This is a genomic window from Diplocloster hominis (assembly GCF_032380655.1).
GTDB lineage: Bacteria > Bacillota > Clostridia > Lachnospirales > Lachnospiraceae > Diplocloster > Diplocloster hominis.
In genome coordinates this window covers 1-48423 of sequence record NZ_JAWDIY010000036.1, presented here as the reverse complement: position 1 = coordinate 48423, position 48423 = coordinate 1, and the positions used below count along the sequence as shown (strand labels likewise).

40 protein-coding genes are annotated in these 48423 nt (G+C 50.7%); 35 read left to right on the top strand and 5 right to left on the bottom strand.

Annotation, left to right across the window (positions count from 1 at the left end; genetic code table 11):
* The first annotated feature begins 110 nt into the window (after positions 1 to 110).
* From ABC831_RS22290 to ABC831_RS22280, 3 genes are all read left to right on the top strand, one after another.
* The gene (locus ABC831_RS22290; protein ID WP_343250276.1) at positions 111 to 716 is read left to right on the top strand and encodes an ABC transporter permease; all 606 of its coding nucleotides are present in this window, start codon (positions 111 to 113) and stop codon (positions 714 to 716) included.
* Entirely contained in the window at positions 716 to 1708 is a 993-nt protein-coding gene (locus ABC831_RS22285; RefSeq protein WP_343250275.1) for an ABC transporter permease, read from the top strand. Before ABC831_RS22290 ends, ABC831_RS22285 begins: the two co-directional genes overlap by 1 nt.
* Positions 1709 to 1774: 66 nt before the next feature.
* On the top strand, positions 1775 to 3019 hold the full coding sequence (locus ABC831_RS22280) for a substrate-binding domain-containing protein (RefSeq protein WP_343250274.1): 1245 nt from the start codon (positions 1775 to 1777) through the stop codon (positions 3017 to 3019).
* 179 nt (positions 3020 to 3198) lie between these two features.
* Here ABC831_RS22280 and ABC831_RS22275 read toward each other — a convergent pair whose 3' ends face one another.
* From ABC831_RS22275 to ABC831_RS22265, 3 genes are read right to left on the bottom strand one after another with little or no spacing between them, the layout of a single operon-like run.
* Positions 3199 to 3396, bottom strand: a complete 198-nt coding sequence (locus ABC831_RS22275; RefSeq protein ID WP_343250273.1) for a hypothetical protein — start codon at positions 3394 to 3396, stop codon at positions 3199 to 3201.
* A 10-nt stretch (positions 3397 to 3406) separates the two neighbouring features.
* Complete coding sequence (locus tag ABC831_RS22270) at positions 3407 to 3955, bottom strand: DUF3307 domain-containing protein (protein WP_343250272.1); 549 nt, start codon at positions 3953 to 3955, stop codon at positions 3407 to 3409.
* Positions 3945 to 4631: a SatD family protein gene (locus ABC831_RS22265; RefSeq protein WP_343250271.1), complete on the bottom strand. Its 687-nt coding sequence runs from the start codon at positions 4629 to 4631 to the stop codon at positions 3945 to 3947. Before ABC831_RS22265 ends, ABC831_RS22270 begins: the two co-directional genes overlap by 11 nt.
* Positions 4632 to 5328: 697 nt before the next feature.
* On the opposite strand from ABC831_RS22265, the gene ABC831_RS22260 reads away from it, so the two are divergent.
* From ABC831_RS22260 to ABC831_RS22235, 6 genes are all read left to right on the top strand, one after another.
* Entirely contained in the window at positions 5329 to 6651 is a 1323-nt protein-coding gene (locus tag ABC831_RS22260; RefSeq protein WP_343250270.1) for a putative ABC transporter permease, read from the top strand.
* Between the two features lie 132 nt (positions 6652 to 6783).
* Entirely contained in the window at positions 6784 to 7869 is a 1086-nt protein-coding gene (locus ABC831_RS22255) for a LacI family DNA-binding transcriptional regulator (protein ID WP_343250269.1), read from the top strand.
* 248 nt (positions 7870 to 8117) lie between these two features.
* Complete coding sequence (locus tag ABC831_RS22250; protein ID WP_343250268.1) at positions 8118 to 9794, top strand: ribulokinase; 1677 nt, start codon at positions 8118 to 8120, stop codon at positions 9792 to 9794.
* 99 nt (positions 9795 to 9893) lie between these two features.
* Positions 9894 to 10730, top strand: a complete 837-nt coding sequence (locus tag ABC831_RS22245; protein WP_343250267.1) for a transketolase — start codon at positions 9894 to 9896, stop codon at positions 10728 to 10730.
* Positions 10718 to 11653 (top strand): transketolase family protein, encoded by a 936-nt coding sequence (locus ABC831_RS22240; RefSeq protein WP_343250266.1) that lies wholly within the window; start codon positions 10718 to 10720, stop codon positions 11651 to 11653. Before ABC831_RS22245 ends, ABC831_RS22240 begins: the two co-directional genes overlap by 13 nt.
* A gap of 93 nt (positions 11654 to 11746) precedes the next feature.
* The gene (locus ABC831_RS22235; protein ID WP_343250265.1) at positions 11747 to 12268 is read left to right on the top strand and encodes an HD domain-containing protein; all 522 of its coding nucleotides are present in this window, start codon (positions 11747 to 11749) and stop codon (positions 12266 to 12268) included.
* Here ABC831_RS22235 and yyaC read toward each other — a convergent pair.
* A complete protein-coding gene (gene yyaC / locus ABC831_RS22230) occupies positions 12223 to 12843 on the bottom strand; it encodes a spore protease YyaC (protein WP_343250264.1) in 621 nt (206 codons plus the stop codon). The two genes, ABC831_RS22235 and yyaC, sit on opposite strands and share 46 nt — an antisense overlap.
* 177 nt (positions 12844 to 13020) lie before the next feature.
* Here yyaC and ABC831_RS22225 point away from each other — a divergent pair, with 177 nt between their 5' ends.
* The 5 genes from ABC831_RS22225 to ABC831_RS22205 all read left to right on the top strand — a co-directional run bounded on the left by ABC831_RS22225 (position 13021) and on the right by ABC831_RS22205 (position 18945).
* Positions 13021 to 13536 carry a hypothetical protein gene (locus ABC831_RS22225; protein ID WP_343250263.1) on the top strand — a complete coding sequence of 172 codons (516 nt, stop codon included), beginning with the start codon at positions 13021 to 13023 and terminating at the stop codon, positions 13534 to 13536.
* Between the two features lie 205 nt (positions 13537 to 13741).
* Positions 13742 to 15094 carry a LysM peptidoglycan-binding domain-containing protein gene (locus ABC831_RS22220; RefSeq protein ID WP_343250262.1) on the top strand — a complete coding sequence of 451 codons (1353 nt, stop codon included), beginning with the start codon at positions 13742 to 13744 and terminating at the stop codon, positions 15092 to 15094.
* Positions 15095 to 15106: 12 nt separating this feature from the next.
* On the top strand, positions 15107 to 16333 hold the full coding sequence (locus tag ABC831_RS22215; protein ID WP_343250261.1) for a DUF5711 family protein: 1227 nt from the start codon (positions 15107 to 15109) through the stop codon (positions 16331 to 16333).
* A 594-nt stretch (positions 16334 to 16927) separates the two neighbouring features.
* Positions 16928 to 18169, top strand: a complete 1242-nt coding sequence (locus ABC831_RS22210; protein ID WP_343250260.1) for a DUF5711 family protein — start codon at positions 16928 to 16930, stop codon at positions 18167 to 18169.
* 14 nt (positions 18170 to 18183) lie between these two features.
* A complete protein-coding gene (locus ABC831_RS22205; protein WP_343250259.1) occupies positions 18184 to 18945 on the top strand; it encodes a CvpA family protein in 762 nt (253 codons plus the stop codon).
* Between the two features lie 91 nt (positions 18946 to 19036).
* On the opposite strand, the gene ABC831_RS22200 is transcribed toward ABC831_RS22205, so the two are convergent.
* Positions 19037 to 19816: a DeoR/GlpR family DNA-binding transcription regulator gene (locus tag ABC831_RS22200; RefSeq protein ID WP_343250258.1), complete on the bottom strand. Its 780-nt coding sequence runs from the start codon at positions 19814 to 19816 to the stop codon at positions 19037 to 19039.
* Positions 19817 to 20273: 457 nt separating this feature from the next.
* Here ABC831_RS22200 and ABC831_RS22195 point away from each other — a divergent pair, with 457 nt between their 5' ends.
* The 21 genes from ABC831_RS22195 to pepT all read left to right on the top strand — a co-directional run bounded on the left by ABC831_RS22195 (position 20274) and on the right by pepT (position 48097).
* On the top strand, positions 20274 to 21671 hold the full coding sequence (locus ABC831_RS22195) for an SLC13 family permease (RefSeq protein ID WP_343250257.1): 1398 nt from the start codon (positions 20274 to 20276) through the stop codon (positions 21669 to 21671).
* A gap of 22 nt (positions 21672 to 21693) precedes the next feature.
* Complete coding sequence (locus ABC831_RS22190) at positions 21694 to 23286, top strand: aryl-sulfate sulfotransferase (RefSeq protein ID WP_343250256.1); 1593 nt, start codon at positions 21694 to 21696, stop codon at positions 23284 to 23286.
* 36 nt (positions 23287 to 23322) lie between these two features.
* Positions 23323 to 25194, top strand: coding sequence for an aryl-sulfate sulfotransferase (locus tag ABC831_RS22185; RefSeq protein ID WP_343250255.1), 1872 nt, complete (start codon positions 23323 to 23325; stop codon positions 25192 to 25194).
* 60 nt (positions 25195 to 25254) lie between these two features.
* A complete protein-coding gene (locus ABC831_RS22180; protein WP_343250254.1) occupies positions 25255 to 26532 on the top strand; it encodes a RuBisCO large subunit C-terminal-like domain-containing protein in 1278 nt (425 codons plus the stop codon).
* A 133-nt stretch (positions 26533 to 26665) separates the two neighbouring features.
* Positions 26666 to 27538, top strand: coding sequence for an amidohydrolase family protein (locus tag ABC831_RS22175; RefSeq protein WP_343250253.1), 873 nt, complete (start codon positions 26666 to 26668; stop codon positions 27536 to 27538).
* 18 nt (positions 27539 to 27556) lie between these two features.
* Positions 27557 to 28405 carry a phosphoenolpyruvate hydrolase family protein gene (locus ABC831_RS22170; protein WP_343250252.1) on the top strand — a complete coding sequence of 283 codons (849 nt, stop codon included), beginning with the start codon at positions 27557 to 27559 and terminating at the stop codon, positions 28403 to 28405.
* Positions 28406 to 28409: 4 nt separating this feature from the next.
* Entirely contained in the window at positions 28410 to 29789 is a 1380-nt protein-coding gene (locus tag ABC831_RS22165) for a Tm-1-like ATP-binding domain-containing protein (protein ID WP_343250251.1), read from the top strand.
* 7 nt (positions 29790 to 29796) lie between these two features.
* A complete protein-coding gene (locus ABC831_RS22160; protein WP_343250250.1) occupies positions 29797 to 30609 on the top strand; it encodes an MBL fold metallo-hydrolase in 813 nt (270 codons plus the stop codon).
* A 46-nt stretch (positions 30610 to 30655) separates the two neighbouring features.
* Positions 30656 to 31123, top strand: coding sequence for a ribose 5-phosphate isomerase B (gene rpiB / locus ABC831_RS22155; RefSeq protein WP_343250249.1), 468 nt, complete (start codon positions 30656 to 30658; stop codon positions 31121 to 31123).
* Positions 31124 to 31129: 6 nt separating this feature from the next.
* A complete protein-coding gene (locus ABC831_RS22150) occupies positions 31130 to 31903 on the top strand; it encodes a triose-phosphate isomerase (protein WP_343250248.1) in 774 nt (257 codons plus the stop codon).
* 316 nt (positions 31904 to 32219) lie between these two features.
* Positions 32220 to 33260, top strand: coding sequence for an L-threonine 3-dehydrogenase (gene tdh, locus ABC831_RS22145; protein ID WP_425524616.1), 1041 nt, complete (start codon positions 32220 to 32222; stop codon positions 33258 to 33260).
* 34 nt (positions 33261 to 33294) lie between these two features.
* Positions 33295 to 34482 carry a glycine C-acetyltransferase gene (locus tag ABC831_RS22140; protein WP_343250247.1) on the top strand — a complete coding sequence of 396 codons (1188 nt, stop codon included), beginning with the start codon at positions 33295 to 33297 and terminating at the stop codon, positions 34480 to 34482.
* Positions 34483 to 34503: 21 nt separating this feature from the next.
* Positions 34504 to 35445: an ABC transporter permease gene (locus ABC831_RS22135; protein ID WP_158351025.1), complete on the top strand. Its 942-nt coding sequence runs from the start codon at positions 34504 to 34506 to the stop codon at positions 35443 to 35445.
* A gap of 3 nt (positions 35446 to 35448) precedes the next feature.
* Positions 35449 to 36822 (top strand): ABC transporter permease, encoded by a 1374-nt coding sequence (locus ABC831_RS22130; RefSeq protein ID WP_343250246.1) that lies wholly within the window; start codon positions 35449 to 35451, stop codon positions 36820 to 36822.
* Positions 36823 to 36834: 12 nt separating this feature from the next.
* On the top strand, positions 36835 to 37845 hold the full coding sequence (locus tag ABC831_RS22125) for an ABC transporter ATP-binding protein (protein WP_343250245.1): 1011 nt from the start codon (positions 36835 to 36837) through the stop codon (positions 37843 to 37845).
* On the top strand, positions 37842 to 38831 hold the full coding sequence (locus ABC831_RS22120) for an ABC transporter ATP-binding protein (RefSeq protein WP_343250244.1): 990 nt from the start codon (positions 37842 to 37844) through the stop codon (positions 38829 to 38831). Before ABC831_RS22125 ends, ABC831_RS22120 begins: the two co-directional genes overlap by 4 nt.
* 116 nt (positions 38832 to 38947) lie before the next feature.
* Complete coding sequence (locus ABC831_RS22115; RefSeq protein ID WP_343250243.1) at positions 38948 to 40705, top strand: peptide ABC transporter substrate-binding protein; 1758 nt, start codon at positions 38948 to 38950, stop codon at positions 40703 to 40705.
* A gap of 113 nt (positions 40706 to 40818) precedes the next feature.
* Entirely contained in the window at positions 40819 to 42906 is a 2088-nt protein-coding gene (locus tag ABC831_RS22110; RefSeq protein ID WP_343250242.1) for an alpha-L-fucosidase, read from the top strand.
* A gap of 42 nt (positions 42907 to 42948) precedes the next feature.
* Entirely contained in the window at positions 42949 to 45711 is a 2763-nt protein-coding gene (locus tag ABC831_RS22105) for a glycosyl hydrolase (protein ID WP_343250241.1), read from the top strand.
* A 39-nt stretch (positions 45712 to 45750) separates the two neighbouring features.
* The gene (locus ABC831_RS22100) at positions 45751 to 46788 is read left to right on the top strand and encodes a M42 family metallopeptidase (protein ID WP_343250240.1); all 1038 of its coding nucleotides are present in this window, start codon (positions 45751 to 45753) and stop codon (positions 46786 to 46788) included.
* 34 nt (positions 46789 to 46822) lie between these two features.
* On the top strand, positions 46823 to 48097 hold the full coding sequence (gene pepT / locus ABC831_RS22095) for a peptidase T (protein WP_343250239.1): 1275 nt from the start codon (positions 46823 to 46825) through the stop codon (positions 48095 to 48097).
* The last annotated feature ends 326 nt before the right edge of the window (positions 48098 to 48423 follow it).

Genomic DNA, 48423 nt, shown 5'->3' with positions numbered 1-48423 from the left:
ACAGATAGCAATCTGTCTTATTGTGATGCATAATAGAGTACTTAATTTGAACGTTCGTATTCATTATTTGATGTTTAAAAAGGTTCTGCTTTTTATAATGTCTTAACTAAATGACATTGTTCCGGGGACTGGCATTTATCATTTCCTCGGGTGCATGGTGGTATCCGCATCAGTACCAGATGACCTTCCAGAACTTTTCCATTGGAAAAACAGCAGGAATCTACAATATCATCTGGTTCGCGGCTCTGATCCTGATCCTGGCTGCGGTATTCCTGAATTATACAACCCCGGGGCGGAGGATCTACGCGGTGGGAACCAACAAGGAATCCGCGAAAGTTTCGGGTATCCGGGAATCCCGCGTCATGCTGATGTCCTATACCATCTGCGGTGCGGTATGCGGACTTTCCGGGATGCTCTATGTGGCAAACTTCGCGGTAGGGAATTTTGCCATCGGAGACGGCTTCGAGATGACGGCTATCGCGATCTGTATCCTGGGAGGAGTCAGCATCATCGGAGGCCAGGGAAAAGTCGGGGGAGTATTTATCGCCATTCTGATGATGAGCATCATCACATCCTTTATCAGTATGCTTCCCGGATTGAGCGTCTGGCAGGATGCCATCAAGGGAGCGATTATCATCATTGCTGTAGGTATTAATATCTGGACAGCCCGCTCCACCAGAAGACGGGAATTAAAGGAGAGGGGGGCACTGCTGTAATGGGCGGAAAGAAAAAATGGAAGATTACCGGCTTCCTCGTTCAATGGGAAATGATTTTGATTTATCTGCTTTTCCTGATCAATATACTGCTGATGCTTGCACGGCCGAATCTGTATTTTGCGTCCGGAACGATCACGTCCATTATCCAGTCCGGCATGGATCTGTGCCCGCTGGTCCTTGGGATGGCGCTGGTTATGATGATGGGAGAGATCGATGTGTCCTGCGCGGCAAACATGATTTTCTGTTCCATGACAACCGGCCTGCTGATGGACCAGGGATTGCCTGCAGTGGTCTGTGTCCTGGCAGGAATCATCACGGGAGTGCTGCTGGGAATGTTCAACGGTGTTTTGGTTGGATATGTAGGAATGCCGTCCGTTATTGTAACGATCTCAAACTCCCTGTTCTATCGGGGAGTCGTGAAGATCATACTGGATGTGAATGTGCTGAGAAATTTCCCGGCCTTCTATACGAAGCTGGCCTGGAACCAGATCGCGGGCATCCCTCTGGCCATGATCATTTTCCTGCTGATGGCAGCTATATTTGTGGTGGTTCTTCAGAAAACCGGGTTTGGCCGGAAACTCTATATTATAGGAAATAATGCCGTAACCGCCGAGTATTCCGGCATCAATGTGCGGAAAACCAAACTGGCTGTTTATCTGATCATGGGTATGATGTGCGGGATCGCTTCGATTTTCTTTGTCGGAAGAATGGGCGGCGGTGTCAGCTCCACCATGGGCGTGGGTTACGAGATGAACGCCATCGCCATCTGCGCGCTGGGAGGAGTCTCCACCAGCGGCGGGAAAGGGAAGATGTACGGGCCGGTGATCTCTACTTTTATCATGGCTTTTCTGATCTATACGCTGGGCCTGATGGGGGTGGACGCCAACGCGAAAAAGACACTGACCGGACTGGTTCTGCTGATTGCCGTTCTGATTCCCAATATCAACAAGGATCTGTTTACAGCGGTGAGACGCAGGTTCCGGAAAATATAGGGGTGTATATGAGATATGAACAGCAAAGCTGTTTATATAAATAAAATTTTATTGGGAGGTAGAAACATGAAGAAAAAACTATTGGCAATTACTCTGTGCCTGGCCATGACGGTCAGCGCAATGGCAGGCTGCGGTTCCAAACAGGACACGGCGCCTGCGGACACCGGAAGCCAGAACGCAGATGCGTCCGCACAAAGCGGGGGAGAGAAAGACGCGGCACCGGCTTCTGCCGACAGCGCCGCACCTGCGGATACGTCCGGCTCCGGCAGCGGGGATCTGGAAGGCGCTCATGTATTGCTGCTGAAAGCGGCGGGGACTTTTACCACGAAGATCTATGAAGGCTACTCGGATTACATGGAGAGCCATGGATACAAGACAGCGGAAAAAAGCCCCACAGAGACAACGGTAGCAGCGCAGGTCCAGATCATTGACGAGCTGATCACTCAGAAAGTGGCATCCATCACCGTCGCCACCAACGGGGACGCCGGCTATGACGAAGTATTCAAGAAGGCAAAGGACGCGGGGATTATTATTAATTCTGTTGATTCCGCCTGTAATCCCGAATTCCGTACGATCCATGTGAATCAGGCATCTTCCGAGTCCCTGGGCGCTTACCAGGTCCGGGCGGCAGTTCTCCAGGCATTGGGCGTGGATTATCCCGGAGATAACATGGAGAAAGCGGTAGACGACGCACTGGCCTCTTATACCGGTGACGAACTGCGGATCGGTGTGCTTTCCGCTTCCATCGATACCCCGGTTCAGAACGGTTGGATCGCCGACATGGAAAAAGAACTGCAGCGCCCCTGTTATCAGGGAAAGGTGAGCCCGGAACTGGACAAGAAATATGGAAATGACGACCTGACCGCTTCCACCACACAGGCCCAGGCCTTCATGTCTGAGAACAAAGTGGACGTCATCATCGCACCGACCACTGTGGGTCTGGCTGCGCAGGGCCAGGTGTTAAAGCAGGCCGGCAGCGACATGAAAGTGACCGGACTGGGCGTGCCCTCAGAAATGCAGGCGTTTATGCCCCTGTCACCGGATGAGAATGCTTTCGACTATGTGTGTCCGTATATGATGCTGTGGGATCTGGGACATCTGGGAGCTCTGTCCGCGGCGGCCACACTGGCAGTCATGAACGATGGTTTTGACGGCAAAGAGGGATCTGCTTTTACCATGGACGCCTGGGGAGATTACCCCGAGACTACCTTTACTGCGATCCCGGCTTCGGACGGAGGGACAGAAGTGATCATGGATGATCCCTATGTGTTCTATAAGGATAACATGGCGGACTGGATCAACAAAATGTAATCAAAAATCGTATCCGCCGGACCTAAGAGCGGCGGATACGATGGATAAACACAAAAAAGACGAACTATCTGGCTAACAGCTACCCCGGGGCAAACTCGCCGTATATGGCTCAGAGAATGCCCCGGGGGTTTTTCCGTGTCCTGAGAGATTTCTTGCTCTAGAGCGTGTCTGAAAATACGTCAGAGGATAAATGAAAGAATGATTACGGAAACTGTACTTAGCAGTGTCCCTAACAAATAGTATTCTGCGAATTCCGGTTCCTTTACGATCTTATCATATCTGGCGATAGACTTTGCAGTCAGGACCAGACCTATGGCGGCGTATTGACCCAGTGATAGGAAAATCAGCATAATAAGCCGTTCGATGGTTCCGATCAATCGTCCTGCGTTATGAACATTTTTTTCTGTCGGAATCTTTATCCTCCGGCTTATAATTAATCAGAATTTTGGATATAGCGATATTTATGGGTTTATGTATGAGCAGGACTGCTGTGATCCAGGAGAGACAGGTTGAGTTCGACACCCCGGCCACGGACAGGATTCCGGTCAGACCGTGGTTCAAGGTTAGACTTCCGACATTGACCGTATAGAAATAGGCGGCAAGGAATAATACGCTGATATGCAGAAACTGATCGGTTAAAAAAATATTTAGTTCCCGCTGTGGAGCGGTCCCCTTCTTTTTGGAAGATGAAGTATATGTATATTTTACCATATCTATGCCCATATGCAGTAAGGCGGACACAGAGCCGTACAGCGCAAGATTCCAGGAGAATGCCGGCAGAATAACGATCATGAATGCTGCCCAGTAAATCAGACAATGTATAAAAACCCAATGAACATGATCCGCTTTCTTCTTCGCCAGCTCCTCAGTTTGAAGATAAAAGTCCCCTATTACATGTGCCAATAGGAATAAAAGAAAGATTTCTTTAAAGAACATCTTGTGTAATCTCCTCCAATGCTTTCTCCAGCGTACCCAGTGCTTCCCTGTATGCGTAATAATTTCCGTTTGCCAGTATGCGATGAACGGTGGGCTGCCGTATCTGCAGACGTTTTGCAGTATTTGTCTGACTATCCTGATGTTCCAGGATATCTTCGATTACCTCTCTTTGACGGTCGCTCCAGGATTCTTTTATAACAGTCAGCAGTGTTAAGATAGTGTTGAGCATGTTCACCATGCCCTGGTTGTCACCGTCAGCCTCAAAGCGGATGTCGGCCGCCTGCGTACCGTTTCGCTTTTCCATGATCCTAAGATATTCGATGGCCTCTCTGGCTTTGTAGTAGCCGGGACCATCAGCCCCGATGGCCATCTCCGTGTTGATGCCGGTAGTGATGGAACCGATACCGATGCCGAACCGTATTTTGACCGGGTACATTCTTCGTTGGATATCAGAGATCATACGCATCGCGTTATCTCCGCAGTTTAACAAACCCTGAAATTCATCGCCCAAGGTAATCGTAAATTTGGATGACAGGTCCCTGGAATAAGACTCATTTATAGCAGCTAACACTTTGTTCAATTTTTCCTGAACCAAGTATCTGTCCGATAGGTCCCTTGAATGTTTCAGATCGCCGATAATTGCTAAATATGGTTTAAAAGAAAAGGAAAAATACATCTGACACCTCCAGGCCTTTTTCACCATTATATAGCAAAAGGAATCTGTAATCAATTATTATGCATCCCACAAGCTATATTTCAATATTATAGACTATTAAGGCTATAATTAAATATTATAAATAATATAGGCTATATTTAATAGTTATAGATAATATAGGCTATATTGAACGATTATAGATTATAGAAGCTATAATTGCTTATTATAGAAAATATAGGCTATAACTAAATAAAATAAGATGCATTCCAGATCCACAGGAAATAAGACCCCCCGCATTATATATTTATAAATAGTAAGCATCCCTCCAGGCATACGTATAAAAAATTGATTTTGCGGCCGAACTGGCCAGGTACGGTGCTCTTATGCACAAAAGATAAAATTAACAGATCTGTTCTATTTCCAAAGAAACAGCAGACGCTTTAGAATTTACGTTTTCATTATATCACATACAGTTAGAGAAGTCCAAGGTCTTATCCCTGTAATAGGTGTAACACTTATCCCTGTAATAGGTTATTGCAGGTTCTCTGGAACACGTGATGAAAGCAGATCAAAAAATCTGAAAATATTGGATTGTTCTTTTCATACATTGTGTTATAATCCCTTTTAACAACTTACAAAATGACATGACAGATACAACAAGGGCACACAGGGATGGCGGCGGGGCTGCATCCGGCCCGGATACGGAGGATTTAACACAATGTACAATACGATTTACCAACTGTTCTGGTACTTTCTCATATATTCTTTTGCGGGATGGTGCGCCGGGGTCATCTATTCTGCGGCCAAAAAGCACAGGTTTGTCAATACCGGTTTTCTGAACCTTCCGTTTTGTCCTATATACGGATTCGGAGCCATACTGTTTACCATCTTCCTGTCGGAACTGAAAGGGAATCTGTTCTTTTTATTTATCGGCGGAATTATCCTTTCCTCTGCGCTCATGTACATAACCGGCCTGCTTCTGGAACGGTTCTTCCGCCGGAAATGGTGGGATTTCAGCAAGAACCGCTTTCAATTTGAGGGCTATATCAGTTTTACCCTGGCGGTAATATTCGGACTGCTGGGGATACTCTGCATCCGCGTAACGAATCCGCTGCTGCTCGCTCTTCTGGGCCTGATCCCCCGCTGGATCGGCAGGCTCGTGCTGTTGGCAGCCCTGATCCTTATGGTCCTGGACTTTGTGAGCGCTCTGACCGCCGCGCTCCAGCTGAAAATCCGTATCCGCAGGCTGGATGAGGTATCGCAGGACATGCAGCGCTTCTCCGACTCCTTCGGGAATGCGATTACCGGCCGAATACAGCGCAGAATGATGAAAGCTTACCCGAACATTGAGACCTCAAAACTGCTGGCAGAGCGGGCGGTAAAGGATAAAGCGCAAAAAGAGATATTCGCAAAGGGATGCGGTTTCTATAAACTGACCGCCCTGTTCTTTATCGGAGCATTCCTGGGAGACGTGGTGGAGACTATCTTCTGCAGGATCACAGCCGGTATCTGGATGAGCAGGAGCAGCGTTGTCTACGGTGCGTTCAGTATTGTGTGGGGATTGGCCTGTGCCATTCTCACTGCGCTTTTGTACAAATATAAAGATAAAAGTGACCGTTATCTATTCGTTTGCGGAACGGTACTGGGGGGAGCCTATGAATACATATGCAGTGTATTTACGGAGCTGGCTTTCGGAACAGTTTTCTGGGACTACAGTGACATCCCTTTTAATCTGGGCGGCAGAATTAATCTTCTGTACTGTTTCTTCTGGGGAATCGCAGCGGTGGTGTGGTTAAAGGGGATATATCCGTTTCTGTCCGGTCTGATTGAAAAGATTCCGCGGAAGGTGGGGGTGCCGGCTGTATGGCTGCTGATTCTATTTATGATAATCAACATGATTCTGTCTGCAATGGCGCTGGGGCGTTACGCAAAGCGGCAGAGTGAGCCCCGGGCCCAGAATACATGGGAGCATTTCCTGGACAGCCGTTTCCCGGACGACAGAATAGAAAAAATATATCCGAACCTTAAAGTCGTTGATTAAAACAGCTTTCCGGTTTCGGAAGCGCAAATGATCACGATCTTTTTCATTGTACAAAACCATAACATCGTCTATAATAATACTGTGTGAGAAAAATCATCCTGAGATAGGGAAAATGGGCTTGCGGAGGTAGGCATGGGGAAGAATAAAGTCACTTCTTCGGATGTCGCCAAAGCGGCAGGAGTGTCGCAGGCGACGGTCTCGATGGTATTGAATAAAAAGTATAATGTCTCATTTTCAAAGGAGACCGTGGAGAAGGTGGAGCAGGCAGCCACGAAACTGGGTTACAAAGTGCCCCGCCGCCGGATCCGTAAAGACAGCAAAGGCGGAAAACTGATCGTGGTATTCTGCCCGACGCTTACAAATCCCTATTATGTCATGCTGCTGCAGGGGATTGAGGAAGTGGCCAAAGAAAACGGATACGGCGTATTCGTCTGTAATACACAGCGGGATCTGAAGTTGGAAGACCAATATCTGAAGATGATGAAGTCTATCCAGCCCATGGGTATCATCTATACATCCAGCCCCAGCTTCTGCAGACAGGTGGACGAGCTGTCCGCCAGCATTCCCATCGTGATTATCGGGAATCGGGATGAAACCATGAGCGTGGACACGGTGGAGCTGAACAACACTAAGCCGGGGAGGCTGATGGCGAGACATCTGTTGGAATTAGGGCACCGCAAAGTAGCCTTCGTAACGACACCGCTTCTAAAACGCCTTCCGGCGAGAATTAAGCGGGTGGATGGTTTTGTCAGTGAGTTCGAGGGAATGGGGCCTGGCTATCAGGTGATTATCAAAAGTCCGGGTGAGCGGTGGAATGAGCAGATGCCCAGCATTGATTCTGAATACCGGATGGGTTATGACATGACAAAGGAACTGATCCGGGATGAGAAGGGAATCACAGCCATCGTGGGGCTGGACGATATGATCGCAGTGGGAATTATGGACGCTCTCCTGGAGGCCAAATATAAGATACCTGCCGATATTTCGGTTATGGGCTGTGATAATACGCTGATATCCAGCCTGCAGGGGGTGTCCCTGACGACGCTGGAGCATTTCGTGGTGCTGAAAGGCCGGGACGCCTGTGATATTGTAGTCAAAAAGATCGCCTCCCTGAATACGTACAACAGCGAGATCCAGCCGACCAGTATTTACCATGTGGAATATGAACCGAAACTGATTATCCGCGGCAGTACCTCCTATGCGAAGATCCATTCCTAATCCCCGAGCTGCGTTTTAAAAATAAATGCGAAGTTCAAAATTATTAATAATAAAAATGCAAAAATCCAAGGCGGCATCTGAAATATTAACGGAAAATCGTATGGATTAACTGGAAAATCCAAAGATTCTGGGAAAAATATTAATAAAATGAAAAATATAAGTAAATTTATTTATTAATAATCCATCTGTTTCTTGACTGATAAGATACCTTACAGTATTCTAAAAATATAAAATTGGAGGGTTATGTTATGGGCAGTAAAAAATACGCAATTGGACTTGATTACGGGACACAATCCGGCCGTGCGGTACTGGTGGAAGTGGAGACCGGAAATATTGTGGCGCAGGCCGTGAAGCCTTATACCCACGGTGTTATGGATGAGTACCTTCCGGACGGCAGGACAAAGCTTCCGATGGACTGGGCGCTTCAGCATCCGGCCGATTATATGGAGGTTGTGGAGATAACGATACCGGAGGTTTTAAAGACGGCAGGAATCGACGGGGAGGATGTCATCGGACTTTCTACCGATTTCACCGCATGTACGATACTCCCGACCGATAAAAACGGGGAGCCTCTGTGCTATAAAGAAGATTTAAAATCAGAGCCTCACGCCTATGTGAAACTCTGGAAGCATCACGCGGCCCAGCCCGAGGCGAATAAGATAACCGAGATCGCGGAACAAAGAGGCGAAACCTTCTTAAACCGTTACGGCGGTAAGATATCTTCAGAGTGGATGGAACCCAAAGTCATGCAGATCCTGAATGAAGCCCCCGAGATCTACGACCGGGCGGAGAAGATCATGGAGGTCGGGGACTGGGTAAACTACATGCTGACCGGAGTGGAAAAACGCTCCAGCTGTTATGCAGGGTATAAGGAGATCTGGCATAAACAGGACGGCTATCCTTCCAAAGATTTCTTCAAAGCGCTGGACCCCAGAATGGAACATCTGGTCGAAGAGAAAATGTCCGATAAAATCTACCCCCTCGGTATGAAAGCCGGGGAACTGAACGAAGAGTGGGCGGCGAAAACCGGCCTGAAGCCCGGGACTGCGGTAGGGGTTGGGATCATCGACGCGCATTCCGGAGTACCAGGTATCGGGATCACGAAGCCGGGACAGCTGCTGATGGTAATGGGAACCTCCACCTGTCATATACTGTTAGGTGAGACGGAAGAGATCGTACCCGGTATGTGCGGCGTGGTAGAAGACGGTGTTATGCCTGGATATTTTGCTTACGAGGCCGGACAGGCGTGTGTGGGAGATCATTTCGAATGGCTGGTTGAAAACTGTGTGCCCGCTGCTTACACGGAGGAAGCCAAAGCAAGAGGGATCGGTATACACCAGCTGCTGACGGAAAAAGCGCAGAAATTAAAACCCGGCGAAAGCGGATTATTGGCTCTGGACTGGTGGAACGGCAACCGGACTCCTTATGTGGACTACGACCTGACCGGTATGATGTTGGGCTGTACGCTGCTGACCAAACCGGAAGAGATGTACCGGGCCCTGATCGAGGCTACCGCCTACGGTACGAACCTGGTGATCGAAACGTTCGAGAAGAATGGCGTGAAGATCGATGAGCTGTTCGCCTGCGGCGGTATCGCAGAGAAAAATAAGATGATGATGCAGATCTATGCCGATGTCACGAACCGCGAGATCCGGATCTCCGCATCCGACCAGACCCCGGCCCTTGGGGCGGCCATGTTCGGTGCCGTGGCAGCCGGAAAAGCAAACGGCGGATATGATTCCATCTTCGAGGCCGCGGAAGTGATGGGTAAGGTAAAAGAGGAATATTACAAACCAATCCCGGAGAATGTGGCGGTATATAAAAAGCTCTATGAAGAATATAAGACGCTCAGCGACTATTTCGCAGCCGGCGGGAATGACGTGATGAAGCGGCTGAAAGCGCTGAAAGCCCAGGTTATGGAATAGGGCGTAATGTCAGGTAACCGTTAACCAATCAGCATATTGTGAAATTCCAGGCAGTGTATAAAGCTGTCTTTGGAGAATAAAGGAAAAGGTGGTTAGAACATGAACAAATTAGAGTTACAGAAAACTGCCAATGAGATCCGCAAAGGTATTGTAACTGCCGTACACAGTGCAAAATCGGGACATCCCGGCGGATCCTTAAGCGCAGCAGACCTATTTACGTATCTGTATTTTGAAGAATTAAACATTGATCCGAAAGAACCGGACAAAGCGGACAGAGACCGTTTCGTCCTTTCCAAAGGACATTGCGCTCCCGGCCTGTATTCCACACTGGCTTACAGAGGATTCTTCCCGGTAGAGGATCTGAAAACCCTTCGCCACATTGGCTCCTATCTTCAGGGGCATCCGGATAAAAAACACATTCCCGGCGTGGACATGTCCAGCGGTTCTCTGGGGCAGGGAATCTCCGCGGCAGTGGGGATGGCCCTCTCTGCGAAACTGAGCAATGACGATTACCGTGTCTACACCCTGCTGGGCGACGGTGAGATTCAGGAAGGCCAGGTATGGGAGGCCTCCATGTTCGCGGGCGCCAGGAATCTGGATAACCTGGTTGTAATTGTGGACAATAACGGTCTGCAGATCGACGGTTCGGTAGCCGATGTATGCTCTCCTTATCCCATCGATCAGAAATTCGAAGCGTTTAATTTCCATGTAATCAATATTGATGCTCATGATTTTGATCAGATCGCCGCAGCTTTCAACGAGGCGAAAGAGATTAAGGGATGCCCCACCGCCATTATCGCTCACAGCGTAAAAGGAAAAGGCGTATCCTTTATGGAAAACCAGGCATCCTGGCACGGTTCCGCGCCCAATGATGAGCAGTACGCCGTGGCAATGGCAGATTTGGAAAAGGTAGGTGAAGCATTATGTCAGAAGTAAAGAAGATCGCAACGAGAGAAAGCTATGGTAATGCCTTGGTGGAACTTGGAGCCGAGTACCCGAACCTGGTAGTTCTGGATGCCGACTTAGCAGCAGCGACCAAGACGGGAGTATTCAAAAAAGCATATCCCGGCCGCCATATCGACTGTGGTATCGCAGAGTCTAACATGATGGGGATAGCCGCAGGCCTTGCGGCCACCGGCAAGATTCCCTTCGCCAGCACCTTCGCCATGTTCGCGGCTGGCCGCGCGTTTGAGCAGGTCCGCAACTCCATCTGCTATCCTCAGTTAAATGTAAAAATCGGCGCCACCCATGCCGGTATCTCCGTAGGCGAAGACGGCGCCACCCATCAATGCAATGAGGACATCGCATTGATGAGAACGCTGCCCGGAATGGTAGTGTTAAGCCCGGCGGATGATATAGAAGCAAAAGCCGCTGTCCGTGCCGCCGTCGAGCATAACGGCCCCGTATACTTAAGATTCGGCAGACTGGCCGTACCGGTGATCAATGACAATCCGGATTACAAATTTGAGTTGGGTAAAGGCGTAGTCTTAAGGGAAGGAAAAGACTTAACCATCGTAGCCACCGGCCTGTGCGTATCGGAGTCTTTGGCAGCAGCACAAATGCTGGCAGCAGATGGAATCCAGGCGAAAGTCATCAACATCCATACGATCAAACCGTTAGACGAAGATCTGATCGTAGCCGCAGCTAAGGAAACAGGAAAAGTGGTCACCGTGGAAGAACACTCCGTCATCGGCGGACTGGGCAGCGCGGTCTGCGACGCTCTCGCTGCGAAAGCCCCGACTCCCGTACTGAAGATCGGTGTCAATGATGTGTTTGGTGAATCCGGTCCCGCGCCAGCCCTGATCCACAAATATGGACTGGATGCGGAAGGCATCTACAAAAAAATTAGAAATTCTTAAGGAAAATTAGGTTTTTTTCCTTAGAAATGCGTATTATAATGGGAATAGAAGGGAAGAGCTTCTATTTCCATTTTTGTAAAGAAGGCGGTTCCAATGCACAAGTTAATTAAAAGCGTAGAACAAGCAGCTACGGACGAGGATAAAAGAGAGTTTTATGAGGTCATCCGGGATATCGCGGAACATCCGGTGGTACTACAGATGAAAGAGTTTCCGCATCACTGTGATACATCCTGTTACGATCACTGTCTTCACGTGGCCTACTATAATTACTGTATCTGCAAAGCTCTGCATCTGGATGCCCGGTCAGCGGCCAGGGCAGGAATGCTGCATGATCTGTTTTTGTATGACTGGCGTACACATGCCAGGGAAACCGGCGAACATTTTCACGCCATGACGCATCCCAGAGCAGCGCTTACAAATGCAGAACAATATTTCGATCTGAATGATCTGGAGCGGGAAATTATCCTGAAACATATGTGGCCGGTGACATTGCCGATTCCCACCAATCCGGAAGTACTGGTCATAGCCTATACGGACAAATACTGCGGCTTTGTGGAGATCGCCCGGGCTTACTCGGAAAAATGCAAGTCCTGGATGCCCCACACCTCATCGTAAATCGCTGTAGTAAACAATGGCCTCTTCGCTGCGGCCAGAATACCCGAGCTGATAAAATCCGCCATCTGCATCACCACGGACAGCCGGGTAGTCTGGAGCAGCAGCTGTTCCATAGAACCCGATACATTCACGATTCCGGTAATGAAGATATCACCGATTTCGGCCAGATCCTTATCTACCCCGGCTCCGGGCCGCAAAGACCCTTTTCCCAATGTGACGTATCCCAAATGTCCCGGAGACCCCAGCGAAGCATCGATGGCGATCACCAGCGCACCCGGATGGGTGCTTTTTATATGCCCTATGGTCTCATCCAGATTCAGCGCGTGAACCGGATATTCCAGCGTCCCATAGATAATAAAGCGGGAAGCAAACGGGCTCTTATTTAACTTATACCCGATCAAAGGGCCCAAACTATCCCCGGTCACCCGGTCGCTTCCAATACAAACAAAAACGATCGGCCTTCCGCTGCCGCCCGTCTCTTTCACTAATTTCTGCAGGGTACCGCAAAAACGGTTCACCGCCCGCATTCCTTTCGGATTTATATAATAAACCGTATCTGAAGATTTAGGTCTCATCTTTTCCTCCATGCATGCTCTTTTGGTACATATTGGTATGGATGAACATCTTTTTTTGCTCAACCTTTTACACTTTACAACCAGATGTTTTAAGTTTTACCCATTTTTCCGGTATTATTCGCCGGGGGAATTTTGGGGATATTTTTATGGAGGAAAATGTAAAAAACTAACTATAAAGTGGGCAAAAAGGGGGAGGCGGGTATTTGGCAGATGCTGTCTTTTGATCCGGTGCTGCCGTGGAAGGGGCAGCCAGAGACGGTTGAGAGGGATGAGGATGGCAGGATATTTCTGAAAATAAAGGCACCCCAGGCTGACAGGGTGTCATTTGTCATCGGGGAAAAAGAATATGGCTGTACCCGGGGGCCGCAAGGGGTCTGGAAGCTTTTGTTCCCATTTTGCACCGGTTTTCATTTTGTACAGCTGGTGCTGGATGGGATGGGGGAGGATTTTTATCGGCTGAAAGAGGTCCCTCATGGAAGCGTGCGAAGGGAGTATTATTATTCGGCGGTGACTATGACGTGGGAAAGCTGCCTGGTATATACGCCTCCCGGGTATGATCATACAATGGAGCGGGAATATCCTGTTTTGTATCTGCAGCATGGACACGGGGAAAATGAGGTAGGGTGGATAACGGCGGGAAAAGTGAACTTTATTGTGGATAATCTGCTGTTTGCTTCCCGCCTGCTCCTCTGAAATAAAACGCCCCGCGAAATCGCACTGCGGCGCAAAGAAAGAGGCCGCTTTCATAAATTACCATAATACTACATATTTCACGGCCGGTTTTCGAAGGAAGGGAAATAATGTCGGTAAGAACTTAGGATTTGGTGACATAAAACGATAAAATCTGTTGGGTTGATTGTGGTAATATGCTGGAAAAGGGTTGAAGCGAGGTGTGAGTATGATCGAGGTAATATATAATGAAGAAGAGCAGACCGGCGGCGGGGAGACGGAACCGGTCAGGCTTCCTAAGAACGTAAGACAAATAGGGGTTATAGATGATAAGAAGAAAATATATGTGGAAGATTATGTAGTTACATACCTGAATCAGCTGGCAGATACGGAGGATGCCGAGTCGAAAACGGCGGTGCTTCTGGGGGAAGCGAAACGGCAGGAGGGGTGCCAGTACCTGTTTATCAACAGCGCGATTGAAGCGGAACATGTGGAGAAAGACGAAGAGGGCATCCGGTTTACGGAGGATACCTGGACAGGCATCTATGAGACGATCAAGAAGTTTTTCGATAACCGGGAGATCGTGGGATGGTATATGTCCATGCCGGGCTTCGCCCTGGAGGCTGGCGAAGATATTCTAAGCGCCCATACGAAGAATTTTGCCGGCAATCAAAAAGTATTTTTTATGAGAGAGCCTCTGGAAAAGGAAGATGCTTTCTTTTTCTATGAAAATGGACAGCTTGTAAAACAGCACGGCTATTATATTTATTATGAAAAAAATGAGCCGATGCAGGAATATATGATTTATAAACATGAAGGAACCGGCATCGAGCCGGTGGAGATAGTGCCGGATACCGCGGCGGTAAGCTTCCGGGCGGTCATGCAGGATAAGAAGGATACCGGGCATCAGAAACGGATTATGACCTTTATGTATACGGCCAGTACGTTTCTGGTGCTGATCGTTTTTGTGATCGGGATTAATATGATTAATAATTATGATAAAATGCAGAATATCGAGGCGACTCTGAATAATATTAATGATACCATAACCGCGGAGAACGGAGGGACAAGCCAGAATACGGATGGCATTCCGGTACAGAGCGTAGCGGGCAATGTGGTTCCTCAGACATCCCCCCAGAACCAACAGGAACCGGCGGGACAGCAGCCGGCCGATGGGAGCCAGCCTGAGGGACAAGCGCCTGCGGATCAACAGACAGATCCTGGCGCGGCGGCTGTGGCAGACCAGACCCCGGAGCAGCCTGCGGATCAATCGGCAGAACCGGCAGGAGAACAGCCGGCAGACCAATCGGGAGATCCGGCAGGGGAACAGCCGGCTGACCAGCCGGGAGATCCGGCAGGGGAGCAGCCTGTGGAACAGCCGGCAGACCAGCCCGAGACTCCGGCCGAACCGGCATCGAATTCTCTGACCGGTCAGTATTATACCGTACAGAAAGGGGACACGCTGGCTAAAATCAGTAAAAAATTATATGGAACTTATAGTAAAGTGGATGAGATCTGCCAGCTGAACGGCATCGACAACGGAGACCGGATTCTGGCGGGAGATAAGATCCAGCTGCCATAAAGGTGAAATCTATTGTCGAATGCGAGGGAATATTTCAGAAAAAAGCAGAAGATTAACAAAAACAGATTTTTAAAGAAGTTCCATACCGGCAGAAAAAAATCTGTACCAAAGGGTAAACATACAAAGGGGATCGCGGCGGTATTGTGTGTTTCCATTATCGCTGTGGCCGCTGCGGCCGCCGGATTAGCGGGCCGCACCTACAAGGCTTATGAGGTGCAGTCGAATCAGGTCATGACCAGTTCAAAAGGAATGGAATATCAGGAATTCTGCGGCGGATTCCTGCAATATGACACCAAGAGCGTCACCTATATCAGTGGTGATAACCAGCGTCAATGGAACGCCAGCTATCAGATGCAGAATCCATTTCCCGATACCTGCGGTACCATGGCGGCAATGGGGGATATCCGGGGAAACCGGATACTCCTGTTTGACACGTCTGGTAAGAGAGGAGGGATAGATACACAGCTGCCAATCCGGCGGTACCGGGTTTCGGACCGAGGGCTGGTGGCTGTTATTCTTGCGGAGGGCAAAGACAGCCGTCTTGAGATCTACAATGGTCTTACCGGAGATTCCCTGGGCGGCTGCCGTGTACCCGAGGACAGGATGGGATACCCTGCAGACCTGGATATCTCGCCGGACGGTACTAAGCTCATAGTCTCCTATATGCAGTTGGATATGCAGCCCGAACACACCGCATCCACAAGCCATATTGCGTTATACCGCTTACAGAAAGTGGGCTCAGAGACGGTAAGACAACTGGTCAGCAGTAAAATAATACAAGGCGCCATATTCCCGCAGGTGGTTTTCCTGGATTCCGCTCATGCGGCGGCCCTGGGAAGCGGCAGTATGCTCCTGTTTGAAGGAAATGAAATACCGGAACCTTTCAAGCAGATCGACCTCCCGGAAGAAGAGAGGGTGTTAGACTATTTCTCTAATGACCAATATATCGGAATGACGGTGAGACAACAGGAGGGAGCCCCCATTCTGCTGAAAATCTACAGTGCAGACGGCGCCCGGCAGTTTACAAAAGAATTGGAAGAGGGATATGACGAAATCAAACTATACAAGAATCAGCTGCTCCTGTGCAGGGACAAGACCCTTCAGATCTATGACCTGAACGGCCGGAAAAGATACAGCGGTGATATGCCGTTGCCTATCCTGGAGATTATTCCCGGAGACAAAAAATATCAATATATGGTAATTGACTCCGCCGGCATCCGTCAAATCCGCTTACATTGAAGAATGTAAATAAAATAGGTATCAGTTGAAGGGCCGGGCAGGGTAGGCACGGGAAGCGGGGACGGAGACGGGAGACACAAGTAATGGGGCCCAAACCGCTTCGGCCGGACCTAAGAACAACTAACTCCGATGGCGGGAGAACCTCTTATTGGCAGGGCCCGGAACAAACTCGCCATAGGACGGCTCGGACAGTGTTCCAGGCCCTGCGAGGTTCTCCCGTCATCTGCGTAAGTTATTCTAAGGCCCGGCCTCAAGCGGTTTGGGCCCCATTACTTGTGTCTCCCGTCTCCGTCCCCGCTTCCCGTGCCTACCCTGCCCTGCTTTGGTGATATATTAGTTTTATGAGCTTACCAAAGTAAGCCGTGAATAGCAGCATAATTTGATAGAGTCATACAAATTTCACATTTATTTTTTTGATAACGTGTTTTATATGTGATATAATGTCGTAGACATTATAGCTGCGCCGGAGTGGTTTCCTTGGCGCGGAGTGTGCATCCCACGGAGGGATCATGATTGCTGCTGTGATCGTGATATAATGCCGTAGATTCTTTAGATACCAACACGCCGGACAACACGGGCATAATATATAAAAGGGTGAGTAAAACTTTGCCGAACGCAAGGGAATATTTTAAAAAGAAGAAAGAACTGGAAAGCAGGGGAAAGATCGTCTCCGTGGATGAGGCGGCTTCCGTAAAGAAAGAAATCAGGCGCTACCGGATTTTAAAATTTTATAAGATACTGGCAGTGCTGGTTGTATTAGGCATGATTGGAACGGCGGCCTATTTTTACCTGCAGAACCGGGAATATAAAGAGTACGAAGTGCAAACCGATATCAAACGTGAGGATACAGTGACGACTCAGTACATGGAATTTCAGGGGCAGATCCTGAAATACAATAAGGACGGAGTCTCTTATTGTGACGCCCAGAATAATACATTGTGGGCTTATACTTATGAAATGCAGTCCCCCACGGTGGATCTATGTGGAAATATGGCGGCGGTTGGCGATATCAAGGGAACAAAGCTGTTTCTCTTTGACGCTGACGGGAATCAGGGAGAAGTGAACACCAACTTTCCGATTCAGAAGTTCCGTGTCTCGGAACTGGGAACGGTAGCTGTAGTGCTGGAGGACGGAGACACCACCTGGATCAATATCTATGACAAAAGCGGCGGGGAACCGCTTGCCAAAAATAAGACCTCCCTGGATATTTCCGGGTACCCGGTAGATATTGATATTTCCAATGACAATACCAGGGTCATCGTATCCTATCTGCAGCTGGACGGAGGCGCGCTGAAAACACATGTGGCCTTTTATAATTTTGGCTCCGTGGGGCAGAATTATACGGACAAGCTGGTAAGCGGTAAGATTGTAGACAGCGTGCTGTTCCCGCGTACCGTGTTTATAGATAATGAACACGCGGTGGCTTTCGGGGACGACCGGTTTCTTATTTTCGAGGGAAAACAGATCCCGGAGCTTTCGGCGGAAGTTCCGCTGGAAGAAGGGGAACAGTTGGTGGATATTTTTTATGACGAAAATCATATCGGGATCGTGGTGACCTCTGCGGATAATGCCAGTAAATTCAGCGCCAGGATCTATAATCCGCAGGGCAGCCTGCTTCTGACCCAGAAGCTGGATACGGAATTTGACCGGATCAAAATATACGATGACCAGCTTTTGATGTTTTATCAGAAACAGTTTTCAATATATAACCTGAAGGGTGTGGAAAAATTTACGGGAACCATGACAAGGAATATATTGGATATCATTCCAAAGAACAAAGGGAATCAATTTATAGTGGTGGATTCCTCGAATACGCGGCAGATTAAACTGAAATAAAAGAGGTGGCACACATGAACTGGTTACTAATAGCAGTTGTGATCGTATTGGCCGGTCTGACGGTCAACGGTTATCACAAAGGTTTTATTCGGATTCTTATCTCATTTCTCTCTCTGATCGTGACGATGGTGGTGGTCTGGTTTGTTACTCCCTATGTGAGTGATTTCCTGAAAGACCATACGCCTCTGTACGGTACGGTGAAGGAGAACATAGCGGAAGTGGTGGCAGAGCTGGGAGAGACGGATGCGGAACATGATGGTGATACGGCGGATGGGGAAAACGCGGGAGATGGAAATACAGGAAGCGGCGCTTCTATTCAACTCCCGAGTATTATCCGGAATATGCTGGCGCAGATAGAGTCAGAGCCCGGGGCGGCTGATGGGAGCGGCCCGCAGACGGAGTCAGAAGCGCCTGCGGAGGGTTCCTTCCTGGAAGCCACGGGGCTTGATGAAACTATCGCCGCTTATCTGGCGGGGGCCATTGTCAATCTCATCGCGTTCGTTGCCGTTTTCCTGATTTTAACACTGGTACTGCGGTTTACGCTCTTTACGTTTGACTTTATCGCGAACCTGCCGGTGCTGCGGGGCGTGAACAAAACGGCAGGGCTGGTGTTAGGAGCGGCGGAAGGGCTTCTGGTTATCTGGATCGGGTTCCTGCTGCTCACCGTATTCGCGGGGACGCAGACCGGACAGACCTTTTTTGAGATGATCGGACGCAGTTCCTTCCTGAGCTGGCTGTATAACCATAATTACCTTTTGATCTGGCTGTTAAAATAGCTGAAACGCAAAACGTTACCGTTTTCAGTTCCTGACAAGGAGCAAAACAGTAACGTTTTCGATTTCAGCTGTTTTTTTATTGTCAAATGCATTATACCATAACCAACTGGATTCCCAACCGATCCAGATATTCCTGCCATTCCTGTGATAAGCCGGTGTCGGTGATAATCATATCCACATCCTCCAAAGTGGCAAAATAGGCCGGCCGTATTTTCCCAAATTTGCTGGAATCCGTGACGATGATCCGGGTCCTGGCGGATTGGATGGCACTGCGCTTGGTCAGCACTTCATAGTTGTTGGAACAGGTGATGCCGAGGGTTTTGTGTATCCCCGATACGGAGAGGAACATTTTGGTTACACGGGTTTCCTCGATGAGCTTAATACCGTGCAGGGATTCAAAAAACTGACCGTTCGGGTGATAATAGCCGCCGGGAAATATGAGATTTACATAGGGCTTGTGAACCAGGTAAGCCAGCGTATTGTAGTTATAACACATAACCGTCAGATCCATGTCATCCGGTATGTATTTGGCGATTCTCTCCGTTGTGGACCCTGTATCCAGGATCAGGATATCGCCCGGTTTCACCAAAGTGGCTGCGTATTTGCCGATCCGTTCTTTCTCATCGTTGTGCTTCGTTTTCGCTGAAAGCAATTCATAATTTTCATCTTTAAAGTCTTCCCGAGGTGTCTCTTTCAATGTAGCTTTTCCATATCCGCGATTGATCACGTCATTCTCCTCCAATGATTTCAGATCGCGCCGGATCGTCATTTCTGAAACATTTAACATTTCAGATAATTTTCTGATCGATATGGATTCCTGCTCCTTTAGCATTTCAATTAAACGGTTCATCCGTTCGCTCTTTTTTCCCAAATTTATACCCCTTTTTTGTTGTATTTGCGATTCCCTATGACGGTCTAATTATAACGGTTTTAAGGCATAAAATCAATATAAGGATGCTATAAAATGATCAGATTAACAAAATTTGTTAAAACATAACAAATTATTAACAAAATAGTGTTGTTTTAAACATTAAAAGGTGAAAATCATTGGTACAATGTAACAAAAATAGAGATTAACATTTATTTGCTATCACGAAATGAATAAAATGTAAGAAAAAATGTTGTAAATGTGAGAGCTAGATGTTAGAATTTGTTTGTAAAATGTTAAAAAATATGAAACGTGAACATTATCCCGGCGGAGGTGAAGCAAATGAGTGTGAACCAAAGAAAAAGACTGAAAAAATGTTAGGCATCTAACAGCTATTAAAAGGAATTGCGGTGATTTTTCAGTGAATTAGCAGCGGAAATTTAAAATTGGAGGAAAAGGGATGACAGCAAAAACGAATCAAAACAATGTATTACAGATTTTAAAATGGGTAATTTCTTTAGGGGTTCCACTACTGATTTTTTTATTGGTACCGACCACCGAAGTGGTGACCTTACAGATGAAAGGATTTATGGCGATCACCCTCTGGGCGATTCTGGTATGGGTCATGGATCTGATCCAGGTGTACATAGCCGGAATCCTGCTGAATCTGTTCTATATCCTGTTCGGGATAGCGGGAGCGGATGTGGTGTTTTCGCCGTGGACGGGTTCCATCATCTGGTTGATCCTGGGCGGCCTGATTATTGCTGTTGTATTTGATAAGAGCGGTTTGATGAAAAGAATGGCGTATTTCTGTATCCGGAAAACCGGAGGCTCCTATAAAGGAATCGTGATCGGAATGGCGGTTGCGGGTATTATAGCAGCCCTGCTGGTTCCCAACATCACCGGCCGTGTTACCATCTTCTGTGCGATCTCCTTTGGAATCTGTAAGGCCATGGATTTAAAACCCGGAACCAAGACAGGGATCGGCATCATGTTCGCAGGCTTTAACGCCGGTATCGGGCCCCGCTGGGTGTGGATGTCCGGAGATGACAATATTATGATTATTGCCCAGCATCTGAAAAATGCGGGTATCGAAGTAACCTGGATGCAGCATCTGATCTCCAACGCACTGCCCGCCCTTTTGTGGCTGGTAGTCAGTACCGGGCTGATCCTGATCCTGTTCAAACAGGATGTCCAGTTCTCCAGTAAAGACCACCTGGAAAAAGAAGCGAAATCTTTAGGCACCATGCAGCTCAGAGAGAAGAAGATGCTGGTTATCATCGCGCTGGTACTGCTTGGCATGCTGTTTACGAAGATCGATCCCGGCTGGCTGTTCATGCTGGGTGCGGCTGCCTGTTTCCTTCCGGGAATTCACATTTCCCCCATCGAGGATCTTCAGGCGACGAACTTTCCGATTATTATTTTCACCGCTTCCTGTATGGCCATCGGAAGTGTATCCAATGCGGTAGGCTTCAGCTCCATGATCGGTGATATGACACTGCCGCTGCTGGGCGGAGCTAATAATTTCGGCATGATACTGGTGGCTTACGCGTTCGGTGTGATTTTCAATATGTTCATGACTCCCATGGCCGCCACGGCCGCGCTGGTACCCTCTATCATCGAGATAGCAGGAAAGCTGGGACTGTCAGCAGTAGGCGCGTCCTACGGTTTCGTATGGGGCGTTCAGCAGCTGTTCTTCCCGTATGAGTGGGTATTGTTCCTGATTCTGTTCAGTTACGGCATGTTTGATAATAAGACCACGCTAAAATGGGGGAGTATCCGGTTCGTGCTGGCCACTGTATTCCTGTGCATTATCATCATACCTTTCTGGATGCTGACCGGATTCCTGAAAATATAGAACTTAAGGAGGAGTAAGAAAAATGAGTGAGAAAAAAGTTTATGAGGATCTGAAACCTGCGCAGAGGTTACGAAGGGAACAGCTTTTGAAAGAATATGCGGAAGGAGATTATACATTTGACAATCCCTATCTGGTGGTGGACCCATTCGGACAGTCCCCCTTAAGCGCGCTGCTGATGTTCCGGACGGATCAGGAGACCAGAATCGTGCTGAGAACGCCGGGTAAGGACCGGGAGAGCACATTCACCCAGTCGTTCGGGGAATGTTCAAGGGAACATTATATCCCGGTCTACGCACTGTATGCGGGCTGTGATAATGAAGTTCGCCTGACGGCCATCGGAAGCGACGGAAGCAAGGCATATAAAACCGTACATATTGAGACGGCTCCTCTTCCTGCGGATATGCAGAAAATAGAAATCCAGGAGATCAAACGGAATAAACTGGCGGACGGACTGGTGTTCGTAAACGGCAACTATGCGCTGCCGATGCATCTGACAGACGCCGGCAAGGCTGCGGGACAGAAACCTTCCTACACGGCGGCCTTTGACCGGAACGGCGATATCCGCTGGTATCTCTCCGATATTATTCTGGGAAATGTAGGTCCCATGACGCCGTTAAAAAACGGAAACATGATGATCGGTTCCGAGAAGGCGGAAACCGGATATTATACCCAGAGCTGTTACGAAATCAATCTGATGGGTGAATTTGTCCACGAATACTTCTGCGACGGCATCCATCATGACATCATCGAGATGCCTGACGGCAACATCGTCGCGCTGACCCGGGAACCCGGCAGCCACCGCGAGGAAGATTATATAGTGGAATTTGACCGTAAGACCTGTGAGATCGTCCGGGAATGGGATGCCAAGAAGATATTCCCGATTCCGGAATCCGTATTCCATTACCGCAGCCGGAAACATCCGGAGCGCCCGGAGACGCTGGATTGGTGCCATATGAACTCTATCGTCTACGATGCTTCCGACGACTGCTTTATCTTCTCAGCCCGGAACCAGGACGCTTTGGTGAAATACGACGCGGCCACCGGGGAAATAAAATGGATTCTGACCGAACCGGCGGATGATCCCCAGAAGGAATTAATACCGGAAGAACTTCGCGGCAAAATCCTGAAAGCACAGGGGGACCTGTTCTTCTATCCTCATGGACAGCATAAAGTGACCCTTCTTCCGAACGGCGATCTGCTGATCTTTGACAATATGGTTTCCTATCACAAGTATCGGGAGAACCTGGGTATCGAGGTGATCAACAAGTCATCCAGAGCCGTTCTCTACCGCGTGGATGAGGATCATATGACAGTGGAAAAGCTCTGGGCCTCCGACCGGGATCTGGGCATCGAAGGAAACTCCGCCGTAATGGGGAATGCGGATTATCTGGGAACCGGACATTACTGGATTGATTTCTCCGCGACCATGTTTGACAACGAAGGACGCCAGACCCAGGGGTACTGGGATTTCCTGACATCCCCGGTACAAAACTGCCTGTTCGTGGAACTCTTAAACGATGAAGTGGTATTCAAAGCCCGCTATAACGGCAACTTCTGCACCTGCTACCGGAGCCATGTCTATCTGCCTTACTGGGCCGGAAACGAGTGGAAATAAAACGGTGTATTCCAAGAAAACAGGAAGTGAAATGGGATGAAATATAGAAAGAAAAAACATATCATTACTGCCCAGCGGGAGAACGAACAGGCTTTCCTGAAAGAATTTTCAGAAGGGACCTGGACAGTTCAGAATCCCCTGGTGAAACTCAATCCCTACATGCTGGCCCCGTTAACCGCCATGGTCCTGTTCCGGACCGGCGTGCCGGCAGAGGTTACGGTCACCGTGTCCGGAAAGGAAACAGCCGGAAATGTGGTTCACACATTTCCGGCACAGTGTGAACACATTCTGCCGGTCTACGGACTATACGCGGATACGGCCAACCATGTTTTACTGACCCTGTCCACCGGAGAACGCGGCGAGGTGGTCATCCGGACCGGCCCCATGAACGAACGGGTACCGCAGCCCACCCGCTGTGAGACGGACCCGGTTTATATGGGGGATCAGATGATGTGGCTCACCGCGGCGGTGAGATCGAAACCGGTGGCGGTGGATTACCGCGGGGATATCCGCTGGTATTCGGACGCGAATCTGAACTTTGCGCTGAAGCGGCTGCCCAACGGACATCTGCTGGTGGGTACGGAGCGTCTGACGGGCCTTCCGTACTATACCACAGGACTGTACGAGATGGCGGTAAGCGGCAAGGTGTTCCGGGAATACCGGCTGCCCGGCGGCTACCATCACGACCAGTTTGTGATGGAGGACGGCAATATCCTGGTGCTGACCCAGGATGCGGATGCCCCTACGGTGGAGGATGTCTGTGTACTCATCCACAAGGACACGGGAGAGATCTTAAAACGCTGGGATTACAAATCCGTCCTGCCTCAGAACTGCGGAAAATCGGGCAGCTGGGATGACAGGGACTGGTTCCATAATAACTCGATCTGGTATGAAAAAGACACCAACAGCCTGACCATCTCCGGACGGCATCAGGACGTGGTAATCAACCTGGATTATGACACAGGGGCCCTGAACTGGGTGCTGGGAGATCCGGATGAGTGGCCGGAGGACTTTGTCAGTCGGTATTTTCTGAAACCGGAAGGGGAACCGTTTGAGTACCAGTATGAACAGCATGGGGTGATCTATACGCCGAACGGGGATCTGATGCTGTTTGACAACGGACATTTCCGGAGTAAATACCCGGAGAAATACCAGAAGGCCGCGGACAGTTATTCCAGGGGAGTCCGGTACCGGATTGACCGTAAAAATCATACGGTGCGCCAGGTCTGGGAGTACGGCAGGGAACGGGGAAGCGATTTCTTCTCACCCTATATATCCAATGTGGAGTACTATGCAGAGGACCGTTACATGGTCCATTCGGGTGGAATCGCTTATATAGACGGTAAGCCCAGTGAGGAACTGGGTTCCATGGCGCTGATGGGACCGGATAAAGACAAACTGACGCTGAATTCCATTACCTGTGAACTGGTTGACGGGCAGGTGGTCTACGAGCTGGAGGTTCCGGCCAACTGCTACCGGGCCAGAAAACTGCCGTTATATTATGCGGGAGAGACTGCGCAGCTGGGGGAAGGACAGCTTCTGGGGACACTGGGGATCACGGAAGAATTCGAGACGGAGATACCGGCCGAGGCAGCCGGGGAGCAGCTGCCGGAAGGATGTCAGGCCTCTGTCACGGAGGAAGAAGACAGGATACGGTTTAACGCGAAATTTGAAAAGGGCGAACTGGTTATGCTGCTGCTGACCGAGGACAGCGGTAAAGTACACCGGTATTACATATCCACGTCGGCAACCAGCTTTAAGGCCATGTGTGTCGGTACTTTTCAGAAGAGCGATTCCCGTGAGACCGATAAATTTATCAGCAAAGAAGGACTGCACGGGAAGATGAAAGTCCAGGTGATACGGGACGGGATTCTGTATGAGACAGGAGTTACGGTAACTGGGGAGTAAGGGGTTGAATATCATGTTCGCCCTGCTTATATGTGCTGGTAAACACAAATGGAGGTAAGCATGAAACAGGAAGAATTATTCTGCCTGCCGGAGGAGATACAGGGACAGGACTATGTGCTGGCTGTCTATTATATCAGGCTGCCGCGGGGGACGGATATAACGGCCAAGGCGTCGGCTATGGCGGTGGGGCAGACCATCGGCACCTGGGTGCCCGTGCCGGGCATCGATGAGGCAATGCGCAGAAACCATATGGGAAAAGTGATACGGATTCTGAAAGCGCCGCCCAATGATCTGTCTACCCAAAGCGTTGGGGAGCAGGAAGACTATTTTATCCAGATCGCTTACCCTTACGTGAATTTTCAAGGGTCACTGCCGATGCTGCTGACCACCCTGCTGGGCAATGACGCGTCCACCTCTGCCCAGGTGAAGCTTTTGGATCTGCAGCTGCCCGAAGTATTCGTAAGGCAGTTTCACGGGCCCAACTTCGGGATCGCGGGACTTCGGGAGTTAACCGGAGTAAAAGACCGGCCGCTGCTCTTAAATATGATCAAACCGTGTACGGGCCACAGCCCGAAGACCGGTGCCGGTATTTTCTATGAGACGGCCCTGGGCGGCGTGGATTTTATCAAGGATGATGAACTCCTGGGCAATCCGGATTTCTCTCCGGCCGTAGAGCGGGTCAAGGCTTACAATGAAGCGGCCAGGGCTGCCTACGAAAAGACAGGAAAAGAAACGATCTATGTGGTAAATGCCACCGAAAGCGCGTCCGTACAGGAAGATCATGTAAAACGGCTTCTCGAAGCGGGAGCGAAAGCTCTGATGTTAAATTTCGCAACCATCGGTTACAGTATGCTGCAGCACATCGCCAGCACCTGCCCGGTTCCGATACTCGGCCACTATGCCGGCTCCGGTATGTTCTATGAAGGGGTGAACAGCGGCATGGGCAGCGATCTGGCCATCGGAAAGCTGCCCAGGTTATGCGGAGCGGATATTGTGATGATGAACACCCCGTACGGGGGCTATCCGCTGGAGCGGTTAAAATATATCCAGACCGCACATCAGCTGTCCCTGCCCTGGGGGAAGATCAGACCGACGCTGCCGTCGATGGGCGGAGGTGTCCATCCGGGAGTCGTGGAACGTTATATGAAAGACTGCGGTACAGACATTATGCTGGCGCCGGGCGGAGCGGTCCAGGGGCATCCCATGGGAGCGGCGGCCGGAGTGCGGGCCATGCTCCAGGCTATAGAATATGTGCAGCAGGGGCGGCCTCTTGAGGAAGCCATGAAAGAACAGGAAGAATTAAGAACAGCAATCGAACGTTTCGGATATGTGGAATAAAGCGGAATCTGATAAGGCAATATCTAAGGAAGCCGTATCGGGTTATCGGATTACAGCGGAACCGGCCAGGCGGGATGTAAGAGATATACATTTGTTGATAATTCTATAAACGGAAAGATAACAGATAAGAGAGGTGATTCCGGTGGTAATTGATATACATTCACACTTGTGGCCCATGGACAGAAATCCCGAATCAATGCGCCGATATTTTCAGAACAGAAACAGCCGTTTTTCCTTTGACGCCGACGGACTTCTCGCCTCCATGGAGGCGGCCGGAATCGACCGGACGGTAGTCAGCGCCCTGGCCTTCGGGCCGGAACTGACAAACCAGGACATACGCGGCCTGAACCAATATGTGGCCGATGCGGTGCGGCAGTCGGATCAGAAGCTTCTGGGATTCTGTACACTGAATCCTTTTGAAGCGGGCAGTGTGGATTTCCTGAGAAGCTGCATGGAGGATCAGGGTTTTGCGGGACTGAAGCTGCACTGTAATATGCAGCGGTTTTACCCAAATGATGAGCGCCTGGACGCGGTCTACCGGCAGATGCAGGAGTACGGGAAACCAATCCTGTTCCACAGCGGAGGAATCGGTGTCAGGCCTTACGGGGATATCTACGGCCGCCCCGTCTATATGGATGAGACAGCGCTTAAATTTCCTGAGCTTAAGATTATCCTGGGCCATGCCGGCCGGATCTGGTACGAGGAGACGGCCATGCTGCTTCGCAAGCATCCCAACATCTATGCGGACGTAAGCACCAACTTTGGAAAGACGAAGGAAACTTTGAACTGGCCTATGCAGCAGCTTCTGCAGACAGTTAAGGGCTGGGCGGGCAGTACGGGGCATCTGCTTTTCGGAAGTGATTTTCCTTTCTACGAGCAGACGGATACCAGAGAGAATCTGGAGGACCTGGCAGATGGGCTGACGGACAGCGGATTGGTTACAGCGGCAGAAGTGCGGCGGATCATCACTGTGAACACGGAAACATTTTTAAATAAATTCATATAAATCAGGAGGTAAGAGAACATGGCAAAGCGTTTTAAAGAAGATGAGGTAATTAATCTCTTAAGAGCGAAAATCGAGAAAAAAGAGGTGCTGTTCATGCCCAACTGCGGCAGCGGCCTGACAGCGAAATTACAGGAAAAAGGCGGTGCGGACCTGATCTGTGTATCGGCGACCAGCTACTGGAGAATGAAAGGGCAGGGGTCCCTGGCGCCGCTTATGCCTTACTCCGATATTAACGAAGTGATCTTCAGCCTGGCTCCGGAAATCGTGGCAAATGTAAAGGATACGCCGGTACTGTCCCTGTCCGGCGGAACAAATCCGCTGTTTCCTCACAGAGAACATTTAAAGAAACTCTGGGAAGCGGGAATCTCAGGAATCAACCCGTTCATGATGAAGATCTACGGTGATTCCATCATGGAACAGATGGCTGCCATCGGAATGGGCTGGGACCGGGAAGTTGACTTTGTAGCCGAGGCGCACCGGATGGAAATGTTCTCTCTGGCCTATGCCTTTACCCCTGATGAGGCGAGAATCCTGGCGGAAACCGGATGCCCCGCCATCTCCTCCCATGTAGGTTCCACCGTGGGCGGTTTGATGGGAGCTAAGAGTAACCTGACCTTGGATGAGGCATGTGAACTGAGCCAGCGGATCTTCGACGCGGCCAGAGCGGTGAATCCGGACGTGATCGTATTCGCCCACGGTGGCCCGATCAAGGGACCGGAAGAGGTCAAATATGTACTGGAACGGACGAACGCCCAGGGCTTCATCGGCGGTTCCGCGGCAGAACGGATGCCGATCGAGAAAGCGGTACTGGCAGCAACCCAGGAATACAAAGAGATCCGGATGACGGCTGAAAGAAAAGGAAGGTAAGAAAATGGAGAAAAAACCGAAAATTATCGTAGCAGGAATGTGTGATACAAAATTTACTGAATTAAAGTTTCTGGCGGATGAGGTGACAAAAGCGGGCGGAGACGTTAAGATCTTAAACTGCGGCTGCGGCCACGACGTGGATTTCGCGGATATCTCTCTGGCGGAAGTTCTGGAAGCAGTGGGAAAGACCAAGGAAGAGATATTCAAATCACCTCGTTCGACAGCGGTTCAGACGGTGGGAGAAGCCGGAGCCGTCAAGATCATGCAGATGTATGAAGCAGGCGAAGTGGATGGGATTATCTCCTGGGCCGGTTCCATGGGTACCACCACAGTGACCTATCTGATGCGCGCACTTCCTTTCGGGGTGCCGAAGATCATGATGACGGACATGGCTTCCAGCGATGTCAGCATGTGGCTGGGAAATAAAGATATTTACATCATGAATCCCACGGCGGAGCAGGGCATCAATATCGTTACCCGCAAGATGGTAGCCAACGCTGCGGCAGCCATCGTAGCCATGGGCAAAGTGGGAGAGATCGATGCCTCCTCATCCAGACCGCTGATGGCCATCACCGCCTACGGCACCACGACCCAGACGGTAAACCGCTGCAGTGCGTACTGGGATGCCCATGGCTGGGATACCATTATCATCCACCAGGTAGGAACCGGAGCCACGATGGAAGATCTGATCCGTTCCGGACAGATTACCGCCATCATCGACCTGACCACTGGAGAACTGACCAATAACATGTATCACAGTGTATACGGCACACCTGCGACCTGGACCGGGGAGCGGGTAACAGCCGCTGCTGATACAGGCATTCCGCAGATCGTCACCCCCGGCGGCTGCGACCAGTCTGCGTTCGGCGCCCTCGCCTCACTGCCCCGGGAATATCTGGATGACTTTAAGTCCGGCAGGAGAAAACCGTATAAAGATACCCAGCTTCCCTATCAGCATAACGAAGGAGTAACCATCATGGTTCCCACGCTGGATGAGATCGAAGACCTGTCCCATTACTTTGCGGAGAAACTAAACAGCACCAAGGGCCCCACGGCTTTTGTCATTCCGATGCAGGGCTGGTCCGCATATGATCAGAGAGAAGAGATCTGTACCAAGGAACGCGGATGGTCTGAGGGGAATGGAGACGGGCCGGTATGGGAGCCGGATGAAAAGGAACCCCGGTGGTCCAGACGCGCCACATTGATGCGCAGCATCCTGGAAAAAGAGTTTGATAAAGAAAATGAAAATCTGGACCTGATCATTGCGGATATGCATATTGTAGAACCGGAATTCGGGGATCTGCTGAATCAGATTATGGCCGACATGCTGGATGGAAAATGGAAGAAAGGCATGTACCGGGATCAGAAAGGGGTAGTGGCATAGCATAAGTATGGAAAATCTGATTGTTCTGGGTACCGGAACCGCATTGGTAACGAAGTATTATAATACCTGTTACGCAATTTGCGACGGAGAGAATTATCTTCTGACAGACGGCGGAGGAGGCGATGGTATCTACCGTCAATTCAAAGAAGCTGGTATTTCCTGGAACCAGGTCCGCCATATCTTTGTCTCCCATGAACACACGGATCATTTGCTGGGAATCATCTGTGCCATCCGGATGATCACCTACCGGATGAGCCAGGGAAGGTATGAGGGAATATTACATATATATGCGCACCCGGAACTGCTGGAGAAAATCAGAACGATCTGCGGCCTCACGCTGCGGGCCGTGGAACAAAAGTTAATGAAGGAGAGAATATGCTGGGTCCCTGTGGCGGACGGGGAGCAAAGAGCCATCATGGGATACCAGATCACCTTCTTCGATCTCTGTTCGACAAAAGCAAAACAATTCGGATACCGGATGCAGTTAAAATGCAAAAAAGTGCTGACATTCCTGGGAGATGAACCCTGCCATGAGAGCAGGGAGGATTATGTGGAAAATGCTGACTGGCTGCTGTCGGAGGCATTCTGCCTGTACAGCCAGAGGGAAATCTTTCATCCTTATGAATATCACCACAGTACGGTAAGGGACGCATGTACTCTGGCTGAAAAAAGGCATGTGAAGAATCTGATCCTTTGGCATACCGAGGACCAGACCTACGGTCACAGACAGGAAGAATACTTGCAGGAAGGGCGCGGTTACTATCATGGAAACCTATATATCCCCGACGACCTGGATGTGATCCGGCTTGATTCCATGTAGATAACGCGGGGAGGTGCCAGTCTCCTCCCCGCGATTGGAGGATATTATGAGAACGATTGTAATTGGTTGTGATAACGCGGCAGTTCATTTGAAAAATGAGCTGATGAAATTTATGGAACAAAAGGGCTATACGGTTGAAAATATGGGGTGTGACAGTGAAACGGACGATATCTACTATCCCTATATTGCCAAAAAAGTATGCCGGGAAATTATAGACAGCGGCTATGAAAAGCGCGGGGTACTGATCTGCGGGACTGGTCTGGGCATGTCCATGACGGCCAACAAATTCCCGGGAATCCGTGCCGGGGTCTGCCATGACATCTTTTCGGCGGAACGGTTAATACTAAGCAATGACGGTAACGTACTGTGTATGGGTGAACGCGTCATCGGGGTGGAACTGGCGAAATGCATTCTGGAACGGTGGCTTTCCCTGGAATTCCGGGATTCCCCGTCGACGCCGAAGGTGGAAGCGATCAAGGAGATCGAGTCCGAGAACCGGATGAAATGCGGGTGACCAGATATGGATGAAGTGAAAAAAAAATACCTGGGAACAAATCTGAAGATGTACAAAACCATAGAGGAGACGAAGGTATATCTGCAAAGACTGAAGGAACTGACCGCGGACCTTCCGCAGGAACGCCTGGAACTCTTTGTCATACCGTCGTATACTACCCTGGAGGCTGCCCGTCAGGTAACGGAAGGTTCCCATGTGAAACTGGGCGCACAGAACATGTGCTGGGAGAAAGAAGGGCAGTTCACCGGTGAGATATCCCCGCTGATGTTAAAAGAAGTGGGAGTGGACATCGTGGAGATCGGACATTCCGAGCGAAGACACACATTCCGGGAAACCGACCAGGAAGAAGGAAGAAAAGTCAGAACCGCATTGGAATACGGCTTCACCCCTCTGCTGTGTGTGGGTGAAACCCTGGAACAGCGGAACTTTGGGATCAGCGACGAGACGCTGAGCACCCAGCTGAAGGTAGCGCTTCACGGCCTGGACCGGAAGGAAGCTTCCGGAGTATGGGTGGCCTATGAGCCCGTCTGGGCCATAGGAATCAATGGGATACCAGCCTCAGTGGAATATGTATCTGCCAGGCATCAGCATATGCGGCATATTCTGAAGGAACTTTTCGGAGAAAAGACCGGGAATAGGATTCCCATCCTGTATGGCGGCAGTGTAAATATGGAAAATGCGGCAGGCCTGATTAGGATTCCGTGGGTAGACGGGTTGTTTATCGGACGAAGTGCGTGGAATGCGGAGAACTTCAATAAGATTATACGCAGTATACTTTAATAAAAAAAGAAAAAATGCGGACCAGTGCAGTACACCGGTCCGTATTTTAGTGGAAAATTTTAAACACCTGGGGCATCGGTAACAATTCACAAAACATGTTATTAAACGGGTAAAAATCTATGTTTTTTTGTGTAAATCTAAAATAAACTGAGCAAAATAACAAAAAACATGTGAAAATATTGACAAATAAATTTGAAAAATTATGAAAAAAACATTGCATAATATACTAAAATTATATATAATGTCCTTGTAACAAAGACGAAAATTAACAAATGTCTTTATGGGGGAGACATTTGTGTAAAATTGAGGGATTTGTATGGCAAACACAATGGATGCATTAGTGAAAAGTGAATGTGGTAAGGGTTTGACACTGGTAAAGAAGCCGATCCCAGAGCCCGGGCCCGGTGAAGTGCTGATTAAAATTCACAAGACGGCGATCTGCGGCACAGACGTACATATCTACAACTGGGATCCCTGGGCGCAGCTTCATATCAAACCGCCCATGACTATTGGTCATGAATATGTGGGAGAGGTTGCGGGATTAGGAGTCGGAGTGAAGGGGCTGAAGGCAGGGCAGCGGGTATCCGGAGAAGGGCATATCACCTGCCACCGCTGCAGGAACTGCCATACCGGTAACATCCAGTGGTGTAGGGATACCATCGGCGTGGGAGTGGACCGGGATGGCGCGTTCGCGGAATATGTCTGTATTCCCGCCACTAATGTCATAGAGATCGATGAGCGTATACCGGAGGAGATCGTATCTTTTTTTGACGCCTTTGGTAATGCCACGCATACCGCTTTGATGTTTCCGCTTGTGGGGGAAGATGTGCTGATCACCGGCGCGGGGCCGATCGGGATTATTGCGGCAGGGATCTGTAAGTTTTCCGGAGCCAGGCGGGTGATTATCACGGATGTCAACGAATACCGGCTTGAACTGGCCCGCAGGATAGGCGCTGATGCCGCGGTGAACGTGGCGAAGGACGATCTGTCCACCGTGATGCGGGAACAGGGACTGTGCGAGGGGTTTGACGTGGGCCTTGAGATGTCCGGAAGCAGAGAGGCATTCGCGCAGATGTTAGGCGTTATGCGCAACGGCGGCATGATTTCCCTTCTGGGTCTGGCGAATAAGCCGATTGAGGTGGACATGAACGAGGTGATCTGCAAAGGTCTGACACTTCGCGGAATCTATGGCAGAAAGATGGATAACTGGCATCAGATGTCTTACATGGTCCAGGGGGGACTGGATCTGTCACCGGTGATTACGCACCGGTTCCATTACACGGAGTATGAGAAGGGCTTTGAAGCCATGATAAGCGGTAACTCCGGCAAGGTGATTCTGGACTGGAGCCGTTCCTGACAGAATCCTGCGTGAAAAAGGAAAGGATGAAGTTATGAAATCTGCACTGAATACTTATGAAAAAATACTGGAAGATATAAGGGAATCCGGTACATGGAGAGAGGAGCGCATCATCACCACCCCTCAGTATTCCAGGATCGATACCACCCAGGCCAGCCGTGTCGTCAATATGTGCGCTAACAATTACCTGGGACTCTCCACCAACCAGGAATTGATCGGGGCAGCAAAGGCCAGTTACGACAAATGGGGGTTCGGACTCTCCTCCGTCCGTTTCATCTGCGGAACACAGCAGATCCATAAGGAGCTGGAGCGCAAGATCGCGGAGTTTGTCGGAACCGAGGATGCCATCCTGTATTCCTCCTGTTTTGACGCCAACGGCGGACTTTTTGAGACGCTTCTCACTGAGGGGGACGCGGTGATCTCCGATGAGCTGAACCACGCGTCTATCATTGACGGTATCCGTTTATGTAAGGCGAAGCGGTACCGGTATGCAAACAGTGACATGGAGGATCTGCGCCGGCAGCTTCAGGCTGCGCAGGAGGCGGGGGCAGGGATTAAGCTGATTGCCACCGACGGGGTCTTTTCCATGGACGGTTACATAGCCAAATTAAAAGAAATCTGCGATCTGGCAGACGAATACGACGCCCTGGTGATGGTGGATGACAGCCACGCGTCCGGCTTCATGGGACCGCATGGAAGAGGAACGCCCGAGCACTGCGGTGTGATCGGACGGGTGGACATCGTCACCGGAACCTTCGGTAAGGCTTTGGGCGGCGCATCCGGCGGGTTTACCGCCGCGAGACGGCAGATTGTAGATCTGCTCAGGCAGCGGTCGAGACCTTATCTGTTCTCCAACACCGTAGCTCCGGCCATCTGTGCGGCGTCCATAAAAACCATTGATCTGCTGACCGAGTCCACGAAGCTGAGGGATAAGGTCCACGACAATGCCCGCTATTTCCGTGAACAGATGGAGGAGGCCGGCTTTGACCTGCTTCCCGGGGAGCACCCCATTGTCCCGGTTATGCTCTATGACTCCCGCATTGCCCAGGAGTTCGCGGCCAGGATGCTGGAAAAGGGAGTCTATGTGGTAGGCTTTTGCTATCCGGTTGTGCCAAAGGGAAGGGATCGGATCCGGACCCAGATATCAGCCGGGCACACGAGGGAAGATCTGGACTTTGCAGTGAAGTGTTTCAGGGAAGTCCGTTCGGACATGAAACTTTAGTACGGTGATGGGAGGAAGCCTATGTTCGGATATGTAGTAAAGAGAATTGCAGCGTCAGTCTGTACCCTGTTATTCGTGGCGGCTATCACATTCCTGGTTATGAATGCGATACCCGGCAGCCCTTTTCTGGAGGAGAACACGACAGTGGAACAGATGGAGCTGGCCAATGAGAAGTATGGCCTGGATAAGCCTCTGATTGTCCAGTTGAAGAATTATCTGGAAGGTTACCTGCATGGGGATCTGGGAACTTCCCTGAAAATGCAGAAAGGCACGCCGGTGTCAGACCTTATATTCCATCAGGGAAAATTCGAACTTTCGATCAAGCTGGGAATGCTGGCATTGCTGATCACGGTGCTGGTGGGTGTTCCTCTGGGATGTATCGCGGCTTATTTCAGGGGGAAATGGATCGACAATGTGTTAAGCGTGTTCAGCACGCTGGGGATCGCCATACCAAACTTTGTGGTGGCGACGCTGCTGCTGGAGGTATTCGCCATACGGCTGGGGATACTGCCGTCGGTGTCCGGCAGCCTGACGGATGTAAAATCCTACATTATGCCGGTCATTTCCCTGGGCTTATATTATGCCTGCTATGTGGCGAAGCTGACGAGAACCAGTATGCTGGATGCGATCAATCAGGACTATGTAAGGACAGCCAAGGCAAAAGGCCTGAAGACCGGTAAGATTATCTTCAAGCATGCTCTTCGGAACTCCCTTATACCTGTGGTCACCTATCTGGGGCCCCTGACAGCCGGCCTTATGTGCGGGGGGTTCGTCATAGAGACCACGTTCGGCATTCCAGGGCTGGGTAAATATTTTGTTTCCAGCATTATAGAGAGGGATTATCCTGTCATCATGGCGACGACCATCGTGCTCTCAGCCCTGGTGATCGGCATGAATCTACTGGTGGATATCATCTACAAGTTTGTAGATCCCCGCATTACGCTGACAGGAAAGGGGGAATAGAGGGTGGATAGAGAAACAAAGAGACAGGCCATGCCGATAATTCACCTGAATAATCCCAAGGATCTGGATTTTCTGAAGATCCCGGAGGACGGATTTTCCGCGGCCAGCGACAGCGAGAAGGAAAATCTCATTGAAAAAAGAAAGAGTATCTCCTATTGGAGGGATGCATGGAGGCGGTTTCGATCCAACAAGGTAGCCATGGCGGCGCTGATCGTATTCCTGGTGATCGTGGTATTCGCCTTTGTGGGACCGCTGATCGTGCCTTACAGTTATGAGAGCCAGTACCGGAACAGCGCAAAGCTTGGCCCCATGGAATATTCGAAAAGTGAAGAGATGGAGCGGGCGGTGCTTGAGGAAGCGGACGCCGTGTTCTTTACGGAGACGATCATGGGTTCCCTGCTGTCCCTGGCCAAAGGGGATTATTACATAGAGCAGAATAACACGACATACTGCTTTACACTTGAGAAGGCACTGGAAAAGGCCATGATTATCTATGACAAGGATGCAGCGGATATTCTGACCATAGGACGTACCAAAGACTATAAGAACGGCAGCTTTTCCGCCGTCACACCGTTAGAATACACGGTCGGTGAGCCGGCTTCGGACGCCACACAGGTGGAAATGATCCAGTCCGTATTCCCTCATGTGTTCGGTACGGATTCTGCCGGCAGAGATATCATGTCCCGGAGTATGTATGGAACCAGGGTATCTCTGATTATCGGTATTATCGCCGCGCTGATCGTACTGGTCATCGGAGCGGCGATCGGAGCCATATCAGGACTTTGCGGGGGCGTGGTCGACTTTGTGATCATGCGGATCATCGATCTGATCATCTCCATTCCCAGTACCCTGATGGTACTTCTTCTCCAGGTAGTCATATCCGAGCCGCTGCAAAAGTGGTTCGACACATCCAACTGGGGGCTGGCCAGAGCCATGAGTGATCTCGGCGCGGGGATCGTAAGTATTTTCATCGTATTTGCCCTGTTATACTGGGTCAGTATGGCCCGTATCGTGAGAGGCCAGGTTCTGCAGTTAAAGAGCATGGAATTCATCACGGCGGAAAAGGTACTGGGAGCCGGCAATAAGCGGATCATCACGCGGCATCTGCTGCCCAACTGTGTGGGACAGCTGGTCATAGCGACCTGTCTTCAGATCCCGTCGGCGATCTTCATGGAATCCTTCCTCTCCTATCTGGGAATAGGAGTGGCGGCCCCTATGGCCAGCCTGGGTTCCATGTGCTCCGATGCCTTAAGCGCACTGTCACTATACCCATACCGCCTGCTCTGTCCTGCGATTATACTGAGTGTTCTGGTGTTGACACTGAACCTGATCGGCGACGGGCTGCGGGATGCCCTGGACCCCAGGCTGAAGAAATAAGGAGGTGCCATTATGGATGAACACAAGAAATTGATTGAAGTTAATAATCTCCAGGTATCATTCTTCACACCTGCTGGGGAAGTAAAAGCTGTGGACGGAATCTCCTATTCCCTGGGATACAATGAAGTGATGGGGATCGTGGGGGAATCCGGTTCCGGTAAGAGTGTGGAGGCCTACTCGATCATGGGCCTGCTCCAGAGTCCCGGAAAGGTGATAGGCGGCTCCATTCTTCTGGAGGGAAAGAACCTGCTGGACTACAGCAGAAAACAGATGATGGATATCTGCGGGAAGGAAATCAGCATGATCTTCCAGAATCCCATGACCTGTATGAATCCCGTGTATACCGTGGGGGATCAGCTCATGGAGGCGGTGACCTGCCATGACCGGTCCATATCCAAGAAGGAAGCCAGAAACCGGGCCATCGAGATGCTGAACATGGTTGGCATTAATAATGCGGAAAAACGGATCGACCAGTATCCCCACGAATTCTCCGGCGGGATGCGCCAGCGGGCTATGATCGCCATGGGGCTGATCTGCCACCCGAAGCTTCTCATTGCCGATGAGCCTACCACGGCGCTGGATGTAACGACTCAGGCACAGATACTGGAGCTCATGAAAGAGCTTCAGGCGAAGAATAACATGTCCATCATTTTCATCACCCATAATCTGGGGGTGGTGGCTGAGATATGCGACAGGGTCTCGGTAATGTACGCAGGCCATATCGTGGAACAAGGAGAGGTAAATGATATTTTCTACCATCCCCGGCACCCTTACACCAAAGGGCTGCTGGCCTCTATGCCGAGGCTGGACAGTGAGGGAAGGGAAAGGCTGATCCCCATCGAGGGAACGCCGGTGGATATGCTGGATACTCCCAAGGGCTGCCGGTTCGCGCCCCGCTGCACAGAATGTATGAAGGTGTGCGTGGAGCAGGAACCGCCAGCGGTCTGTATGAATGACAGCGGGCATATATCCTCATGCTGGCAGCATATACGCCAGATGAAAGAGGAGGTGGGGAACCGGTGAGCGAAAAGAAAAAGTTAGTGGAGGTTGAGAACCTTCGAAAATATTTCCCGGTTAAATCCGGTTTTATGAAGAAAAACTATGTCCAGGCAGTGGAGGACGCTTCTTTTTACATTTATAAGGGAGAGACGCTGGGCCTGGTGGGAGAGTCCGGCTGCGGAAAGACCACGCTGGGAAGAAGTGTGATCCGTCTGCATGAGCCTACGTCCGGCAGAATCGTTTACGATGGCACGCCGATCTATGACAGCAAGGAGGGGATCGCGGTCCCCATGTTTGAGTACCGGCGTAAAATGCAGCTGATCTTTCAGGACCCCTCCGCTTCCCTGGACCCCCGGATGACCGTGGGAGAGATCATAGGGGAGGCCCTGGACATACACAAGATTGCGCCGAATAAGGGAGAGCGGCAGGAGCGTATCCGTTATCTGCTGGATGAAGTGGGATTGAACACGGAGCATGCCAACCGCTTTCCCCACGAATTCTCAGGCGGCCAGCAGCAGCGTATCGGGATAGCCAGGGCGATGGCGGTGGAACCGGAATTCATCGTCTGTGACGAGCCCATCTCTGCGCTGGACGTATCCATCCAGTCCCAGGTGGTCAATATGATGGAAGACCTGCAGCAGGAGAAAGGGCTGACCTATCTGTTTATCGCCCACGACTTGTCTGTGGTGCGCCATATATCGGACCGGATCGGGGTTATGTATCTGGGGTTTGTGGTAGAACTGGCGGAGAGCTATGAGCTATGCAAGGAGCCTATGCATCCGTATACCAAGTCTCTGATCTCGGCGGTTCCGCTTCCCGATCCGGAACTGAGCCGAAGCCGGAGCCGCATCACTTTGGAGGGGGATATTCCTAGCCCCATGAATCCGCCTTCCGGCTGCCGGTTCCATACCAGATGCCCTTATGCCAAGGATCGGTGTAAGGAGGAAGTGCCCGCTCTGCGGGAATGCGGGCCGGGGCATTACGTCGCCTGTCATCTGTACGACGGGTAAGATGATTTTGTCATAACGATATTATGCAAGCGGATGCGTTCTGCTGTGCCTAATATAAATAGCAAGAAAACAGGGGGCGTCTAAGCATACCTGAAGAAAAAGGAGGAAAAAGAAGTATGAAAAAAGTGATTTCTTTGTTTTTGGCATTGGTACTCTGCCTGTCTGTGACAGCGTGTGGTTCCAAGGCTGCACCCGAAAGCGACACAGGTAAGACCGACGCGGGGAATACGGACACCGCGAAGGGAGAAGAGCAGGATCAGGATACCTCCGGCAGCGGGGATGAGTTAGCCATCGACGTGGCACTGGGATACTCGGAACCTCATTCCATGGACCCTACATTGGCCACCGGAGCAGATCAGTTTGAGATTCTGTTCCACATGTCGGAAGGCCTTATGAAGTTTGCGGCGATCGAGGATACCGTAAACGGAAATGACAATCAGTACAGTTCCGAGGTTGTGTGCGGACAGGCGGAATCTTATGATTTCGACGAGGCGAGCCTGACCTATACCTTCCATCTCAGAGATGATATTTTCTGGAGTGACGGCGAAAAAGTCACAGCGGATAACTTTGTCTATGCATGGCAGAGACTGGTAGATCCCAAAACGGCGGCTTCCAACGGCACGCTGCTGAACAACATCGTGAAGAATGCTACAGCTATCTCCGAAGGGACCATGGAGCCCTCTGAGCTGGGAATCGAGGCAGTGGATGAGAAAACACTGACGGTAACGCTGGAAAACAGCTGCTCTTATTTCCTGGATATGTGTACCCATTACGGCCTGTACCCTCTGCGCCAGGATGTGATCGAAGCGAACGGCGATACCTGGACCGAGGCTGAGACTTTTATCAGCAACGGCGCTTATGTGATGACGGACTGGGTTCATGACAGTTATATTGAGCTGACAAAAAATGAGAAATATTATGACTACGCGAATCTGGGACCTTCCAAAATTACCTTCCATCTGTCTGACAGTGAAACCTCCAACATGGCGGCTTACCAGTCAGGGGAATATAATTTTGTCAGCGGGATTCCCACAGATCAGATCGAAAGCCTGATCGCTTCGGGAGATGCTTACTCGAATCCCAGATTGAATGTGACATATCTGTATCTGAACTGTAAGACAATTCCGGACTGGCGGGTGAGAGCAGCGATTACCCTGGCCATTGATAAGGAAAACCTGGTCACCAATGTTACCCAGGACGGGTCTACTGCTGCTACCGGCCTGATTCCCAACGGTGTCACCAACAGTGAGAATAAAGTCTGGACCGATGTGGTGGGAGAAGTGATGTACGCGTGGCTTCAGGAAAAATATCCGGACTATGATCTGAGCACTTACTCCGGACGCTGTGAACTGGCTAAAGTACTCTATGATGAAGCGGTAGCGGATGGATGGGACGGCAATGCCACCATGGAATACAAATTTAACACCTCCGATACCAACAAGGCTGTCGCAGAAGCGGTGCAGTCGGATCTCGCAGGCATACTGGAGGCAAAAGTAACCCTGGGCAATATCGATTCCGCCGGCTACACGGAGACCATCTCCAAGGGAGGTTTCCATCTGGCGCGTCTGGGTTACGGTATTACGTTCAATGACGCGATCGGATACTACCAGCTGTTCGGTACCAATGGTAACTTTGAATACTCCGGATGGAGCGATGCGAACTACGACAAGCTTGTAGAGCAGGCATCCACCATGCAGAACGGCCCGGAACGGGATAAAGTACTGGAAGAGATCGAACAGATTATGTATTCCGAGAACGGTTTCTCCATATGCCCGCTGTATTATGCAAGCTATGTGTATTGTATGAAAGATCTTCAGAACACATTCTATTCTGCGATCAGCAACCTGACCTACTTTGGATATGCAACCAAATAAACAGCAGCCCAATCGCTGAGTGACAACGCATTCCCCGCATTTGCAGGCCATCATGGGCGTGCGGATGCGGGGATTGAATTTATGGCGCAGTTAATGCGCCACTGGAGGAAAATATGTCAGAAAAATATAAACACAGTTACCGGGGATATCTGATCGATCACCACTCCCCCGACCCGCCCGTGGTGACACTTGAGAATCTGGACCCGGATGAATGGGAACGCTTTATCGAGGAAGCGAATATCAATCACCTGATGCTGTACTGCAAGGATCACTGGGGAAGCAGCTATTACGATACGAAAATCGGCAGGAAGCACCCCGGACTTAAAGAGAAGGACTGGGTCGGGACCATCGTGCCCATTCTGAGAAAGCATGGAATTGAATTCAATGCCTATTACTGCTTCGAATACGACACCTTTGCCCCTAACGCACACCCGGAGTGGGCGGTGCGGAAAAAGGACGGACAGCCGCTCAAGTGCGGGATGCCGGCGAACACCAGCAATGCCAAGTGGGGGATGCCCTGCTATGAGACCGGATACCGGCAATACATACTGGGACAGATCAGGGAGATCGTGGAGAATTACCACCCGGACAGCCTGTTTATCGATATATTCGGCAGGGCGCTGTGCTACTGCGATACCTGCAAAGAGCTGTACCGGAAGGAATTCGGCTATGAGATGCCCGAGGATGACGCTGAGATGATGGCGAAAAACCGGGATTTGGAACGTTTCCTGAACGAGGGCGCGGAACGGATGCTGGATGATCTGCGAAGCACGATCAGGGAGATCGACCCGGAACTGGCCTTGACCATCAACTTCGCTGCCCATTACCCCAGACAGATCCGCAACAAGCTGGATTATCTGTTCACAGAGCCCTGGGCAGGCAACTGGCTCTCCGGCGCATATGCCCGGGATACCTCCGCAGGGAAGTACCCCCAGCTGGGTCCGGGGGATGTGTCCCATGTGTACAATTATCAGCCGGACAGTATCTACCGTCTGGCTGCGGCTGAGATCGCCGCGCAGGGATGCCGTGTATTCATGTACAGCGAACCCATGCACCGGGATGGAACCCTGGAGTTCGAGGAAGCCAGGAAGGTGGGGGCTGCATTCCGGGATGTGGAGAAGTTCGAGAACTATCTGGAAGACAACCGGCTGGTGGCGGACATCGCTATCGTACAGAGTGACGTGGCGGACACGCTGCATGTGGAGCATCCCATCCTGGCCAGCTCTATCAGCCGTGCCAAGGTGAGCGGTGCGCACCGGGAAGCGCTTCTGGGAGCTATGAAGCTGTGCGATTACAGCAAACGGACCTGGAGAGTCGTGCCGGAGCTGGAACTGAACTACGACCGTATGAAGGAATTCCGTATGATCCTGATCCCCAATCTGTTCTTTGTTCATCCTGATTTAAAGACAGATCTTAAGCGCTATGTGGCGGATGGCGGAATCGTCCTGATCTCCGGTGAGACCGGCCTGTGTGATGAACAGGGCGCCATCCTTCAGGATTTTGCCCTGGCAGATTTAAGTGGCTGCCATTTCGCCGCCAAAGACGAGACCTATAAGAAGAACCACTGGTGTGCCTATATCAGACCGGAGGAGGAGCCCATATGGAAGCGTTCCCCGCGGACGACACCGCCGGTGGGGGAATATGTGCTCAAGACCAGGGCCGATGGGGCCAAAGTGCTGGGGACTTTCCTGGAGCCTGCCGTACTGCTGACGGAAACCACCTGGGTGAATTGGGGGAACCCGCTGCCCGGACAGGATACCGGCCTGCCGGCTCTGTATGAGAATACATATGGTAAGGGCCGTGTGCTGACTGCCTGCTTTGACCTGTTTACCATGATAAATAAAGATTTTCTATGGGTGAAGGACTTCTTTGCCGGAGTTACGGAAACGTACATTACTCCCCGGGTGTTCCTTCAGACGGACCTGATGAACAGCCTGGAGTTCACCTGCTATGAGCGGGAAGAAGGCAGGGAACTTCTGGTACATGAACTCTCCGCGTTAGCAAGGCTCACCGGAGGGGATACGCCTCTGATCGACGGGGGCAGGCTGATGGTGAACCAGGATTATATGCGGGTCAGCAAAGCGGAAATGGTATATCCCGAGCATAAACCTATGCCTGTTGCTTACAACGGGGAGAATGGCTTTAGTGAAATTACCCTGGAACCGCTGCGTATCCATGCTATCTATAAAATTGTCGGTTAGTAAGCGCGGTTAGCTGGTGCGGCTGACAGGAGGAGCAGGAGAATGGATTGGCATATACAGAGATTGGAGCATCCGGAACCGGAGGCGAAAGGTTGGACCCGCTGGTGGTGGTACGGCTGCGCGGTTCAGAGAGAAGAGATAGACAGGGAACTGCGGTTTATGCAGGAGGCCGGCATCGGCGGTGTGGAGATCCAGACGCTGTATCCGCTGGCCACGGACGATGCGGAGGCGGGAATATACAATATCCCGTACTTTTCACCGGAATTTTTCGATATCCTTGATTACACGCTGAAAAGGGCAGAGGAGCTGGGTCTGGGAGTGGATTTTACGCTGGGCTCTTCCTGGCCCTATGGGGGCCCCCATGTACCGCAGGAACTGTCGGTACAGTGCGCGATCCCGTATCAGATCGATGTGACCGGACCCCGCAGTTTTTCCTATGATTTTACAAGCCGTGTTACCGGTAAGATCGAGGGCGCCGTGATGGGGAAAATGAAGGACAGCAGAATGCTGGAGGAGACGATCGTGGATCTGACCCCGTCCTTGAAGGAAAAGCTTCTGTTCGGATGGCCCTGGGGGAAAATGCTGGAAGATATCCCCATCCCGGAAGGGGACTGGAAGATAGTGGTGTTCGTGACCCATCTGTATCACCAGCAGGCGGCGATCCCGGCCAGGGATGCCGGAGGATACGTGGTGGACCACTGCCGGAAGGACGCTGTGGATCTCTTTTTGAAAAATGGCGGTGATCCCCTGACTGACCGGCTGGGCAGGGGGAGATTCCGGTGTTTCTTCTGTGACTCCATCGAGCTGCTGGGGAATAACTGGACGGGGATTCTGGAGGATGAATTCTACAGACGGCGCGGGTACCGGCTGGACAGGTATATCTATGGCCTGTGGGGCGAGATCGATGATATCTCGGACAGGATCCGGTATGATTATTTCCTGACCATGTCGGAACTGACCATCGAGAATTTCTTCGAAAATATGACTGCATGGTGTGACCGCCAGGGTTCCAAATCACGGATACAGGCTCACGGGACCTGGGCAGACATACTCAAAGCCTACGGCAGTGCCCATATACCTGAGGGGGAGACCTTCGGGCCCCAGGATAAACTGGAGGTGAATTCCATACACAGGCGGTTTGCGTCCTCCGCCGCACACCTATACGATAAGCCGGTGGTATCCTGCGAGTCCTTTACCTGGCTTCGGGTTCCCAGGTTTATGGAGACCCTGGAAATGATGAAAGCGGAGGTGGACGCGATCTTCCTGGACGGCATAAATTCCATTTACAATCATGGATACGCTTACTCCCCGCCCGATGCGGGCAGGCTGGGCTGGCCGTTTTACGCATCCTCCCAGATAAATCACACGAACACCTACTGGCCTTATTACAGGCATCTGAGCGAGTACATCCAGAGGGTTTCCGGCATGCTGCGTATCGGAAGGTCCAGATGCGAGATCGCAATCTATCTGCCCCAGGCCGATGTCTGGTCGGAAAACCAGATGGCGGATCTGCATATGGGAATGAAGCTGCAGGAATACATGGGCTGGGGGGTGACAGACCGGATCAGTAAAAAGGGATACTGTTTTGACTATATAAATGACGACATATTAGCCAATTACGCTTCCTTTGAGGATGGAATGACGGTGAACGGGAATACCTACCGGGTAATCCTGCTCATAGGATGCAAACGGCTGCTGCCTGAGACGGCAGAAAAGCTGGAAAGTTTTGTGAGAAGCGGGGGAATCCTGATCGCTTCGGAAGCCGCCCCCTATCTGAGCTGCGGACTGTGCCGGCGGGAAGAGCAGGACGCCGCGGTACAAAGCTGCATGGCGCGCATCTTCCCGGAACGGCCGGGTATCTGGCGCTCCTGCGGCAGGGGCGCGGCGGCCATAGCCCCTGACCGGGGAGAAGGGCTGACAGCGCTTCTGGAGCAGCGGGTCCGTCCCGATGTCAGGATTACAGGAGGCGGAGACTGCGTGGGATATGTGCACAGAGTGGACGGGACCACCGATATCTACTTTATTGCCAATATATCCCCCCAAAGCCGCAAAGTGACCTTTGATTTCTCGGTCTGCGGAAAAGGGCTGAGGGTCTTCGATGCCTCGACGGCCATACCCTATGGGGTGGAGAATGCGGCCGGACATGAGAATTCCACAGAACTGGTGCTGGATATGGAAGCCTTTGCTTCCGTCTTCGTGTTCTTTGACGAAGGTACAAAGCTTTCTGAGACAGACCGGATTTTGTCCGGGAAAGACTTTTCTGTGCGGCAGGTCCCGCTGGAGAGATCCTGCACGCTGCCGGGCCCATGGCGGTTGGAGATTCCGGAGATGGGATTTTCCCTCGAGTGGGAGCTGCCTAAGTTCTGGCAGCAGTATGAGCCGGTGAGATATTACAGCGGCGTGGGTGTCTATACCAGCTCTTTTGTGATGCAGGAGGTCCCGGCAGGGCGTGCGGTACTTTACCTGGAAGAGCTGCGGGAGGCAGCGCAGGTGAGGATCAACGGCAGGATCTGCGGGGATATATGGAGGCGTCCCTTGAAACTGGATGTGACGGGAGCCCTGACTGCTGGTAAAAATACGATCGAGGTATACTGTTCGAACCGGCTGATCAATTATGCCATAAACCCGGAGAACGAGATAACCGATTACCCTGCAGAAATAGTGGAGGGCTGGCCTTATTTCTCGCAGGCGATCAACCAGATCAGACACAGACGGATCGGCCTGGACCGGGAGCGGCAGGCTGTCGGTGAGCCTGTCCCCTCAGGAATGCGAGGCAGCGTCTGGATTACATTTATAGGAGAATAAAGGGAAGGAATTTCCCCACGACAGAATAGAGGAGATCAGATGATGAACTTGGATATGGATTATACGCTGGAGTTTATGAAGGAATTATTGGCGATTCCCAGTGTAGGCGGAGACTGTGAGGCGGCAATGGAGAGGATTCGCCGGGAATTCGCCTCACTTCATATTCCCGTGAATACTACCAACAAGGGAGCGGTCTACGGTACGCTCACCGGAGAGGAGAATCAGGATCAGGTTCTGGTGAACGCACACATAGATACCCTGGGAGCTATGGTCAAAGAGATTCTGCCCAGCGGAAGGCTAAGGGCAGCTCAGATCGGGGGATATACGTGGACGACCTATGAAGGAGAGAATCTGGTGGTGCGCACCATGGATGGCACAGAGTATACAGGGACGCTGCTCTATGAGAAACCATCCGTCCACAATTTTCCGGAGGAAGCCCGCCATGAGACCCGCACGGAGGATAATATGGAGATCCGGCTGGACGAGGATTTCTGCTCCGCGCAGGATGCGGCGGATGCGGGGATCAGCGTGGGGGACTACGTGTTCTATGATCCCAGGACTGTGATCACGCCAAATGGCTTCATCAAGTCCAGGTACATCGATGACAAAGCCTGTGTGGCGGTTATGTTTGCAGTGATGAAATATCTGAAGGAGAATGGGGTCCGTCCCAGGCATACCACGCATTTCTATGTGGCAAATTATGAGGAAATTGGGCATGGGGTGTCTTACATACCGCCCAACACCCGGGAGATGCTGTCCATCGACATCGGCACGGCGGGTATCGGCCATACTTCCGACGAACACTGTGTTACGATCTGCGCAAAGGACAGCCGTTCCCCTTATGACTATGGATTCCGCAAGCGGCTGACCGGGCTGGCCCGTCAGGCGGGGATCGACTACCGGGTGGAAGTACATAACCGTTATGGCAGCGATGCCAGCCTGTGTGTGGTGCGCGGGGCCGACGTGAATTTTGCCTGTATCGGCCCGGGGACCGATGCATCCCACCACTATGAGAGGACCCACGTGGATGCTCTTAGAAATACGGCGGAATTACTGAAGGAATATCTGACTGAATGAAAAGGATCATTGATCCGTAGAAGGAGGTAATGATTTGCGGGCTTATGAACGGTTTTTAAATTATGTGGTGATTCACACAACGAGTGACGATACCAGCACTGCGGTACCTTCATCCCAGTGTCAGTTCGACCTGGCTAAGCTGTTGGTGGATGAGATGAAGGAGATGGGCATAGAGGATGCCCATGTGGATGAGAAATGTTATGTATATGGCACGATTCCGGCGACACCGGGATATGAGGAGGTTACCCCTCTGGGGTTCTGTGCCCATCTGGACACAGCTGCGTTCAACGGTAAGAATGTGAAGCCCCGGGTCATAGAGAATTACGACGGCAAAGACGTAACGCTGGGGGACAGCGGCCGCACCCTGACGGCAGACCAGTTTCCCCACCTGCCCTCCATGAAGGGCAAGACGCTGATCGTCACCGACGGAACCACGCTTCTGGGCGGGGATGACAAGGCCGGTATCGCAGAGATCATGACTCTGGCAGAACGTCTGATGAAGGGGGAGATCCCCCATGGTAAGATCTGCCTGAGCTTCCCTCCCGATGAGGAGATCGGCGCCGGCGCCAAGGACCTGGATATCGGCAAATACGGCGCCACATATGCTTACACTGTGGACGGAAGCCAGGTCGGCCTTATTGACTATGAGAATTTTAATGCGGCGCTGGCTAAGATCCATATTACAGGGCTTGGGGTTCATCCCGGCTCATCTAAGAATACGATGATCAACGCACTGCTGGTGGCGAATGAGCTGAACAATATGCTTCCCTCCGGTGAGACACCGCGGGATACGCAAGGGTACGAGGGATTTTTCCATCTGACCAAGTTAAATGGTACGCCGGATGACACAGATATGGAATACATCATCCGGGATCATGACCGGGGCCTGTTCGAAGGGCGTAAGAAGAGTCTGGAGCACATCTGTGTGCTTTTGAATGACAAATACGGGGACGGGACTGTCAAGCTTCATATACGGGATCAGTATTATAATATGGAGGAGGTCATCCGTCAGCATTTCCATCTGGTGGAAAATGCCATCGAAGCGATTCACCGGGTTGGACTTACCCATATCACCAGGCCGATCCGCGGCGGTACCGATGGCTCGCAGCTCAGTTTCCGGGGGCTTCCCTGCCCGAACCTGGGGGCCGGGTATTATGCCTGTCACGGTCCCTATGAACATGTGGCGGCGGAGGACATGGATACGGTCGTGGAGATTCTGATGAATCTGGTGGGATTGTACGCGGACGCGAAGGAGATTTCAGCGTTACTGCCGAAAGGTGCCAATCCCCTCTCAGTTGACTTAAAATAGCTGCAGGAAAGTTAAAAAAAGAAAGTTAAAAAAATAACAAGGATACATTGACATTCCTTCCCGGCTATGGTATCATCCTAACTATAAAAGGGAGTAGCCTACACCGCAAGGTGATTTCGAAACCGTCAAGACGATACCGAGAGGTATCCGTATCGAAATGAAATGCGCAAGACTTTTATTGTGGCAGAGTGCCAGAATAAAAGTCTTTTTTTATATAATAAGAAAGTTCGCCAAATAGCTAACTATTGATTAAAAAAGCCCGCAAAATGCGAGCAAAGTAAACAGACGGTGGTTAGAAGAGGTCAATATAAAATCCTTCTTCAAAT

What these genes read in the sequence shown, in the direction of transcription:
- ABC831_RS22105 (WP_343250241.1), top strand. Translation starts at nt 42,949, where the DNA reads ATGGATTGGCATATACAGAGATTGGAGCATCCGGAACCGGAGGCGAAA.
- ABC831_RS22170 (WP_343250252.1), top strand. Translation starts at nt 27,557, where the DNA reads ATGGCAAAGCGTTTTAAAGAAGATGAGGTAATTAATCTCTTAAGAGCG.
- ABC831_RS22220 (WP_343250262.1), top strand. Translation starts at nt 13,742, where the DNA reads ATGATCGAGGTAATATATAATGAAGAAGAGCAGACCGGCGGCGGGGAG.
- ABC831_RS22190 (WP_343250256.1), top strand. Translation starts at nt 21,694, where the DNA reads ATGAGTGAGAAAAAAGTTTATGAGGATCTGAAACCTGCGCAGAGGTTA.
- ABC831_RS22165 (WP_343250251.1), top strand. Translation starts at nt 28,410, where the DNA reads ATGGAGAAAAAACCGAAAATTATCGTAGCAGGAATGTGTGATACAAAA.
- ABC831_RS22185 (WP_343250255.1), top strand. Translation starts at nt 23,323, where the DNA reads ATGAAATATAGAAAGAAAAAACATATCATTACTGCCCAGCGGGAGAAC.
- ABC831_RS22265 (WP_343250271.1), bottom strand. Translation starts at nt 4,631, where the DNA reads ATGTATTTTTCCTTTTCTTTTAAACCATATTTAGCAATTATCGGCGAT.
- ABC831_RS22270 (WP_343250272.1), bottom strand. Translation starts at nt 3,955, where the DNA reads ATGTTCTTTAAAGAAATCTTTCTTTTATTCCTATTGGCACATGTAATA.
- ABC831_RS22100 (WP_343250240.1), top strand. Translation starts at nt 45,751, where the DNA reads ATGATGAACTTGGATATGGATTATACGCTGGAGTTTATGAAGGAATTA.
- ABC831_RS22180 (WP_343250254.1), top strand. Translation starts at nt 25,255, where the DNA reads ATGAAACAGGAAGAATTATTCTGCCTGCCGGAGGAGATACAGGGACAG.
- ABC831_RS22160 (WP_343250250.1), top strand. Translation starts at nt 29,797, where the DNA reads ATGGAAAATCTGATTGTTCTGGGTACCGGAACCGCATTGGTAACGAAG.
- ABC831_RS22250 (WP_343250268.1), top strand. Translation starts at nt 8,118, where the DNA reads ATGGGCAGTAAAAAATACGCAATTGGACTTGATTACGGGACACAATCC.
- ABC831_RS22255 (WP_343250269.1), top strand. Translation starts at nt 6,784, where the DNA reads ATGGGGAAGAATAAAGTCACTTCTTCGGATGTCGCCAAAGCGGCAGGA.
- ABC831_RS22135 (WP_158351025.1), top strand. Translation starts at nt 34,504, where the DNA reads ATGTTCGGATATGTAGTAAAGAGAATTGCAGCGTCAGTCTGTACCCTG.
- tdh (WP_425524616.1), top strand. Translation starts at nt 32,220, where the DNA reads ATGGCAAACACAATGGATGCATTAGTGAAAAGTGAATGTGGTAAGGGT.
- ABC831_RS22115 (WP_343250243.1), top strand. Translation starts at nt 38,948, where the DNA reads ATGAAAAAAGTGATTTCTTTGTTTTTGGCATTGGTACTCTGCCTGTCT.
- ABC831_RS22235 (WP_343250265.1), top strand. Translation starts at nt 11,747, where the DNA reads ATGCACAAGTTAATTAAAAGCGTAGAACAAGCAGCTACGGACGAGGAT.
- ABC831_RS22150 (WP_343250248.1), top strand. Translation starts at nt 31,130, where the DNA reads ATGGATGAAGTGAAAAAAAAATACCTGGGAACAAATCTGAAGATGTAC.
- ABC831_RS22280 (WP_343250274.1), top strand. Translation starts at nt 1,775, where the DNA reads ATGAAGAAAAAACTATTGGCAATTACTCTGTGCCTGGCCATGACGGTC.
- ABC831_RS22240 (WP_343250266.1), top strand. Translation starts at nt 10,718, where the DNA reads ATGTCAGAAGTAAAGAAGATCGCAACGAGAGAAAGCTATGGTAATGCC.
- rpiB (WP_343250249.1), top strand. Translation starts at nt 30,656, where the DNA reads ATGAGAACGATTGTAATTGGTTGTGATAACGCGGCAGTTCATTTGAAA.
- ABC831_RS22110 (WP_343250242.1), top strand. Translation starts at nt 40,819, where the DNA reads ATGTCAGAAAAATATAAACACAGTTACCGGGGATATCTGATCGATCAC.
- ABC831_RS22195 (WP_343250257.1), top strand. Translation starts at nt 20,274, where the DNA reads ATGACAGCAAAAACGAATCAAAACAATGTATTACAGATTTTAAAATGG.
- ABC831_RS22260 (WP_343250270.1), top strand. Translation starts at nt 5,329, where the DNA reads ATGTACAATACGATTTACCAACTGTTCTGGTACTTTCTCATATATTCT.
- yyaC (WP_343250264.1), bottom strand. Translation starts at nt 12,843, where the DNA reads ATGAGACCTAAATCTTCAGATACGGTTTATTATATAAATCCGAAAGGA.
- ABC831_RS22245 (WP_343250267.1), top strand. Translation starts at nt 9,894, where the DNA reads ATGAACAAATTAGAGTTACAGAAAACTGCCAATGAGATCCGCAAAGGT.
- ABC831_RS22140 (WP_343250247.1), top strand. Translation starts at nt 33,295, where the DNA reads ATGAAATCTGCACTGAATACTTATGAAAAAATACTGGAAGATATAAGG.
- ABC831_RS22205 (WP_343250259.1), top strand. Translation starts at nt 18,184, where the DNA reads ATGAACTGGTTACTAATAGCAGTTGTGATCGTATTGGCCGGTCTGACG.
- ABC831_RS22290 (WP_343250276.1), top strand. Translation starts at nt 111, where the DNA reads ATGACATTGTTCCGGGGACTGGCATTTATCATTTCCTCGGGTGCATGG.
- ABC831_RS22125 (WP_343250245.1), top strand. Translation starts at nt 36,835, where the DNA reads ATGGATGAACACAAGAAATTGATTGAAGTTAATAATCTCCAGGTATCA.
- ABC831_RS22285 (WP_343250275.1), top strand. Translation starts at nt 716, where the DNA reads ATGGGCGGAAAGAAAAAATGGAAGATTACCGGCTTCCTCGTTCAATGG.